Genomic DNA, 56,940 nt, shown 5'->3' with positions numbered 1-56,940 from the left:
CGCCGTCGCGGCCGGCGCCCGGGGCGTGGTCCTCGTCGGCACCGGCGCGGGCAACGCCACCCCGGAGATCGTCGAGGCGGTACGGGAGGCGGTGGCCCGCGGGGTGCTGGTGGCCCTGACCACGCGCGTCCCGGCCGGCCCGGTCACCGAGATCTACACGCACGGCGGCGCGGTGGACCTCGTCGCCGCCGGAGCCGTGCCCACCGGCACCCTGCGCGCCGGGCAGGCACGCATCGCGGTGCTGGCCGCACTGCTGGCCTCGGAGAACCCGGTCGAACAGGCCCGCATCCTGCGCGCGGCACTGTCCGAGGAGGACCCGGTCCTCGTCGACGCCTAGCCTTTCCGGCCGGCTGTGCCGGACCGCAGGCGTCCCGGGCGTCATAGGATTCCCCCGCAACGATCACGACGTCGCGGGGGGACGCGCAGATGGAGCCCGGGATCATCGGCAGCCGCCTGGCCTCGGCGGCCATCGGCCCGCTCGTCAGGAAGCTCTTCGTCACGGAAGGCCCCGGCGCGGGCCTCGTCGACAAGCCGGTCAGGATCTCCGGCTACGTCTCGTTCCGCGGCGAGAAGCGCTCCCTGGCCGAGTCCGACCTGCGCGCCCTGGCCGGGAAGCTGGTCCGCCAGGCCATGCGTACGGGCGAGCGCCCCATCGGCGCCGACGAGCAGCAGGCGGTGGCCGACGCCCTCGCCACGACCCTGCACGCCCTCGGCGACCTGACGATGTCCGACGTCGACGCCGTCCGCCTCGGCGCTACGGCCTTCGCCCGTGCGCTGCGCGCCGCGGCCGACCGCCCCGAGCGCGAACTGACCGCGGACGGTTCGTACTTCTACGAGCGTCTGCTCGAAGCCGCCTGCCTGCACATCCTGCACTTCTTCACCCAGCGCTCGACCTTCGTCGCCCATGCCCTGGTCGAGCAGACGCGGGGGATCGCGGAGCTGACGGCCAAGGTGGACGAACTGATCCGCCGCGACCCGCTCCCGGGCGCGCGGGACGCTGCGTTCGAGGCGGAGTACCTGCCGTACGTCGCCCGCAAGCACGCGAAGCTGACCATCTACGGCATCGACCTCGGCAGCTCCCCGACGCGGTGGCCGCTGGACGCGGCGTACCTGAGCCTGGAGGCGACCGGGCTGCCCGGCGTGACGGAGGTCCCGGCCAGGTGGCTCGACGCGGAGGCCCCGTACGACCACCCCTCGGGCGTGTTCCAGGTGGAAGGAGCCGTTGACGTCGACAGGGCCGAGAAGATGCTCAAGGCCCTCACCCATGCTCCTACGGCGCAGCCTGCCGACCAGGCCCTGGCCGGCAGCCGCCGCGTCCTGCTCCGCGGTGAAGCCGGGTCCGGCAAGACCACCCTCGTCCAGTGGCTCGCCGTCTCCGCCGCGCGGCAGGACCTCCCGCCGCGGATGGCGTACCTGGAGGACCGCGTCCCCTTCGTCCTGCCCCTGCGCACCCTGACCCGCCACGGCGGACGGCTGCCCGCGCCCCGGGACTTCCTCACCGCCGCGGGCTGCCCGCTCGGCGGGAGCCAGCCCGAGGGCTGGGCGCACCGGGTGCTCTCGGCGGGCCGGGGTCTGGTCCTCGTGGACGGGATCGACGAGGTGCCCGACGCCGAGCGCGCGCGGACACGTTCCTGGCTGAGGGACCTGATGGACCTCTACGACGGCGACAACCGCTGGCTGGTCACCTCCCGCCCCTCCGCCGTGGGCGCGGACTGGCTGCGCGAGGACGGGTTCACCGAGCTGACACTGTCCGCGATGGGGCCGGCGGAGACCGCCACCTTCATCAGGCGCTGGCACGCCGCGGCCCGTCAGGGCACCGACGAGGGCGAGGAACTCGAGGCGTACGAGGCCCAGCTGCTGACGGCCGTACGGCTCAAGCCCGATCTCGGGCGGCTCGCCACCAACCCCCTGATGTGCGGCCTGATCTGCGCCCTCCACCGCGACCGGCGCGGCTACCTCCCGCACGGCCGCAAGGACCTCTACGAGGCCGCCCTCTCCATGCTGCTCAGCCGCCGCGACCGCGAGCGCGACATGCGCCTCCCGGACCTGCGGGAGGAGCCTCAGCTCGACCTGCTCCAGCGGCTCGCGTACTGGCTGATCAGGAACGGACGTACGGAGATGGACCGTTCGCGGGCCGAGGACATCATCGCCCGGGCCCTCCCCGCCGTCCCCGAGGCGGCGGCCCTCGGCGGGGCGCCCGCGGTCTTCGAGCACTTCCTCCAGCGCAGCGGCCTGCTCCGCGAACCGGCTCCCGGCACGGTGGACTTCGTCCACCGCACCTTCCAGGACTTCCTCGGCGCGCGGGCGGCCGTGGAGGACGGCGACTTCGGCCTGCTCACCGCCCACGCCGGCGACGACCAGTGGGAGGACGTCATCCGCATGGCGGTCGCCCTCGCCCGGCCCGCCGAACGCACGGCGATCTTCCGTGACCTGCTCGCCCTGGGGGACGACTCCTCCGACCGGGGCGTACAGACGCGGGTCTACCTGCTCGCCGCGGCCTGCCTGGAGCAGGCCACCACCCTCGACCCCGCCACCCGCGTCGCGGTGGAACAGCGCACCGCCAGCCTCATCCCGCCGGGGGGAGAGCTGGAGGCCCGCGCCCTCGCGGCGGTCGGTCCGCTGGTGCTGGGCCTGCTTCCCGGGCCGCAGGGCCTGACGGCGGGGTTCGCGCGCAACGTGGTGATCGCCGCCTCGCACGTCGCGTCGGAAGCGGCCGTCTCCTTCCTCGCGCAGTTCGCGCGGCACCCCTCCCTGCTGGTGCGTTCGCAGCTCGTCTGGGCCTGGTCGCGCTTCGACGCTGCCCAGTACGCCGACGAGGTCATCGCGCGGCTGGACCCCGCCGACCTCCGCTACACCGTGCAGTCCGACACGCACCTGCGCGAGCTGGAGCGCCTGGGCATCCGGCCGGACCGCCTGGAGATCAGGGGCGGGGTCTCGGTGCGGGCCCTGGCGGCATTCGTCGGCGCCTACCGCCCCACGGACCTCACCCTCGCCGGGGCGACCGTCCCCGACCTGGGGTTCCTGGCGGGTCAGGACGCGCTGCACAGGCTCGACATCAGCGCGTGCCGGCAGCTGGCGGACCTCTCGGGACTGGGCGGCCTGCCGGTACGGGACCTCACCCTCCAGGTCGCCGGGCCGGACACCGACCTGCGCCCGCTGTCACGGCTCAGGGAACTGGAGGCCCTGCGGATCAGCGGCCTCGACGCCATGACCTGGTCCGTGGACGACCTGCCCCGCGCCGCCCCCCTGCGGGAACTGGTGGTGCGCGGAGAACCGGGCCCCGCACTCGGCCTCCACGGGCTCGGCTCCCTGCCCGCGCTGCGGTCCCTGACCCTCAACGCGGACTCCAGCCCCGCCTCGGCCGCCGACTGGCAGGAGATCCACGCCCTCCCGCTCGGGCGGCTCACGGTGTCCGCCGCGTCCCTGCGGGCGCTCCCGGACGACACCGTCCTGCCGGGAGTCACCGCGCTGGTCCTGACCGACCGCGAGGGGACGGCCCTGCAAGAAGCCGTCCGGCGGCTGCCCTCGGCCTTCCCCGGGCTGGAGGAATGCCGGCTCACCGGTGACACCGCCTCGGAAGACGGCCTCGACCTCGACCTCGACCTCGCGCCGCTGGCCGCCCTGCCCGCACTCGGTCAGGTCCGTGTCACCTGGGCCGGCCGCCTGGTGGGTACCGCCCTCCTGAAGGCGGCCGTGGACCGGGTGCAGCCGAGCCGGGTGCGGTGGTGATCCGGCCCGCCGGAGGCCGCCGGCCGGGAGGCCGGCCTCCCGGCGGGCGTCAGCCCGTGAACGCCGCCAGGATGCGGTCCGCCGCCGAGGTGGCGGTGACGGTGCCCGCGCGGATCTCCGCCTCCAGGGCCGGGGTCAGTTCCCGTACGGACGGGTTCGCGCGCAGTCGCTCCAGCAGTTCGTCGCGGACCATCGACCAGGTCCACTCCACCTGCTGCGCCGCCCGCTTGGCGGCCAGCCGGCCGCCCGCCTCCAGGAGCACCCGGTGCTGCTCCAGGCGGTTCCAGACCTCCTCCAGCCCCGCCGACTCCCGCGCGCTGCACGTCAGCACCGGCGGCGTCCACGCCGCGTCCGCCGGGTGCATCAGGCGCAGCGCGCCCGACAGCTCCCGGGCGGCGGCCTTCGCGTCGCGTGCGTGCGGGCCGTCCGCCTTGTTCACCGCGAGGACGTCCGCCAGCTCCAGGACACCCTTCTTGATGCCCTGCAACTGGTCGCCCGTACGGGCCAGGGACAGCAGGAGGAAGGAGTCCACCATCCCCGCCACCGTCGTCTCCGACTGGCCCACCCCGACCGTCTCCACCAGGATGACGTCGTAGCCCGCCGCCTCCATCACGATCATCGACTCGCGCGTGGCCCTGGCGACCCCGCCCAGGGTCCCGGCGGACGGCGACGGGCGGATGAAGGCCGCCGGGTCCACCGACAGCCGATCCATCCGGGTCTTGTCGCCCAGGATGGAGCCGCCCGTCCGCGTGGACGAGGGGTCGACCGCGAGGACGGCGACCCGGTGGCCGAGGCCCGTCAGCATCGTGCCGAACGCGTCGATGAAGGTGGACTTGCCCACCCCGGGCACCCCGCTGATGCCGATCCGGCGCGCCTTCCCCGAGTGGGGCAGGAGCTCCGTCAACAGCCGCTGCGCCAGCGCCCGGTGGTCGGCCCGGGTGGACTCGACGAGGGTGATCGCCCGCGCGACCTGCGCACGCTTCCCGTCGAGCACGCCCTTCACGTACACGTCGATGTCGATCTTCGGGGGCATCCCGCGACCGCCTACAGCTCGTGGCCCAGGTCCGCGGCGAGCCGCGTCACCAGGTCGTGGGCCGCGTCCGGGATGACCGTGCCGGGCGGGAACACCGCCGCCGCGCCCATCTCCAGCAGCGTGGGGACATCGGCCGGCGGGATGACACCGCCCACCACGATCATGATGTCCTCACGTCCCTCCTCCGCCAGCTGCTCGCGCAGCGCCGGGACGAGGGTCAGGTGGCCGGCCGCCAGCGACGAGACGCCCACCACGTGGACGTCCGCCTCGACGGCCTGACGGGCCACCTCCGCCGGGGTCTGGAACAGCGGGCCGACGTCCACGTCGAAGCCGAGGTCGGCGAAGGCCGTGGCGATCACCTTCTGGCCGCGGTCGTGGCCGTCCTGGCCCATCTTCGCGACCAGGATGCGCGGACGACGCCCCTCCGCCTCCTCGAAGCGGTCGACGAGCGCACGCGTGCGCTCCAGGGACGGGGACTCGCCTGCTTCGGTACGGTACACACCCGAAATCGTACGGATCTGGCTCGCGTGCCGCCCGTACACCTTCTCCAGGGCGTCCGAGATCTCCCCGACCGTGGCCTTGGCCCGCGCCGCGTCCACCGCCAGGGCGAGCAGATTGCCCTCCAGGCCCTGGCCCGCCCCGCGTTCGGCCGCGTTCGTCAGCGCCCGCAGCGCGTCCTGGGTGCGTGCCTCGTCGCGCTCCTCGCGCAGCCGCCGCAGCTTGGCGATCTGCTGCGCGCGCACCGAGGAGTTGTCGACCACGAGCACGTCGATCTGCTCGTCGTTCTCCACGCGGTACTTGTTGACGCCGATCACCGGCTGCCGGCCCGAGTCGATCCGCGCCTGGGTGCGGGCCGCGGCCTCCTCCACGCGCAGCTTCGGGATGCCCGCGTCGATGGCCTGCGCCATGCCGCCGGCCGCCTCGACCTCCTGGATGTGCTGCCAGGCCCGGCGCGCCAGGTCGTACGTCAGCTTCTCCACGTACGCGCTGCCGCCCCACGGGTCGATCGACCGGCAGGTCCCCGACTCCTGCTGGAGCAGCAACTGGGTGTTGCGGGCGATGCGCGCCGAGAAGTCCGTCGGCAGGGCGAGGGCCTCGTCGAGGGCGTTGGTGTGCAGCGACTGGGTGTGGCCCTGGGTCGCGGCCATCGCCTCGATGCAGGTACGCGTCACGTTGTTGAAGACGTCCTGAGCGGTCAGCGACCAGCCGGAGGTCTGCGAATGCGTGCGCAGGGAGAGCGACTTGGAGTTCTTCGGGCCGAACTCCTTGACCAGCTTGGCCCACAGCAGGCGCGCGGCACGCAGCTTCGCGACCTCCATGAAGAAGTTCATGCCGATCGCCCAGAAGAACGACAGGCGCGGTGCGAACGCGTCCACGTCCAGACCGGCGCCCTGCCCGGCCCGCAGGTACTCCACGCCGTCGGCCAGGGTGTACGCCAGCTCCAGGTCGGCCGTGGCCCCCGCCTCCTGGATGTGGTACCCGGAGATCGAGATGGAGTTGTACCGCGGCATCTTCTGCGAGGTGAAGGAGAAGATGTCCGAGATGATCCGCATCGAGGGCTTCGGCGGATAGATATAGGTGTTGCGGACCATGAACTCCTTGAGGATGTCGTTCTGGATGGTCCCGGCGAGCTTGTCGGGGGAGACGCCCTGCTCCTCCGCCGCCACGATGTAGAGGGCGAGGACCGGCAGCACCGCGCCGTTCATCGTCATCGACACCGACATCTTGTCGAGGGGGATCCCGTCGAACAGCTGCCGCATGTCGTAGATGGAGTCGATGGCCACGCCCGCCATGCCGACGTCGCCCGTCACGCGCGGGTGGTCGCTGTCGTAGCCGCGGTGCGTCGGCAGGTCGAAGGCCACCGACAGGCCCTTCTGGCCGGCCGCGAGGTTGCGCCGGTAGAAGGCGTTGGACTCCTCCGCCGTGGAGAAGCCGGCGTACTGCCGGATCGTCCAGGGCTGGTTGACGTACATCGTCGGGTACGGGCCGCGCAGGTACGGGGCCATGCCCGGGTACGTCCCCAGGAAGTCCAGGCCCTCCAGGTCCCGCCCGGTGTACAGCGGCTGCACGCCGATGCCCTCGGGGGTCTCCCACAGCAGGTCGCCGGCGGCGGCTCCGGTGGACTCCTTCACCGCCGCGCGCCACTGGTCCTCGGAGGCGGCCGGAGCGGCCCCGCCGAGGGCGAGCTCGGAGAAATCGGGGATGCTCACTGCGCCACTCCCATCCGGTCGAGTACGGAGGACAGCACGGCGACGGCGTCGCAGCCGGCGAAGACGTACTCGTCCACGGCGCCGGACGAGGTGCCGGGCCTGCCCGCGAGGAACACGGTCGTGGCACCTGCCGCGCGCAGGGCGGCGGCCACGGCCTCGGCCTGCTCCTCGTACAGCGCGTCACTGGAGCACAGCACCGCCACGCCGTCGGCGCCGCTCGCCGCGTACGCTCCGGCGGCGCTCCGCTCGTCCACCGACACCGGGTCGTGGACGGGCTCGATGCCGCCGGCCTGGAAGAGGTTCGAGGCGAAGGTGGCGCGCGCGGTGTGCGCGGCGGCCGGGCCCAGTGCGGCCAGGAACACCCGCGGGCGGGCGCCGGTGGACTCCAGGTGCGCGTCGCTGCGGGCGCGCAGCGCCTCGTACGCCTCGTCCCGGCGCACCCGGGGCAGGCCCCCGGCGCGAGCCGGCGGGGCGGCCTCGCGCACGACCGGCTTCTCCGCCAGCAGCGGGAACTCGCTGACGCCGGTGATCGGTTCGCGGCGGGTCGCGAGCCGCTTGGAGCGCGTGGCCCAGGTGGCGGCGAGGCGCTCCGCGACCAGGCCGGAGCGCAGGGCGGCGGCCAGGCCGCCGGACCGCTCGACCGTCTGGAAGAACTCCCAGGCCGCGTGCGCCAGTTCGTCCGTGAGCTGTTCCACGTAGTAGGAGCCGCCGGCCGGGTCGATCACCCGGGCCAGGTGCGACTCCTCCAGGAGGATGGTGGAGGTGTTGCGGGCGATGCGGCGGGCGAAGGCGTCGGGCAGGCCGAGTTCGGCGTCGAACGGGAGCACGGTGACGGAGTCCGCGCCGCCCACGCCGGCCGCCATGGAGGCGACGGTGGTCCGCAGCATGTTCACCCACGGGTCGCGGCGGGTCATCATCACCGGCGAGGTGACGGCGTGCTGCCGCTGGGCACCGGCCTCCGGGGCCCCGCACGCCTCGGCGACGCGGGCCCACAGGCGGCGGGCGGCCCGCAGCTTGGCGATGGTCAGGAACTGGTCGGCCGTCGCCGCGTAGCGGAACTCCAGCTGCCCGAGGGCGGCTTCGGTGGCGAGGCCGCCGTCGGTGAGCAGGCGCAGGTACGCCACGCCGGTGGCCAGGGACAGCCCGAGCTCCTCGGCGGCCGAGCCGCCGGCCTCGTGGTACGGCAGGGCGTCCACGGACAGGGCGCGCACGCCGGGCCAGGACGCGGCCGCCTCGCGGGCGAGTTCGACGGCGGGGGCGGTGTCCTGGGCCTCGCCGGTGCGGGCCTCGTGGCCCAGCGGGTCCATGCCGAGCGCGGCGCGGGCGGCTTCGGGGGCCACGCCGCGCTCCGCGTACAGGGCCAGCAACGCCCGGGCGGCCTCGGCGGATTCGGCTCCGGCGTCGAGGGCGACGGGGGCGAGGTCGAGGTACACCCCGTCCAGGGCCCGGCCCAGGCCGGCGACGGGGAAGCCGGAGCGGCCGACAATGAGCCAGAGGGAGGTGGTGCCGTTCTCCAGGTCGGTCAGGGCCGCCTCGTTGACGCGTACGGGGTCGCTGCCGGCGATCCGCTGGCGTACGTCCCAGCCGGAGGTGCTGGTGCCGGCCGGGGTTCCGCCGCGGACGAAGGGCGCGAAGCCGGGGAAGCCGGTCTTCTCGTCCGCGCCGGGGGGCCGCGTGTACAGGGGGCGGGTGGTGAGCCCGTCCTCGAGCGTCGTGGACAGTGCTGCTTCCGCTGCCTCGCCGGATACTTCCTTGCCGGATTTGCGCAGTACGCCTTCGACGAGGCGTTGCCACTGCTCATGGGTCGCGGCAGGAAATTCGGCGGCCAGGGAGAGCCCGTCGTCAGGCAGGACCGTCATGGCCCGAACTCTAGGGGGGCCGCTTGAGCCGGACCAGAATTACCGGATGTGATCTCCCCCTCTCAAATGAGCCCCTCCCCTGGCCGGGGGGTTCGGGGGGCGGGGTGGTGCCTCTGCGGGGCGAGGCGGGGGCCGTGGGCGTCGCCCCTGCCCTGCCCTGGCCGGGCGGTGGCGGCGCGGGGCTGGGCCGGTGCCCTGCGGGGCGGCCGCGGTGTCGGCGGCTGGGCCGCTGGCCCTGCGGAGCGGTCTCGGGATCCGGGCCGGGGCCCCGGCGGGGCGGGGTTCTGGGGTGCGGGGTCGGGGGTGGCCGGGGTCGGGGGTGGCCGGGGTCGGTGCCGGGGTGGGGTGCCGCTCGGGGCGGGCTTCGATGTTCGGCGCTCCGATCCGGATCAGCGGTGCGGGGCGGTACAGGGCGCCGAATTCATCTCGTTTTAGCCCCGGACGACACCCCACCCCGTCCCCGCCCCCGGCCGCCGCGTTCGCAGCGGGGCTGGGCCAAATCCAGCCCCGCCGGCGTTTGAGGCGCTGGAGGCACCTCCCAGCGGTAGCTGGGGGAGGGGCTGGGGTCTGGCCCCAGGACACGAGCCGCAGGCGGGCGACTACGGCTTCCCCCCTCTAGTCTCGACGGCGTTTGCGGCGCTGGGGGCACCTCCCAGCGGTAGCTGGGGGAGGGTCTGAGGGCTGGCCCCCACGACACGGCCCGCAGGCGAACGGCTGGCTCAGTCACCTCCAGCCCCGCCGGCGTTTGAGGCGCGGGGGCTGGGGCGGAGCCCCAGGGAGGCGGGTCGCGGGCGGGCGGCCGGCTCAGTCGCGTTCAGCCCCGCCGGCGTTTGAGGCGAGGGCTTCGCGGGGTGTGGCGCGAAAGGGGCGTGGCCGGGGCGTTGCGGGGCCGTGAAATCAAGCCAAGGGTTTTCGGCCGCCTGGCGAGGGGAAACCGCAGGTCACGCCCGGTGTGAGGGCGGTCAGCCGCACGGTACGGCAGGGGTTGACCCCGTCCGGCGACGCTGACACGCTCCGGCCCATGACCGCGAACGAGCACTTCGCCCCGCGGCTCCACACCCCCGGCCCCTGTACCACGCCGGGCGCGTGTCCGGGCCGCTGTCCGGCCACCCTCGGGGCCTGACCCCCGCCCGGACGAGTCGTCGTACCGTCCGGCCCGGCCGCCCGTCGGCCCCCGTATCCCGTAGGCGGCCCCGAGCCGCCCCGTAGGCCCGCCCCGGCGTACCCGCTGGGTCGCCGCCCCGCGCCCCGGCCCACCCTTTCCGCCCGGGTTCCTCCGTCGTACTCACCACAGGAGCTTCCTCATGACCACCGTCACCGCCCCCACCGTCACCCGCCTCGGCGGCCGGATCGGCGCCGAGATCGGCGGGGTCCGCCTCGGCGGCGCGCTCGACCCCGGCGTCGTCGCCGAGATCCGGGCCGCCCTCCTCGCCCACAAGGTCGTCTTCTTCCGCGGCCAGGAGCACCTCGACGAGGCGGGCCACGAGGCGTTCGCCCGGCTGCTCGGGACGCCCGTCGCCCACCCCACCGTCCCCTCGGCCGACGGCCGCTACGCCCTCGGCATCGACTCCCACCACGGCGCCCGCGCCAACCAGTGGCACACCGACGTCACCTTCGTCCCCGCCTACCCCGCCTTCTCCATCCTCCGCGCCGTCACCATCCCCCCGTACGGCGGCAACACCCTGTGGGCCAACACCGCCACCGCCTACGCCCACCTCCCCGCCCCGCTGCGCGCCCTCGCCGACGGGCTGCGCGCCGTTCACTCCAACGAGTACGACTACGCCGCCCTCAAGCCCGACGCCCTCCCCGAGGCCCTCGCCCAGTACCGCGAGGTGTTCACCTCCACCGCCTTCCTCACCGAGCACCCCGTGGTCCGCGTCCACCCCGAGACCGGCGAACGCACCCTGCTGCTAGGGAACTTCGTCCAGCGGATCTCCGGGCTGACCGGCCGTGACTCGCGCGCCCTCGTCGACCTCTTCCAGGCCCACATCGAGAGCCCCGAGAACACCGTCCGCTGGCAGTGGCGCGCCGGTGACGTCGCGATCTGGGACAACCGGGCCACCCAGCACTACGGCGTCGACGACTCCGACGACCACGAGCGCACCCTGCGCCGCGTCACCGTCGACGGCGACGTCCCCGTGGGTCCCGACGGAGTGCCCTCCCGCCTGATCAGCCCCGAGGCCGTGCCGGAACCGGCGTTCGGCATCCCCTCCGGAGCCTCCACCACCGCCTGACCCGGACACCCCCAGGAGCCCGCCATGCCCCAGCTGCTCGCCCTCACCGGCAGCCCCTCCGCCCACTCCCGTACCGTCGTCGTTGCCGAGCACGTGCTGCGCCGCCTCGACCACGCCGGGTTCGAAACCGCCCACCTCGACATACGCCTCCTGCCCGCCGCCGACCTGCTGGCGGCCCGCCGCGGCGAGCCGGAGATCCGCAGCGCGCTGGAGGCCGTCGCCAAGGCCGACGGCCTGATCATCGCGACCCCGGTCTACAAGGCGTCGTACACCGGACTCCTCAAGGCGTTCCTGGACCTGCTCCCGCAGGACGGCCTGGCAGGAAAGACGATCCTGCCCCTCGCCACCGGCGGCAGCCTCGCCCACGTCCTGACCATCGACTACGCCCTGCGCCCCGTCCTCGCCGCCCTCGGCGCCCGGCACGTCACCGCCGGCCGCTTCGTCCTGGACTCCTCCGTCGAGCGCGGCGCGGGACCGGACCGGCTGCGCCCCGAGGCGGAACTGGACCTCTACCAGGCCGTCGACGAGTTCGCCGAGGCCCTGCGCTCCGCGACGCCCACCCTCGCCGCCACCCCGTGACCCCGTAACCCCGCGACCGATCCCGTACCGACAAGGACCCGCCATGCCCGCAGCACCCGCCACCCCGGCCACCCGCACCCGGCGCCAGTTCCTCACCCTGCTCGGCATCTCGGCGGCCGCGGTGAGCTGCGGCACCGCCACCGCCACCGGCGGGTCCGCCCGCCCGGGCGGCCAGGTCACCACCCTCAAGTACCAGGGCAGCGTCGGCGCCGTCACCCTGCCCGAACTGGCCGCCGACCTCGGTTACCTGGGCGGCCTCTCCCTGGAGTGGGTCGGCAACACCATCAGCGGACCGCAGGACATCCAGTCCGCCGCCACCGGCCAGATCCACTTCGGCGGCGCCTTCAACGGGGCCATCGTCAAACTCGCCGCCAGCAAGGCCCCCGTCAAGGCGGTCATCTCGTACTACGGCGTGGACCAGGACGTCTACAGCGGCTACTACGTCCTGGAGGACAGCCCGCTGCGCTCCGCCCGCGACCTGCCCGGCAAGAAGGTCGGCATGAACACCCTGGGCGCGCACTCCCAGGCCATCCTCGACATCTACCTGGGCCGGGGCGGCGTCTCCAAGGCCGACGCGGCCAAGGTCGAGGCGCTGGTCGTACCGCCCGTCAACACCGAACAGGCGCTGCGCCAGAAGCAGATAGAGGTGGGCGTACTCGGTGGCGTACTGCGCGAGAAGGCCGTCGCCTCCGGCGGCATACGCCCGCTGTTCAGCGACTTCGACCTGCTCGGCAGGTTCAGCGCCGGCTCGTACGTGATGACGCAGCGCTTCATCAAGGAGAACCCGGACACCGTCCGCACTTTCACCACCGGGGTCGCCAAGGCCATCGAGTGGTCCCGCACCACCCCGCGCGAGGAGGTCATCGCCCGCATGGAATCGATCATCAAGAAGCGGGGCCGCAACGAGGACACCGCGACCTTGAAGTACTGGCGCTCCTACGGGGTCGCCGAGCCGGGCGGCCGTATCGAGGACAAGGAGTTCCAGCTCTGGCTCGACTGGCTCGCCGAGCGCGGCGAGATCAAGACCGGACAGCTCAAGCCGTCCGACCTGTACACGAACGAGTTCAACGGATACGGGAAGGGCTGACCGGTCATGGCGAAGATCGAATTCCGGTCGGTGACCAAGACCTTCCCGGTGAAGGGCAGGAGCAAGGAGGAGTTCACCGCCCTCGACGGTATCGACCTGGAGATCGGCGCGGGGGAGTTCCTCGTCGTCGTCGGACCCAGCGGCTGCGGCAAATCCACCCTCCTCGACCTCCTCGGCGGCCTCACCCGCCCCACTTCCGGACAGATCCTCCTGGACGGCCGGCCCGTCACCGGGCCCGGCCTGGACCGGGGCATCGTCTTCCAGCAGTACGCGCTCCTTCCCTGGCGCACCGCGCTGGGCAACGTCGCCTTCGGCCTGGAGGCCACCGGCGTCCCACGCAGACAACGAACGGCGAAGGCGCGGGAGTTCCTCGAACTGGTGGGCCTCGCCGGATTCGAGGACCGGCATCCGCACGAGCTCTCCGGCGGTATGCGCCAGCGGGTGGCGATCGCCCGCTCGCTGGCCTACGACCCGGACGTGCTGCTCATGGACGAGCCCTTCGCCGCGCTCGACGCCCAGACCCGCGAGTCCCTCCAGGACGAACTGCGGCGGATCTGGCAGAGCACCGGCAAGACGGTCGTCTTCATCACGCACGGCATCGAGGAAGCCGTGTACCTGGGGCAGCGGGTGGCCGTCATCACCTCCCGCCCGGGCCGGGTCAAGGAGGTCGTGCCGGTCTCCTTCGGGGACCGGTCCAGCGGGGCGACGGGCGAGGACCTGCGCTCCAGTCCCGAGTTCGCCCGCCACCGCCACGAGATCTGGACCCTGCTGCACGACGAGGTGGTCCGGGCCCAGCAACTGGAGAAGGAAGAGGCCGCCGTATGAGCACCGAGACCCCCGCACCCGTCGCCGCCCCGGCGGACTCCGGGAAGCAGTCCGCCTTCCCGGCCCCGCGCGGCCGTTCCGGTACGTCCGCCTCCGCCTCCGCCGGGTCCGGGCGTACGGACACCGCTGCCCTGGGGGTCCCGCCGGCCGTACGGGAGCCCGCGCGCCCGGCGCCACCGGCTCCCGCCCCCCGCGCCGCCGGGGGCAGGACCGTGCTGCGGTGGCTGCGGGCCGGGCTGCTGCGGTCGGCGGCGGTGCTGGCGCTGCTCGCGCTGTGGGAGGCGGCCCCCCGGCTCGGGCTGGTGGACGCCACCTTCCTGCCGCCCTTCAGCGAGGTGGCCCGGGCCTGGTGGGGACTGCTCGCCGACGGCCAGCTCGGCGAGCACACCCGGGCCAGCCTCACCCGTTCCCTCGGCGGCTTCGCCATCGCCGTGGTCATCGCCGTCCCGCTCGGCCTGCTCATCGGCTGGTACCGCCCGGTCGCGGCCTTCCTCGGCCCGCTGCTGGAGCTGTTCCGCAACACGGCGGCCCTCGCCCTGCTGCCCGTCTTCGTCCTCCTCCTCGGCATCGGGGAGACCTCGAAGGTGTCGATCGTCGTCTACGCCTGCGTCTGGCCGGTCCTGCTGAACACCATCAGCGCCGTCGGGAACGCCGACCCCACCCTGGTCCGGCTCGCCCGCTCGATGGACCTGTCCACGCCCAGGCTCTTCCAGAAGGTGATCCTGCCCGCCTCGGTCCCCGCCGTCTTCACCGGCATCCGGCTGGCCGGCGCCGTCTCCATCCTGGTCCTCGTGGCCGCCGAGATGATCGGCGCCAAGGCGGGGCTGGGCTACCTGATCAACGCCTCGCAGTTCAACTTCGCCATCCCCCAGATGTACGCGGGCATCATCACGATCTCCGCCATCGGGGTGGCCTTCAACCAGCTGCTGGTCGCGGTCGAACGCCGCCTCAGCCTCTGGCGCGTCCCCGCCTGACCACCCCCGCCGCCCCGTCCAAGGGAACCGACATGCCCGCACCCCGTACCCTCCACCTCAACGCGTTCCTGATGAACGCCGGCCACCACGACGCCGCCTGGCGCCACCCCGACGCCAGCCCCGAGCGGGTCACCGACGTCACCTACTTCCAGGAACTGGCCCGCACCGCCGAGCGCGGACGGCTGGACTCCGTCTTCTTCGCCGACGGCCTGGCCCTGTGGGGCAAGGCCCGCTACAACGCCCTCGGCGGGTTCGAGCCGCTGACCCTGCTCTCCGCGATCGCGGCCGTCACCTCGCACATCGGGCTCATCGCGACCGTCTCCACCACCTTCAACGAGCCCTTCCACACCGCCCGCAAGTTCGCCTCCCTCGACCACATCAGCGGCGGCCGGGCCGGCTGGAACATCGTCACCTCCGGCACCGTCGACGAGGCCCGCAACTTCAACCGGGACGAGCACCTGGAACACGCCGTGCGCTACGAGCGCGCCCGCGAGTTCCTTGACGTCACCACCAAGCTCTGGGACAGCTGGGAGGACGACGCGATCGTCCTCGACAAGGAGCAGGGGGTCTACGCGGACACCGACCGCCTCCACCCCGCCGCCCACCGGGGCGAGCACTTCTCCGTCGCCGGCCCGCTCAACGTGCCCCGTTCACCGCAGGGCCGCCCGCTGCTCGTCCAGGCGGGTTCCTCCGAGGACGGCAAGGAGTTCGCCGCCCAGTACGCCGAGGCCGTCTTCACCGCCCAGCAGACCCTCGCGGACGGCCAGAGCTTCTACAAGGACCTCAAGTCCCGCCTCGCCCGCTACGGCCGGACCGAGGAGGACCTCCTCGTCCTGCCCGGCATCGCCCCCGTCATCGGCTCCACCGAGGCCGAGGCGAACGCCCTGGAGCGGGAGCTGACCGAGCTCCAGATCCCCGAGTACGGGCTCGCCCAGCTCTCCGGGATGCTCGGCACCGACCTGACCGGCCTGCCGCTCGACGGCCCGCTGCCCGATCTCCCGGAGGAACGGGACATCAACGGCAACAAGAGCCGGTTCACGCTCGTCGCCGAACTCGCCCGCCGCGACGGGCTCACCCTGCGCGAGCTGATCGCCCGGCTCGGCGCCGGCCGCGGCCACCGCGTCCACGCCGGCACACCCGAGCAGATTGCCGACCAGCTCGAAGAGTGGTTCACCCAGGGGGCCGCCGACGGCTTCAACATCATGGCGCCCGTCCTGCCCACCGGCCTGACGGACTTCGTGGACCACGTCGTGCCCATCCTCCAGCGCCGGGGCCTCTTCCGCACCGAGTACTCCGGCACCACCCTGCGCGAGCACTACGGCCTGCCGCGCCCCGCCAACCGGTACACGGGCCACAGCGCCTGACCCGCAGCGGGGGAGTCCGGGGGAGTCCCGGGGGAACTCCGCCCGCGCTCGGGGCGTTCTTCCCTCCGAGGCGCTCAGACCGTGAGGACGATCTTCCCGCCGGCCCGGCCGCCCGCGCTCAGCTCCCAGGCGTAGCCGGCCTCGGCGAGCGGGAGGACGTGTCCCAGCTTGACGGTGATCTTCCCGGCGTCGGCGAGCTCCGCGAGGGCGGTGAGGTCGGTGGCCGAGGAGCGGGCCCAGATGTGCTGGGCGCCCTTGTCGCCCGCGTCGTTGTCGGCGACGGAGATCACGGTCCCGCCCGGCCGGACGACGGACTGGAGCAGCTCGACGCCGCCCTCGCCGTAGAAGTCGAGCCCGACATCGACGCCTTCGGGGGCCAGCGCGGTGATCCGCCCGGCCACTCCGTCCCCGTAGAGCACCGGTTCGGCGCCGAGCGAGCGCAGGTAGTCGTGGTTGCGGGCGCTCGCCGTACCGATGACCCGGGCCCCGAGGGCCACCGCGATCTGCACGCCGAGCGAGCCCACCCCGCCGGCCGCGGAGTGGATGACGACCGTCTGGCCCGCGCCGACCCCGGCGCGGGTGACGGCCTGGTACGAGGTGAGCCCGGCCAGGGGGAGGCCCGCGGCCTCCTCGAAGCTGAGGCGCGCGGGCTTGCGGGCCAGGGTGCGCACGGGGGCCGAGACCCGCTCCGCGTACGTGCCCAGCTGGACCCATTCCTTGCGGACGTACCCGTAGACCTCGTCACCCACGGCGTAGCCCTCGGTGTCGGGGCCGACGGCCTCGACGACTCCGGCCACGTCCCACCCGGGGATCACCGGGTGCCGGACCTCCAGGACGTGCCCGAGGAAGCCGGCGGCGAGCTTCCAGTCCACCGGGTTGACCCCGGCCGCCTTGACGCGCACGAGCACCTCGCACGGCCCGACCTTGGGCTCGGGTACCTCGACGAGTCGCAACGCGGTGGGAGTGCCGTAGCTGTCGTAGGTGATTGCCTTCATGGAGGGGGCAACGAACGGGGCACGGGCGGGTGTTCCGTCCGGTTCCCTCCTTCGAGCGGTCCTGGGCCGCTCTTCGGACGGTCCTCCGCCCGTCCTCCGCCGCTCGTCCGGCGGACGTCATGCGGGCAGGGTGTTGGGGTGCGAGCGCCGCCGGGCCGCGCTGAGCAGGGCCTGGATCTGCGCCCCCGCCTGCCCGACGTCGTCCAGCGGGGAGGGGAAGGGTAGCCGTACGTCCCGGTGCCCGGAGCGCTCCTCCAGGCGCAGGGTGATCCCGTACCGGTCCAGGGCCAGCGGCAGCGCACGGACGACGGCCGCCGTGGGGCGGGGGCGGACCAGCCGCAGCAGCAGGGTGACCAGCTCGGGGTGGCCGTCGAGGAGGTGGGTGAGCATCCCCGCCTCGTACGGGGCGAGCGGGTCGGGCCGGGCACCCTCCAGCTCCTCCAGCCCGAGGTACGAGGTCCCCTCCGCGGTCTCCAGCACCGCTTGGCCGTACTCCACGCAGGCGGTGGCGTCGTGGGCCGCGGCCTCGCCGTCGTACGGGGTCAGCAGCCGGCCCAGGACGGTGACGCGGGCGCGCACCCGGTCGCGTACGGGGGTCGGCGCCACGTCGGTGAACTCCAGCCGGAGGGACGGGCGCCCCTCGCCGAGGAGGGAGGCGGGGTGGCCGGCGGCGGGCGGGGCCGGATGCAGATGGAGCCGGCCGAGGGGATCACGGTCGCCGAGGTGGCGGACCTCGTGGCGCACCCCGTCGACGACCACCGTCATCGAGTGCGCGGCGGCCAGGACGGAGCGGACCCGCTCGGCGTCGGTGGGCCGGGCGGCGGCGGGCGTGACGGCGGGGGCACCGGGCAGGCGCATACGGATCTCTCCCTCGTCCAGGGGTGCGGTCAACACCGGAGGCATGGCTACTTAGGTATGCCTAACCTAACTCATCGGTGGATCGGGGAGTACCCCGCGAACCGGCCGTCCGTCCCCCTCTCGGGCGGCGCCGGGCGTCGCGCGCCGGACGGGCCCGGCGCCCGCGATTCGCGTAACGTGCGGACCCCGTCGCCATGGGGCATGGCGGCGGCCCTACGTGCTCCGTGTCGGTGTTGGGCCGAACGGGTGAAACGCGAGAGGATGGGGGGATGCACATGAAGCGCACGGCCGAGGCGGCCCGGTGAGCAGGTACGACGTCACCGACGAGCAGTGGGAGGGACTCGCGCAGGTGGTGCCGCTGCGCAGTCGCAACGAATGGCCCTCCCGGGTGGACCACCGCACGATCCCCAAGGCCGCCGGGGCGTCAGCGGCGGAACAGCAGCGGCGCTTCGTGGTGATCCGGGTCCAGGTCTTCGCCGACGCGCGGGAGGTGGCCGAGTACCTGATCGCGCAGATCCCCGTACTGCTGGACCTCACGGGTGCGGACAGCGAAGTGGCCAAGCGCATCCTCGACTTCAGCAGCGGTGTGGTCTTCGGCCTGGGCAGCGGGATGCACCGGGTCGACCGGAACGTCTTCCTGCTGGCGCCCGTCGGAACCGAGGTCGAGGGGATCGCGGCCGCGGCCGTCCCCCGATCGTAGGAAGCTCGCGGCGGTGGAACGGTTCGCCGGGCCCGGCCGGGGCTCCGCGGACCGTACCGTCCGCCCATGGACGCCACACTGCACGCGGCGGGGCCCGCAGCCCCCGGCGCGTTATCCGCCCCAGCCGACGACGCTCCCGCCGCCGGGAGCGCGACCGGGCCGGGGGAGCTCCAGCGGCCCGCCGTCACCGAGTTACGGCTGTCCGCCTTCGGGACGCACCGGGCGGCGGTGTTCCCGTTCGGCCCGGTGACCCTGTTGACGGGACCCAGCGGCAGCGGCAAGTCCCAGGCACTGGCCGCCTACGGAGCGCTGGCCAGGCTCGCCTCCGGGGCGTGCCTGGACGAGGTCTTCCCGGACCCGTCGGCCCAGGTCCGCGAGACGGCCGTGCCCGACGAGGGCGGGCGGCGCGGCTTCCGGATCGGCTGCACGGTCGACGGCCCGGCCGGTCCCGTCCGGCTCGACCTCGCCGTCCAGGCCGAACCCGAGCTGCGGATCGCCGGTGAACGGCTCTCGCTGGACGGGGAGATCCTCCTCACCACCGCCTTGCGCGACCCGCGCCGGCGCTCCGTCCAGGCGGCCTGGCTGACCGGTGGCGCGGCCGGTATGACCCGGGCCCCGCTGCCCGACGACCGGCTCGGGACCGCCCTGTTGCCGCTGCGCGTCTCCGGGGCCACCGCCGGGCAGCGGCTGGTGCTGGCGGCCGCCGAGCAGGTGGTGGTGGCGCTGCGGTCGGTGTTCCTCTGCGACCCCGTGCCCGGCCGGATGCGGGCGCCCGTGCCGCCCGGGGAGGGCCGGCTGCGGGGCGACTGCGGGAACCTGGCCGACGTACTGCGCCGGACCCGCCACGAGTGCGGCACCCGGCACGCCCTGCTGGCCCGGGCGGCACGAACGGGGTGCGCGGGTCCGGTGGCCGGGCTGGGGGTACGGGGCGACGGGGCGGACGGTGGGGCCCGGGGAGCCGGTGGGGCGGCTGGTGTCCGCAGGGCCGGTGGGGCCGGTGGGGGCGCTGGGGCCGGTGGGCTGGTGGAGGCCGTGCTGGAGCGCGGGGGCGGACGTCCCGCCACCGGGTTCGCCCGGCTCGCGGACGGGGAGCTGCGCTTCCTGGCCCAGGCCCTGGTCCTGCTCACCGGGCCGGGGGTACTGGCGGTGGACCCGGCCGCCGAGCTGCTCTCCGCCCGGCAGGCGCTGACGGTGCTCGCCGACGGCCTCGACCGGGGTCTGGACCGGCGGCAGACCGCCGAACTGCTGCGGCTGGCCCTGCTGTCCGGGGAGCGGGGGCACATCCGGCTGGTGGCCGCCGTCGGCGAGGACACCGCGGGAACCGCCCGCGGGATTCCCGGCGTCTCAGTGGTAGACCTGTCTCCATGAGTGCTGCACCCCTGGACGACGGGCCGGAACCAATCCACGGCGAACCGCCGCGCGGCGAACGGCTCTACCAGCTTCAGCGACGGCTGGCCGCTTTCGCGGCCGCCCGGGACTGGGCGCCGTACCACACGCCCAAGAACCTGGCCGTGGCGCTGAGTGTGGAGGCATCCGAACTGGTCGAGATCTTCCAGTGGCTGACGCCGGAACAGTCGGCGGCGGTCATGGAGCAGCCCGAGACCGCACACCGGGTGACCGACGAGGTGGCCGACGTGCTGGCGTATCTCCTGCAGTTCTGTGAGGTCCTCGGGGTGGATGTGCTCGATGCGCTCGCCGCGAAGATCGAGCGGAACGAGCACCGATTCCCCGCGAGCGGGACATCGACCCCAGATCGTCACTCTTCGGAGTGATGGCGCTGTCCACAACCTTGTTTGTGTCCACAGATTTCCGAATACCCCTGGCTTTACTGGCTCGTTGCCTTCACTCTGGGTAGTGGAGATTGGTGGGGTGTCGTGCGGACGGGGGACGGCATATGGATGCGGTACGGCTTATCGCGGCCGGCCGGCACGCGCTGGCAAGGAGCGCGGCCGCGTGGGACATCGTGGGCGAGGCATGGCAGGCCCAGGCGCTCGCCCAGGGGGTGGGGAGCTGGCTGGCGGTCTCCGGGCCGCCGGAGCTCAGAGCGGAGGCACGAGGACTGGGGGAAGCGGGAGGCAGAGGCTGCGGGGCCATAGACCGCTCCGCGCTGGGCGGCGATGAGTGCGTCCCGCCCGAACAGCCCCCGAGAGCGGCCCAGCTGACGGGGGTGGCCGATGTGAGACAGGCGCTGCTGGGGCTCCAGGCGCTGCTCGGAGAGGTCGGGATAGCCCTTGTCGGGGTCGCCTGCGCGACGGGTGAGGAGACCCTTTACTGGCAGTGCATAGAGTCGATCGACGCGGCGGACGAGTCCAGCGACCGGGTACGGGCCCTGCTGCGCAGGATGACGGTCCGGGAAAGGGGCTCGGCGTCGGGCGTGCTGTAGGGGCGGAGGCGCTGCCTGAGCTGCGGGGAGCGGCGGCCTGGTGTGTGCGGCCGGTGTGCGGTGGAGGGTCCCGCCGCGCGTGACGGGACCCCCGCGTGCTCAGGAGGACCGGTCGCAGCGGTGCTCGCCCTGGTGGGCGCGGCTGCCCGGGGTGCCCGGCGCGGCGGGGGAGGTGCGGTCCGCGGAGTGCTGGAGGTCGGCGTCGAGCTGCGACAGGTCGGCGTTCAGGGCCGCCATCAGCTCCTCCATCTGCTGCAGCAGACCCTTCGGCGCGCCGCCCTGGGCGGGGACCGAGGGCTCCTGGGGTGCGCGGTCGTGTGCTGCCTGTCCGGTCTGTCCTGGGTGCTCGGGCGCGGACTCGTGGGACATGGCGGCCTCCTCGGCCCTGGCCCCTCCGGTGCGGAAGGGGGCGGTGGTCGTACCGGCGGGAGGCCGCCGGCGCGCGGGCCGGGCGGTCCGGTCCCGCCCGAGCCAACGATCTCCATCGGCGCCGGTCACTGAGGGCGCGAGGGGCGCGCCTCGCGGTTGACGCAGATTCACCCGGCAGGGGAGGGGGAAGGGCAGGATGGAACCATGGATCTTCGCATTTTCACCGAGCCGCAGCAGGGCGCCGACTACGACACCCTCCTGGCCGTCGCCAAGGCCACCGAAGAGCTCGGCTTCGACGCCTTCTTCCGTTCGGACCACTATCTGCGGATGGGATCCGCCGACGGACTGCCCGGACCCACCGACGCCTGGATCACCCTCGCCGGCCTGGCCCGCGAGACCCGGCGGATCCGGCTGGGCACGCTGATGACGGCGGGCACCTTCCGGCTGCCCGGGGTCCTCGCGATCCAGGTGGCCCAGGTCGACCAGATGTCCGGCGGGCGCGTGGAACTCGGTCTGGGCGCGGGCTGGTTCGAGGAGGAGCACAAGGCGTACGGGATCCCCTTCCCGGCGGAGCGGATGGCGCGGCTGGAGGAGCAGCTGGCCGTCATCACCGGCCTGTGGGCCACCGAGCCGGGCGCCACCTTCGACTTCCGTGGCACCCACTACCAGGTGGAGAACTCCCCGGCCCTGCCCAAGCCGGCGCAGGCCAAGGTCCCCATCCTCGTCGGCGGGCACGGGGCGCGGCGCACCCCGCGGCTGGCCGCCCGGTACGCGGACGAGTTCAACATGCCCTTCGCCTCGGTGGAGGACAGCCGCAGGCAGTTCGCCCGGGTCCGGGAGGCGGCCACCGAAGCCGGGCGGGAGCCGGAGGAGATCGTCTACTCGAACGCCCTGGTGGTGTGCGTGGGCAAGGACGACGCCGAGGTCGCCCGGCGGGCCGCCGCCATCGGCCGTGAGGTCGACGAGCTCAAGGCCAACGGTCTGGCGGGCTCCCCCGCCGAGGTCGTCGACAAGCTCGGCACCTACGCGGCCATCGGCTCCTCCCGCGTCTACCTCCAGGTCCTCGACCTCGACGACCTGGACCACCTGGAGCTGATCGCGGGCAAGGTCATGCCCCAGCTCGGCTGACCCGCCCGACGATCGACCCGCACTGCTGGACGGAGGACCCGACCGTGCCCCGAGCGACCGGCCCGCTCGCCGAAGCCCTGGCCCGAAGGCCCGTACTCCTGGACGGCGGGCTGAGCAACCAGCTCGCCGACCAGGGCTGCGACCTGTCCGGAGACCTCTGGACGGGCCGGGTGCTCGCCGAGCGCCCGGACCAGGTCCGGGCAGCGCACGAGGCGTACGTCGGGGCCGGTGCCGAGGTGCTGATCACCGCCGGCTACCAGGTCCGTGACGACCCCGGGCTGCTGGAGCGCTCCGTCCGGCTGGCCGACGGCGCGGCCCGGGCCGCCGGGCACGGGGTGTGGGTGGCCGCCTCGGTGGGGCCGTACGGGGCGGTCTTGGCCGACGGCTCCGAGTACCGGGGCCGGTACGGGCTCGGCCGGGACGCCCTGGCCGCCTTCCACCGGCCCCGTATCGAGGCGCTGCTCGCGGCGGGGCCGGACGTCCTGGCCCTGGAGACCGTCCCGGACTCCGACGAGGCCGAGGCCCTGCTGGCGGTCCTGGCCGGCACGGGAGCCCGGGCCTGGCTCAGCTACACCGTCTCCGGCGGCCGCACCCGGGCCGGCCAGCCCCTGGCGGAGGCGTTCGCCCTCGCCGCCGACGCCCCCGAGGTGATCGCGGTCGGCGTCAACTGCTGTGACCCGGAGGATGTGCTGCCCGCGCTGGAGGCGGCCGCCTCCGTCACGGCCAAGCCGCTGCTGGCCTACCCCAACGACGGCTCCGTCTGGGACGCCGGCGCCCGCACCTGGCACGCCCCCGAGACCCCCGCCCCCTGGCCCGTCGCCGCCTGGCAGGCGGCCGGCGCCCGTCTCGTCGGCGGCTGCTGCCGCGTCGGCCCGGACTGGATCGCCGGACTCGGCGCCACCCTCCGGCCTCCGCCGCCGGTGTGAAAACCAGTGGGCCGCGAGGAGACCCCGGCACATACTGAAGCGCATGTTCCTGACGATCAGCACGACCGGCACCACCGAGAAACCCGCCACTGACCTGGGATTCCTGCTGCACAAGCACCCCGGGAAGACGCAGGCCTTCGCCACCTCGTACGGCACCGCCCACGTCTTCTACCCCCAGGCGACGGACCATCGGTGCACGGCCGCGCTGCTCCTGGAGGTGGACCCCGTCGCGCTCGTGCGGCGCAGCCGGGGCAAGGGCCGGGACGGCTCGCCCGACACCGCGCTCGCCCAGTACGTCAACGACCGTCCCTACGCGGCCTCCTCGCTGCTCGCCGTCGCCCTGAGCGGGGTCTTCCGTACCGCCCTCAAGGGCCAGTGCGCCGCCCGGCCCGAACTGCCCGGCCAGGCACGCCCCCTGCGGATCGAGATCCCCGCGCTGCCCGCCCGTGGCGGCGCCGACCTGGTGCGCCGGCTGTTTGCCCCGCTGGGCTGGGACTGCGTGGAAACCGAATCCGTCACCCTGGACGAGCAGTTCCCGGAGTGGGGGGACAGCCGCTACCTGCGCCTGGTGCTGGAGGGCGAGCTCCGGCTGGAGGACGCCCTGCGCCAGCTGTACGTGCTGCTGCCCGTGCTCGACGACTCCAAGCACTACTGGATCGCCCCCGACGAGGTGGACAAGCTCCTGCGCGCCGGCGACGGCTGGCTGGCGGGCCACCCCGAGCACGCGCTCATCACCGCCCGCTACCTGGCCCGCCGCAAGGGGCTCACCCAGAACGCCATGGAGCGCCTGGAACTCGCCCGCCTCGCCGAGGCCGACGGCAGCGAGGCCGAGGAGCTCGACGACGCCGTGGACGGCACCCCCGCCGACCGCGACTCCACCGAGCGCGACTCCGCCGAGCGGGAGCGGTCCGTGCCCCTCGCGGTACGCCGCCGCGAGGCGGTCCTCGCCGCGCTGCGCGAGGCCGGAGCGGCACGGGTCCTCGACCTGGGCTGCGGCGAGGGGCAGCTGGTCCAGGAGCTCCTGAAGGACACCGCGTTCACCGAGATCGTCGGTGTGGACGTCTCGGCGCGGGCGCTGGCCACCGCCTCCCGCCGGCTGCGGCTGGAGCGGATGGGGGAGCGGCAGAGCTCCCGCGTCCGGCTGCTCCAGGGCTCGCTGGTGTACACCGACAAGCGGCTGGCCGGCTACGACGCGGCCGTGCTCAGTGAGGTCATCGAGCACCTGGACCTGCCCCGGCTGCCCGCCCTGGAGTACGCCGTCTTCGGCTCGGCCCGTCCCCGTACGGTCCTCGTGACCACCCCGAACGTCGAGTACAACGTCCGCTGGGAGACCCTGCCCGCCGGGCGGGTCCGCCACCGCGACCACCGGTTCGAGTGGACCCGCGAGGAGTTCCGCGCCTGGGCCGACGGCGTCGCCGCCCGGCACGGCTACGCCGTCGCGTACCGGCCCGTGGGCGACGAGGACCCCGAGGCGGGCCCGCCGACCCAGATGGCCGTCTTCACCCGGACCGGCGACACCCCCGAGACCGACATCTCCGAGACCGACACCGCCGACACCGCCGACACCGGCACCGGCGCCGCCATCCCGAAGGAGGGCGAGGCAGCATGAGCACCCCCACCGCCGCCCACCGCGTACTTCCCGTCACCGACCTGTCCCTCGTCGTCCTCATCGGGGCCACCGGCTCGGGCAAGTCCACTTTCGCCCGCAAGCACTTCAAGCCCACCGAGGTCCTCTCCTCCGACCACTGCCGGGGTCTGGTCGCCGACGACGAGAACGACCAGAGCGCCAGCAAGGACGCCTTCGAGGTCCTCCACCACATCGCTGGCAAGCGGCTGGCCGCCGGGCGCCTCACCGTCGTGGACGCCACCAGCGTCCAGCAGGAGTCCCGCCGCGCGCTCATCCGCCTCGCCCGCGAGCACGACGTCCTGCCCATCGCCATCGTCCTCGACATGCCCGAGTCGGTCTGCGCCGAACGCAACGCGGCCCGCCCCGACCGGGCCGGCCTGCCGCGCCGCGTCATCCAGCGCCACCGCTCCGAACTGCGCCGCTCGCTGCGCGGACTGGAGCGCGAGGGCTTCCGCAAGGTGCACGTCCTGCGCACGCCGGAAGAGGCGGAAGCCGCCGAGGTGGTGCGGGAGAAGCGCTTCAACGACCTCAGGCACCTCACCGGCCCCTTCGACATCATCGGCGACATCCACGGCTGCTCCTCCGAGCTGGAGACCCTGCTGGCCGAGCTCGGCTACGAGGACGGTGTCCACCCCGCCGGCCGCACGGCCGTCTTCGTCGGCGACCTCGTCGACCGCGGCCCCGACAGCCCGGGCGTACTGCGCCGGGTGATGGGCATGGTCGCGTCCGGCAACGCGCTGTGCGTGCCCGGGAACCACGAGAACAAGCTCGGCCGTTACCTGAAGGGCTCCAAGGTCCAGCTGACCCACGGGCTCGCCGAAACCGTCGATCAGCTCTCGCGTGAGAGCGAGGAGTTCGCCAAGGAGGTACGGGAGTTCATATCCGGCCTGGTCAGCCACTACGTCCTGGACGGCGGCCGGCTGGTGGTCTGCCACGCCGGGCTGCCCGAGAAGTACCACGGGCGCACCTCCGGCCGGGTCCGCTCGCACGCCCTCTACGGGGAGACCACCGGCGAGACCGACGAGTTCGGCCTGCCCGTGCGCTACCCGTGGGCCGAGGACTACCGGGGCAAGGCCGCCGTGGTCTACGGCCACACCCCGGTCCCGGCCGCCGGCTGGATCAACAACACCATCTGCCTCGACACCGGCGCCGTCTTCGGCGGCCGGCTGACCGCCCTGCGCTGGCCCGAGCGGGAACTGGCCGACGTGCCGGCCGAGAAGGTCTGGTACGAGCCGGTCCGGCCGCTGGCCGCCGAGGCGCCGGGCGGGCTCGACGGCCGCCCGCTCGACCTGGGCGACGTACAGGGGCGCCGCGTGGTGGAGACGCGCCACCTGGGCAACGTCGGGGTCCGTGAGGAGAACGCGGCGGCCGCCCTGGAGGTCATGAGCCGCTTCGCGGTCGACCCCCGGCTGGTGCCGTACCTGCCGCCGACCATGGCGCCGACGGCCGCCTCCGCCGAGGAGGGCTGGCTGGAGCACCCGGCCGAGGCGTTCGCCCAGTACCGGGCCGACGGCATCGACCGTGTGGTGTGCGAGGAGAAGCACATGGGCTCCCGCGCCACCGTCCTGCTGTGCCGGGACGCCGCCACCGCCCGGACCCGCTTCGGCGTCGAGGACGGCCCCACCGGCTCCCTCTACACCCGCACCGGACGCCCCTTCTTCCGGGAGGCCGGGCTCACCGAGGAGTTCCTGGCCCGGCTGCGCGCCGCCGTGGACGGCGCCGGCCTGTGGGAGGAGCTGGGTACGGACTGGCTGCTGCTGGACGGGGAACTGCTGCCCTGGTCCCTGAAGTCCACCGGCCTGCTGCGCAACCAGTACGCCGCCGTGGGCGCGGCGGCCCGCACCGTGCTGCCGGAAGCGGTCGCCGCCCTGGCGGCCGCCGAGGCCCGGGGCGTGGACACGGGCGGCCTGCTGGAGCGCCAGAGCGGCCGGGCGGCCGACGCCGAAGCCTTCACCGAGGCGTACCGCCGCTACTGCTGGACCACCGACGGACTGGACGGCGTACGGTTCGCTCCGTTCCAGCTGCTCGCTGCGGCCGGGCGGTCGCTGGCGGCCGTCCCGCACGACGAGCAGCTGGCCTGGCTGGACCGCCTCGCCGACGCCGACGAGCGCTCCGCCGCCCCGCTGCTGCGCCGCACCCGCCGCGTCTACGTGGACACCGCCGACGCGGACTCCGTCCGGGCCGGAACCGACTGGTGGCTGGAGCTGACCGCCGCCGGCGGGGAGGGCATGGTCGTCAAACCGCTCCAGAGTTACGCCCGGGACGGCAAGGGACGGCTGGTGCAGCCGGGGCTGAAGGTGCGCGGACGGGAGTACCTGCGGATCATCTACGGGCCCGAGTACACCCGCCCGGGCCAGCTGGAGCGGCTGCGCCAGAGGTTCCTCGGGCACAAGCGCTCGCTCGCCCTGCGCGAGTACGCGCTGGGTCTGGAGGCACTGGACCGTCTGGCGGCCGAGGAGCCGCTGTGGCGGGTCCACGAGGCGGTGTTCGCCGTGCTCGCCCTGGAGTCGGAGCCGGTCGACCCCCGGCTGTGACCTGAGAGGAGGACCGCGTAAAGCGGCCGCCCCCGTACGGCCGCGAATTAGGTCGTATGGGGGAACTTTCCGGCGGAAGGCCCGGGAAACGGGTGGCGGGATCGTTCATCCAGGGCAGCGGAGTGTCCGCGACCCAGGAAGGACGGAACATCACTTATGAAGATGACCGCGCGCGGAAGCATTGCGGCGCTGATGACCTGTATGGCAGCGGCCGGCGCGGCCTCCCCGGCCGTGGCCGACTCGGTCCCCGTGGGCGTCCCGCTGGACGCCGTGCGGACCACGCTGGGTGTGCCCACCCCGCAGGTGGCCACCGCCGTCCCGATGCCGGTCGTCGGCGCCCCCGAGGCGCCCGTCCTCCACAAGGGCGACCTGCTTCCGACCCCGCTGCTCCCGGCGGTCCCGATCGCCACCGACCTCGGTCTCACCCAGGTCACCTCCCCGGTGCCCAACCTGCTGGGCGCCAAGGAGACGGACGGCGAGGGGGCCGTGGAGTCGCCGGCGACCACCGTGCTCACCCGGACCCCGGGCGCGGTCCTCGGCGCCCCGCTGACCATGCCCGACGGCGGCAACTACGGGATCCCGAACCTGACCACCCCCAAGCTGGGCGTGCTCGCCCCTGAGGTCATCGGCGCCCCGTCGGCGCTTCTCGGCCTGCGCTGAACCGCACATCCGACACCGGGTCAGAAAGCCGCCCGCTCTGGGTACGTGTACGGCATGGGATTCCATGTCGACTCCGAGACCGGGCGGCTTCGCCGCGTCATCCTGCACCGCCCCGATCTGGAGCTGAAGCGGCTCACACCCAGCAACAAGGACGCCCTGCTCTTCGACGACGTGCTGTGGGTGCGCCGGGCCCGCCAGGAGCACGACGGCTTCGCCGACGTGCTGCGCGACCGGGGTGTCGCCGTCCACCTCTTCGGTGACCTGCTGCGCGAGGCCCTCGACATCACCGAGGCGCGCCACCTCGTCCTGGACCGGGTCTTCGACGAGAAGGAGTACGGGCCGCTCGCCACCGACCACCTGCGCGCGGTCTTCGACGCACTGCCCTCGGACGAGCTCGCGGAGGCGCTGGTCGGCGGCATGACGAAACGGGAGTTCCTGGAGCGGCACAGCGAGCCGGTCTCGGTGCGCTTCCACGTGCTGGAGATGGACGGGTTCCTGCTGCGGCCGCTGCCCAACCACCTCTTCACCCGCGACACCTCCGCATGGATCTACGACGGGGTCTCCATCAACGCCATGCGCTGGCCGGCCCGGCAGCGTGAGACGGTGCACTTCGAGGCGATCTACAAGCACCACCCCCTCTTCACCGGCTCGGGCCCCTTCCACTACTGGTCGCAGGGCCAGTCGGACTACCCCTCGACCATCGAGGGCGGTGACGTCCTGGTCATCGGCAACGGCGCCGTCCTGATCGGGATGAGCGAGCGGACCACCCCGCAGGCGGTCGAGATGCTCGCCCGGGGCCTGTTCGCGGCCGGGTCGGCCTCGGTCATCGTGGCGCTCGACATGCCCAAGCGGAGGGCCTTCATGCACCTGGACACGGTGATGACGATGGTCGACGCGGAAACGTTCACCCAGTACGCGGGGCTCGGCATGCTGCGCTCGTACACGATCCGCCCGGGGCAGGGGGCGAGCGAGCTCCAGGTGAGCGACCACCCGCCGGAGCACATGCACCGGGCCATCGCGTCGGCGCTGGGGCTGGACAAGGTGCGGGTGCTGACCGCCGGGCAGGACGTCCATTCGGCCGAGCGCGAGCAGTGGGACGACGGGTGCAACGTGCTGGCCGTGGAGCCCGGGGTGGTCGTCGCGTACGAGCGGAACGTCACCACCAACACCCACCTGCGCAAGGAGGGCATCGAGGTGATCGAGATCCCCGGCAGCGAGCTGGGACGGGGGCGGGGCGGGCCGCGCTGCATGAGCTGCCCGGTGGAACGGGACGCCGGATGAATGCAGGCTGAGGGGGACCGGCCGGTGATCACGGGCACGGTTGCCGCACATGTGATCTACCAGACTGAATATGAATACAGGGGATCGTATAGACTTCCACAATCCCCTGTCAGCGTCCCCCTGGAGTTCCCGATGGCCACCGACCTCTTCGGTCGCAGTTTCCTCAAGGAGCTCGACTTCACCGCCGCCGAGTTCCGCGGCCTGGTCGAGCTCGCCGCCACCCTCAAGGCGGCCAAGAAGGCGGGGGCCGAGCAGCAGCGCCTCCAGGGGAAGAACATCGCGCTGATCTTCGAGAAGACCTCCACGCGCACCCGCTGCGCCTTCGAGGTCGCCGCCGCCGACCAGGGCGCCCACACCACCTACCTCGACCCCTCCGGCTCCCAGATCGGCCACAAGGAGACCGTGCGGGACACCGCGCGGGTGCTCGGCCGGATGTTCGACGGCATCGAGTACCGCGGCGACAGCCAGCGGTCCGTCGAGGAGCTCGCCGCGTACTCGGGCGTGCCCGTCTTCAACGGCCTCACCGACGACTGGCACCCCACCCAGATGCTGGCCGACGTGCTCACCATGACCGAGCACTGCGCCAAGCCCCTGGACCGCGTCGCCTTCGCCTACCTGGGCGACGCCCGGTTCAACATGGGCAACTCGTACCTGGTGACCGGCGCCCTGCTGGGCATGGACGTACGGATCGTGGCGCCGAAGGAGTACTGGCCGGCCGAGGCGGTGGTGGCCCGCGCCCGTGAGCTGGCCGCCTCCAGCGGGGCGCGGATCACCCTGACGGAGGAGGTCGCGCAGGGCGTGGCGCAGGCCGACTTCGTGGCCACGGACGTGTGGGTCTCGATGGGCGAGCCGAAGGAGGTCTGGGACGAGCGGATCGCGGCCCTGTCCCCGTACGCCGTCACCATGGACGTGCTGCGCGCGACCGGGAACCCGGACGTGCGGTTCCTGCACTGCCTGCCCGCCTACCACGACCTCGGCACCAAGGTGGCCCGTGAGGTGTACGAGCGGCACGGCCTGGAATGGCTGGAGGTCTCGGACGAGGTGTTCGAGTCGGCGCACTCCGTCGTCTTCGACGAGGCGGAGAACCGGCTGCACACCATCAAGGCCGTGCTCGTCGCCACGATGGCGAAGCCCGCCGCATAGTCATACGGCCCCGCGGTCAGGCGTGGACCGCGGCCGCACCGGCCGGCAGGGTGAACCAGACGGCCTTGCCGCGGGCGGTGCGGCGATGGCCGCATGCGGAGCTCAGGGCCCGGAGCAGCAGCAGGCCGCGGCCGTGCTCCTGCCAGGGGTCCGGCGGGTCCTGCCGCGGAGGGATGACGAGGTCGCGCGGCGGCCGGGGATCGCCGTCGTGGACCTCCACCTGGCAGCCGTCCGCCCGCATCTCCACCACCAGTTCGATCGGTCCCGGCGCGCTGGTGTGCTCCACGGCGTTGGCGACCAGCTCGGCCGTGAGCAGTTCGGCGGTGTCGGGGTCGGCGGACGGGCCGGTGTCCGTCAGGGCGGTACGGACCAGGGCGCGGGCCATGGGCACGGCGGCGGCCGTGTGCGGCAGGGCGAGCCGCCACGCGGAGGCGTCGGGCATGGCCGGTCCGTCCGTTCCGTCGGGGGTGGGGCAGGGGGGAAGGGATGCTTCCGCGTTCAACCATACGGAGTGACCCGCGCGGCCCGCAGGGCACCCCGGCGCGGAGCCCCGCCTCGCCCTCCGTCGGCCGTCTGTCGCGTTTTCATGACGGCAGTCACAAGTCGGTGATAGCGTCGTACGCGTGAGCCCCTTCACCGGTTCCACACCAGCGACCGAACGGTGGCGCCACCTGCGGGTGACCCGGCAGGACGGCATCGCCACCGTCACCCTCGACCGCCCCGAGAAGCTGAACGCGCTCACCTTCGGCGCCTACGCCGACCTGCGCGATCTGCTCGCCGAACTCTCCCGGACCCGTTCCGTACGCGCCCTCGTCCTGGCGGGCGAGGGCCGCGGCTTCTGCTCCGGCGGGGACGTGGACGAGATCATCGGCGCCACCCTCGCCATGGACACCTCCGAACTCCTCGACTTCAACCGGATGACCGGCCAGGTGGTCCGCGCCCTGCGCGAGTGCCCCTTCCCCGTCATCGCCGCCGTCCACGGGGTGGCCGCGGGCGCCGGAGCCGTACTCGCCCTCGCCGCCGACTTCCGCATCGCCGACCCCAGCGCCCGCTTCGCCTTCCTCTTCACCCGCGTCGGCCTCTCCGGCGGCGACATGGGCGCCGCCTACCTGCTGCCCCGGGTCGTCGGCCTCGGCCACGCCACCCGGATCCTGATGCTCGGAGAGCCCGTACGGGCCCCCGAGGCGGAGCGCATCGGCCTGCTCAGCGAGCTCGTCGACGAGGGCAAGGCCGACATCCGGGCCGCCGAACTCGCCGCCCGCCTCGCCGCCGGGCCCGCCCTCGCCCACGCCCAGACCAAGGCCCTGCTCACCGCCGAGCTCGACATGCCGCTGGCCGCCTCCGTGGAGCTGGACGCCAGCACCCAGGCCCTGCTGATGCACGGCCAGGACTACGCCGAGTTCCACGCCGCCTTCACCGGGAAGCGGCCGCCGCAGTGGAAGGGGAGGTAGGGCATGGCCCAGTCCGCGCCCGGGGCCGCCAAGCGGGTCGCCGTCGTCGGCGGGGGACCGGGCGGGCTCTACGCCGCCGCGCTGCTGGCCCGGCAGGGGCACCGTGTCGACCTGTGGGAGCGGGGCGCCCCCGATGACACCTTCGGCTTCGGCGTCGTCCTCTCCGACGAGACCCTGGGGGGTATCGAACGGGCCGACACCGCCGTCCACGCCGCCCTCGCCGCCGAGTTCGTCCGCTGGGACGACGTGGACATCGTCCACCGGGGACGGCTGCTGACCTCCGGCGGCCACGGCTTCGCCGCCCTCGGCCGGCAGCGGCTCCTGGAGATCCTGCACGCCCGCTGCGAGGAGCTCGGCGTACGCCTGCGCTTCCGCGCCGCGGCCCCCGACGCCTGGGCCCTGGCCCGGACCCACGACCTGGTCGTCGCGGCCGACGGGGTGCACAGCGCCACCCGGGAGAGCGGCGCCGCCCACTTCCGGCCCACCGTCACCCCCGGCCGCTGCCGCTACGTCTGGCTCGCCGCCGACTTCGCCTTCGACGCCTTCCGCTTCGAGATCGCGGAGACCGAGCACGGCATCATGCAGCTGCACGCCTACCCGTACTCCGCCGACTCCTCCACCGCCATCGTGGAGATGCGGGAGGAGGTGTGGCGCGCGGCCGGCCTCGACCTGTGCGACGAGGAGGAGTCCGCCGCCCGCTGCGCCAAGACCTTCGCCGAGGCACTGCGGGGCAGGCCGCTGCGGGGGAACCGTTCCGCCTGGACCCGTTTCCGCACCGTCGTCAACGAGCACTGGTCGCACGGGAACGTGGTCCTCCTCGGCGACGCCGCCCACACGGCCCACTTCTCCATCGGCTCCGGAACCAAACTCGCCGTCGAGGACGCCCTCGCGCTCGCCGACGCCCTGGCAGCGCACCCCGGGATCCCCGAGGCCCTGGCCGCCTACGAGGCCGAGCGCCGGCCCGCCGTGGCCAGCACGCAGCGGGCCGCCGCCGCCAGCATGCGCTGGTTCGAGGAGATCGGCGGGTACGCCGGCCAGCCCGCCCGGCAGTTCGCCTTCAACCTGCTCACCCGCAGCCGCCGGGTCACGCACGAGAACCTGCGGCTGCGCGACCCCCGCTTCACCCGCGCGGTGGAGGCCGAATTCGGCTGCCCGCCCCAAGGGCCTGGCGGAGAGCCGACCCCGCCCATGTTCACCCCGTTCACCCTGCGCGGGCTGACCCTGCGCAACCGGGTCGTCGTCGCGCCGATGGACATGTACTCCGCGCGGGAGGGCGTGCCCGGCGACTTCCACCTGGTGCACCTGGGCGGGCGGGCCCTCGGCGGGGCCGGCCTCGTCCTGACGGAGATGGTCTGCGTCAGCCCCGAGGGCCGCATCACCCCCGGCTGCGCGGGCCTGTGGACGCAGGAACAGGCGGCCGCCTGGAAGCGGATCGTCGACTTCGTCCACACCACGGCGCCCGGCACCGCCCTCGGCCTCCAGCTCGGCCACTCCGGCCGCAAGGGCTCGACCCGGCTGATGTGGGAGGGCATGGACGAGCCGCTGCCCGAGGGCAACTGGCCGCTCGTCGCCGCCTCCGCCCTGCCCTACAAACCCGGCGTCTCCGCCGTCCCGCGCGCCCTGGAGGCCGCCGACCTCGCCGCCCTCCGCGCCGAGTTCGCGGCCGCCGCCGTGCGGGGCGCCGACTGCGGGTTCGACCTGCTGGAACTGCACTGCGCCCACGGCTACCTGCTGTCCGGCTTCCTCTCCCCCCTCACCAACCACCGCGAAGACGCCTACGGCGGCCCGCTGGAGAACCGGCTGCGCTTCCCCCTGGAGGTCTTCGACGCGGTCCGTGAGGTCTGGCCCGAGGAGCGGCCGATGACCGTCCGGCTGTCGGCCACCGACTGGGCCCCCGGCGGCACCACGCCCGAGGAGGCCGAGCGGATCGCAGCCGCCTTCGCCGCGCACGGCGCCGACGCCGTCCACGTCTCGACCGGGCAGGTGGTCGCGGACGAGGCGCCGGAGTTCGGGCGCTCGTACCAGACCCCGTACGCCGACCGGATCCGCAACGCGCTGGGGATGCCGGTCGTCGCCGTCGGTGCGATCTCCTCCTGGGACGACGTCAACTCCCTGCTGCTGGCCGGACGCGCCGACCTGTGCGCCCTGGGCCGGCCGCACCTGTACGACCCGCACTGGACCCTGCACGCGGCCGCCGAGCAGGGGTACGAGGGCCCCGGCTCGCCCTGGCCGGCCCCGTACCGGGCGGGCAGCCGCAAGCCGCCGACGGGGAAGGGGTGAGGCGACCGCCGGGCCGCGCCGGCGGCCTGGCGGTCCTCGTGACCCTTGCGGTGCGCGGCCTCAGGCCCGGACCAGCTCGACGCGGTCCTCGACGGGGGTGAAGCCGAGGCGCTGGTAGACGCCGTTGCTGGTGGGGTTGGCCAGGTCGGCGAAGAGCAGCACCTCGGTGGCCCCGGCCGCGTACGCCGCCCCGCTCACCGCGTGCGTCACCCCGGCGGCGTAACCGCGGCGGCGCTCGGCGGGCGGGGTGTAGACGGGGCCGATGCGGGAGACGGAGCCGATCGGACGGAAGAAGGCCGCCAGGGACACCGGCCTGCCGTCGTGCTCCCAGACGAGGAACCCGCCGTAGGAGACGCGGTCGCGCAGAGACGCCTCGGAGGGGCCGGTCGGGGTGCCGCATTCCCGGCTGAACTCCGCGCACCAACGCGCCAGCAGCGGCAGGTCCGCCTCGGTGGCGCGCCGGGCCCGGCCTGCGGGGGCCGGGTCGGGGGCGGTGAGGGTGCCCAGCCGGTACAGGCGGAGCTCCTCGGCGACACGGATCGGCGCGCCCCACGCCCGCGTCAGCGCCTGCGCGTCGGTGCGGCGGAGGTTCAGGCCGGTCACCGGGGTGAGCAGGGGGTCCGCCGTGAGGGCGCGGCCCAGGGCGTGGACCGCCTCGGTGGGCAGGACGCCGGTCAGCAGCGGGAACGGCGGGGTGTGCAGCACGGCCCCCTCGACGGTGCCGTCGGCTCCGGTCCACCAGCCGAAGACCGGGTCGGTGTCGCCGTAGGCGTGGGGGCCGCGCCGCTCCAGGGCGTCGAGGACGCTCAGCAGGAGGGTGTTGCGGACGGGGTGCGCGGCCACGTGGGAGCGCGCGGTGGCCAGACAGGCCGCCAGATCGGTGCTGAAGGTCCAGGTCATGCCCCATCGTGGCGGGCCCGTGAGGAGGGCCGCACCGGAATTTCGGGGGCGCCCGGGTGGCGGGTGCGCTCCCCCGGGCGGGGGAGACGGTCCCCCCGCGTGGGGGAGGAGCGGGCTTTCGGCCGGTGGGATCTTGGGAGTGCGAGCAGGACACCGGCACCGCCGACCGTGGCGGGCCGCGGACGAGGAGGAACCATGAGCACCCACCACACCACCGCGCACACCCCCGTACGGCCGGCGTACGCCGGCCCGCTACGGCTCCACGAAGCGGGCGCCCGTGTCGCGCAGCCGGGCGTGCAGCTCGGCGAAGACCGCCGCGGACCGGTCGCCGGGCCAGTCCGACGGGAGCAGCTCGCGCGGCAGCCCGGGGTCGGCGTAGGGCAGCCGCCGCCAGGTGTCCAGGGCGGCCAGGTAGGTCCGGTAGGCGGCCTCCGGGGTGGGGGCGGGACCCGACTGGAGGGCCCGCAGCGCGGGTTCGTGCAGGTCGAGGAACTCCTCGTGCTGCTTGGCCAGGGCGGACAGGTCCCACCAGCGGGCCACGGTCTCGGCCGTGGGCGCGAAGCCGAGGTGGTCGCCGCGGAAGAGCTCCACGTACCCGGTCAGATGCAGCCGCTCCAGGGTGTGCTCCGTCTCCTCGGCCAGCTGGGCCGGCGCGATCCACACTCCCGGGGCCACCGCCCCGAAGCCCAGCCGGGCCAGGCGCGAGCGCAGCAGGTGCCGCTTGTGCCGCTCCTGCTCGGGGACGGAGAAGACGGCGACCAGCCACTGCGACGAGACCGGTACGGCTCCGTAGATCCGCCGGTCGCCGTCCTCCAGCAGCAGCCGGGCCTCGTCGGAGAGCCGGTAGCCGGCGGAGCCGTCGGCGGCCTTCGCGGGCACGAGGAAGCCGCGCCGTTTGAGCCGGGACACCGAGGAGCGGACGGAGGGGGCGTCGACGCCGGCCGCCCCCAGCAGCCGGACCAGCGCGGAGACCGGTACGGCCCCGTCGAAGGACCGCCCGTAGGCTCCGTAGAAGGTGACGATCAGGGATCGCGGAGTGTGCTGCTCGACCACGGGTTCACTCTAGATCGCGCAGCCGGAACCGCTGGAGTTTGCCGGTGGGGGTCCGGGGCAGCGCGGGCAGGAAGACGAAGGAGCGCGGACACTTGTGCGGGGCGAGCTCCCCCTTCATGAAGGTCCGCAGCGCCTCCTCCGTGAGGACGGCCCCGTCCCTCGGCACGGTGTAGGCCACCACGACCTGCCCCCGCCGTTCGTCCGGACGGCCCACGACCGCGGCCTCCGCCACGTCCGGATGGCGCAGCAGCGCCTCCTCCACCTCCGGGCCCGCGATGTTGTAGCCCGAGGAGATGATCATGTCGTCGGCGCGGGCGACGTAGCGGAAGTAGCCGTCGGGATCGCGGATGTAGGTGTCGCCGGTCAGGTTCCAGCCGTTCTGGACGTACTCGCCCTGGCGGGGGTCGGCCAGGTAGCGGCAGCCGACCGGTCCGCGTACGGCCAGCAGGCCGGGCTCGTTGTCGGGCACGGGAAGGCCGGAGGGATCCACCACGCGGGCCTGCCAGCCGGGGACGGCCCGGCCGGTGGTGCCGGGGCGGATGTCCTCGTCGGCGGCGGAGATGAAGATGTGCAGCAGTTCGGTGGCGCCGATGCCGTTGATGATTCGCAGTCCGGTGCGCTCGTACCAGGCCCGCCAGGTGGCGGGCGGCAGGTTCTCGCCGGCGGAGACGCAGCGGCGCAGCGCGGACAGGTCGTAGGCGCCCGTGTCGTAGGGGCCCAGGGTGTCCAGCATCGAGCGGTAGGCGGTGGGGGCAGTGAACAGCACGGTGACGCGGTGTTCGGCGAGGGCGGGCAGCAGGCGGCGGGGCGCCGCGTCCTCCAGCAGCAGGGTGGAGGCCCCGGCCCGCAGGGGGAAGACGACCAGGCCGCCGAGGCCGAAGGTGAACCCGAGGGGAGGGGTGCCGGCGAAGACGTCGTCGGGGCGGGGTCCGAGGACGGTGCGGGAGAAGGTGTCGGCGATGGCGAGGAGGTCGCGGTGGAAGTGCATGCAGCCCTTGGGGCGCCCGGTGGTGCCGGAGGTGAAGGCGATGAGGGCGACGTCGTCGGCGGAGGTGTCGACGGCCGGGTAGGGGGTGTGGTGGGCGTCGGCGAGCCGCAGGAGGTCGTCGGGGGAGTCCCCGCCATAGGGGGTGATCCGCAGTCCGGGGACCTCGGCCTTGGTCAGGTCGTCGAGGGCGCCGGTGTGGCAGACGGCGTGCCGGATCCGACCCATGGCGCACACGGTCGCCAGCTCCTGGGCGCGCTGCTGGGCCAGTACGGTGACGGCCACGCCGCCCGCCTTCATCACGGCCAGCCAGCAGGCGGCCAGCCAGGGCCCGGTGGGCCCGCGCAGAAGGACCCGGTTGCCGGGGACGACGCCCAGGTCGGCGGTGAGGGCGTGGGCCAGACGGTCGACGCGCTCGCGCAGCTCCCCGTACGACCACACCTCGCCCGAGCCGCTGCGGAAGGCCGGCCGGTCCGGCCCGAAGCGGTCGATGGTGGTGTCGAGCAGTTCGGTGCCGCAGTTGAGCCGGTCCGGGTAGGCCAGCTCGGGCAGGTCGAAGAGGAACTCCGGCCAGGCGTCGGCGGGCGGCAGGTTGTCGCGCGCGAAGGTGTCGGTGTGGGCGGAAGGCTGGAGCTCCAAGGGTTCGCCCCTTTGCGACGTCCGGATGGGGATGGAGCCGGCCGTGCTGGTCTGTCCAGAGCGTATCGTGATGGTGACGGCAGTCAACAGGACGCGATAGAGGAACACCACGGGACTTGGGGGCCTTCGGATGGCCGGATTCGCGCTCGGAGTGGAACAAGAGGAGTGGTGCGCCGAGCTGCGCACCCTGGCGGAGCGGAGGCTGAGGCCGCTCGCCGAGAAGGGCGAGCCCGGCCGGGTGAACCGGCCGCTGCTGGCGGAGCTCGGGGAACTGGGTCTGCTGGAGCGGGTCTTCGGCTCGGGGGCGCTGGAGCTGTGCCTGCTGCGGGAGTCCCTCGCCTACGGGTGTACCGAGGCGGAGACGGCTCTGGCCCTCCAGGGGCTCGGCGGCCATCCGGTGCTGCGGTCGGGGAGCGCCGCCCAGCGGGAGCGGTGGCTTCCGGGGGTGCGAGCGGGGCGGCTGGTGGCGGCGTTCGCGCTGAGCGAGCCGGGCGCGGGCTCCGACGCGGCGGCGCTGGCCCTGGCGGCCCTCCCGGAGGGGGCGGGCTGGCGGCTGCAGGGGGCCAAGTGCTGGATCTCCAACGCCCCCGAGGCCGATTTCTACACCGTCTTCGCCCGGACGGGGGAGGCGCCGGGTGCGAAGGGCATCACCGCCTTCCTGGTCCCGGCGGACCGGCCCGGGCTGACGGGGGAGGCCCTCGACATGCTCTCGCCTCACCCGATCGGCTCCCTCTCCTTCGACGGGGTGCGGGTCGGGCGGGAGGACGTGCTGGGCGAGCCGGGGCAGGGGTTCCGGGTCGCGATGGAGACCCTGAACCTCTTCCGGCCGAGCGTGGGGGCCTTCGCGGTCGGTATGGCGCGGGCCGCGCTGGACGCGACACTGGCGCACACCGCCGGCCGCACCGCCTTCGGCGGGGTGCTGGCCGACCTCCAGACGGTGGCGCACCGGGTGGCGGAGATGGCCACCCGTACCGAGGCGGCCCGGCTGCTGGTGTACGCGGCGGCCTGCGCGTACGACGCCGGTTCGCCGGACGTGCCCCGCCGGGCGGCGATGGCCAAGCTGCTCGCGACGGAGACCGCCCAGTACGTGGTCGACCACGCCGTCCAGCTGCACGGAGCGGGCGCCCTGCGGCGGGGCCACCTGCTGGAGCACCTGTACCGGGAGGTGCGGGCGCCCAGGATCTACGAGGGGGCCAGCGAGGTGCAGCGCGGCATCATCGCCAAGGAGCTGTACCGGGGGGTGGCGGCCCGATGAACCCCGAACACCCCGGCCTGGAGACAGCCGGCCCGGAGGGGGACCGCCCGGACCGCCCCCGCCCCGAGGGGGCCGGTCTGGAGCGGGTCAATCCGCCCGAGCTGTCTCCGGCCGCCGGGTTCTCCCATGCCGCCGTCGCCACCGGGGGGCGGCTGGTGTTCCTGGCCGGCCAGACCGCGCTCGACGGCTCGGGCAAGGTCGTCGGGCAGACCCTGCCGGAGCAGTTCGAGCGCGCCCTGGCCAACCTGCTGACGGCCCTGGCCGAGGCCGGCGGCGCCCCCTGGGACCTCGCCCGGGTGACGGTGTACGCGGTGGACGTGGAGGAGTACCGCGCCCACGCCCGCGAACTGGGGCGGATCTGGCGCCGCCTGGCCGGGCGGGACTACCCGGCGATGGCCGTGGTCGGTGTGGTCCGCCTCTGGGACACCGAGGCCCTGCTGGAGCTGGACGGGATCGCGGTGATTCCGTAGGGGGTGTCCGGCGGATCAGGCCGGGCCCGCGGTGCCGGACGCCCCGGGCTGTCCGACCCTGATCCGCCGGGCCCAGGGCGCGGGCCGGGTCAGGAGGCGGAGTCCAGGAGGGTGCCCATCCACTCCTCGATGCCGGCCACGGTGCGCGGCAGGGCGCCGGAGAGCAGGCGGGCTCCGTCGGAGGTGATGACGAGGTCGTCCTCGATGCGCACGCCCATGCCGCGCAGCTCGGCGGGGAGGGTCTCGTCGTCCGGCTGGAGGTAGAGGCCCGGCTCGACGGTGAGGACCTGGCCCTCCTCCAGTACGCCGTCCAGGTAGGTCTCGGCGCGCGCCTGGGCGCAGTCGTGGACGTCGAGGCCGAGCATGTGGCCGCTGCTGCACAGGGTGTAGCGCCGGTGCAGGTCGCCCTCGGCGTTCTTGAGGACGCCCCACTCGGCGAGGCCCTCGGCGATGACGCGCATGCCGGCCCGGTGGAAGTCGCGGAAGCTCGCGCCGGGCCGCAGCGCGGCGATACCGGCCTCCTGGGCGGCGAGCACCAGCTCGTAGACCTGCTTCTGCACGGGGGAGAAGCGTCCGGACAGCGGCAGGGTGCGGGTGATGTCGGCGGTGTAGAGGCTGTCGGTCTCCGCGCCCGCGTCCAGCAGCAGGAGTTCGTCCCGGTTCAGCCGGCCGTCGTTGCGGATCCAGTGCAGCACGCAGGCGTGGGCGCCGGAGGCGGCGATGGTCTCGTAGCCGAGGCCGTTGCCCTCGGCGCGGGCCCGCAGGTTGAAGACGCCCTCGATCCAGCGCTCGCCGCGCGGGTGGGCGAGGGCCGCGGGCAGGGCCCGTACGACGTCCTCGAACCCGGCGGTGGTGTGGTCGACGGCGAGCTGGAGCTGGTCCACCTCCCAGGCGTCCTTGATCAGGCGCAGCTCCGACAGGGCGGCGGCCAGCGCGGTGTCGGTGGCGGCGTTGCGGCCGGTGGGGGAGCCGAGCGTGTCGAGGTGGGCGCAGCGCAGCCCGGTGAGCCGTTCGGCCTCGGCGAGGTCGGGGCGCCGGCCCACCCAGAACTCGCCGTAGCGGCGGTCCCGGTAGAACTCCTCGGTGCCGTCGGAGCGGTCGGAGCGGGGCCGCAGGTAGAGGACGGCCTCGTGGCCGTGCGGCCCGGCGGGTTCCAGGACCAGGACGTGGCCGACCTGGTCCTCGCCCGTCAGACCGGTGAGCCAGGCGTACGCGCTGTGGGGGCGGAAGCGGAAGTCGCTGTCGTTGGAGCGGACCCTCAGCTCGCCGGCCGGGATGATCAGCCGTTCGCCGGGGAAGCGGGCCGAGAGCCGGGCCCGGCGGCCGGGGGTGACGTCGTACGCGGTCACGCGGGAGCCGGCGGGCAGGGGCGACGGTGCCCAGTTCCCGGCCATGAAGCGGGACAACTCAGCTGATACCGGCAGGTCATGGCTGCCGATGTTCAGGCGGGAGGAGGTGTCGGTCACAGAGGCTCCCTCAAGAAGGACTGAACTGGTGGGCGCACAGGGGTTGTCAGTGCAATTTCACATTACTATGTTACAGCTCACACCGCGGCACATTAATCCCCGTCAAACGCCGTGTGAAGCAGGGCAGTTCACGCACCACATCCCCCACCTCCCTTACCACAGGAGTCCCAGGTGTCCGTGTCCCAGCACAGAGCTGTGCGAACGTCTCTCCTCTCCGCCGCCGTCACCGTCACCCTCCTCGCCACCGCGGGCCAGGCCGTGACCCAGGCCGCCGAGCGGGGCGCCCCCGCCGCCGCCCCCGCCGCGTCGGCGCCCGCCGCCTTCGCCGCCGGTCCGGCCGCCGCGCCCAACCCCTTCGACGAGGTCGACCGCCTGGCCGATGCCAAGCAGCTCGCCCCGGCCCCCGCACCGGCCCCCGGCGGCAAGGCCGCCGCCGACGGCAGGATCCCGGGCGCCGCCGAAGCGGCCGCCGGCGCCGACAAGAGCGGCAAGGCGGCCAAAGCCCAGGCCGCGCCCACCGCGAAGAGCGTCGCCGCGGGCGTCCCCTGCACCCTTGACGGGATCACCCGGCTCAGCCCGGAGCAGCTGGCCGACTTCCTCGCCGACCCGGCCGTCACCGCCGACGGCTGCCTGCGCAACCTCATCTGGACCTGGGACGCGCGCCTCGCGCCCGTCATGTCCGACGCCCACGTCCAGGCCGTCTCCCGCCGGATATCCAGCCTGGCCGCCGCCCACGACGGCCGGAACTCCTCCCACCTGGAGGAGATGTTCACCTACCTGCACGCCGTGGCCTACCACGACTACTCGCGCACCGAGATCGACGTCACCGACGCTCCCACCGTCGACGCGATGCGCCAGGCCGTCGCCGACTTCGCGGGCGCCGCCCACACCTTCGACGTCACGGCCTCCAACGCCCGCACCCTGCGCGAGGCCCTCAACGCGGCCAGCGCGCCGGGCCTGCGCCAGCACCAGCTCGGCCTGATCAAGAAGGTCCTGGGCACCCTGGACGCCTCCCACCCGGCCACCAACCAGGACGCGGCCTGGGGCGGCGCCGTCCTCGCGGCCCTCTCCGTCAACTACCTGGGCGTCTACCCGGGCAACCAGGACGCGGCCTTCCAGGCCGCGGTCAAGGCCGACCCCGCCTACCGCGCCCTCTTCAAGTCCTTCGCCGGCTACAGCCACCTCAAGGGCACCGCCAACGCCTGGGCCGCCCGCGACGCCCTCGGCGAGTACGGCCGCTTCGGCCAGATCGACGGCCTCAAGGACCCGGTCACGGCCGACCTCGGCGCGCTCCTCGAACCCGTCAAGTCCACTTGGGGCAACGGAAGCGAGCAGTGGGCCAAGCTCGTCTCCTGGCTCAACTTCTACGAGGCGTGCAAGCCGTACGGGGTGTGCAAGGAGGACATCGAGAAGCAGCTCTTCCCGAACACCTACACCTACGACAACGGCGGCATCAAGGTCCGCACCGCCCTGGACCGGGCCACCGTCGACCAGCTCTACTACGCCAGCAAGCAGGTCAAGACCCAGTTCCACCGCGTCCTGGGCACCGACCAGCCGCTCGCCGGGGACCCCAACACCACGCTGAACATCGTGCTGTACGCCTCCCGTGCCGACTACGAGAACTACCACCCGATCCTGACCGGGTACGGCACCAACAACGGCGGTATCTACATCGAGAACGGCGCCACCTTCTACACCTACCAGCGCCGCGTCCCGCAGGACTCCTCCCTCACCCTGGAAGAGCTCTTCCGCCACGAGTACACGCACTACCTCAACGGCCGCTTCGCCGTCCCCGGCTTCTTCGGCCAGGGCGACTGGTACCAGGGCGACCGCACCACCGCCATGGACGAGGGCACCGCCGAGTTCTTCGACGGCTCCACCCGCGACGACGGCATCGCCGTCCGCAAGTCCCTGGTCCGGGGCATCATCAGCGACACCTCGGGCGGCGGCCCGCGCATGAGCGTCGACCAGCTCCTGCACGCCACCTACGACGGCGACGGCTTCCGCTTCTACAACTACGCGGGCACGTTCTTCGAGTTCCTCTGGACCGAGAAGCCCTCGCTGCTGCGCGAGATGTACGGCTACCTGCGCGCCAACGACGTCGCCGGCTTCGACGCCTGGCGCCACCGCATGGGGGCCGACACCTACCTCCAGCGCGACTACAACCGCTTCCTGGACGCCCAGATCGCCAAGGTGGACCAGCTCTACGTCCCGAACACCACCTTCACGGCCAACGACCAGCTGCGCGACTCCGCGCTCGCGTCGGTGAAGTCCTCCTTCGCCTCGGCCACCTACAGCAACCCGGACTGCGTGGAGAACGGCGACCCCGGGAAGCGCCGCTTCACCTGTACGGGCCGGATCACCGCGAACCTGAAGAACTGGCGCAGCGACGACCAGAACTTCAAGGACATGTCCGAGACGGTCGACTACTACCTGCTCGACCGGTCGCGCCCGGTCTCCAACAACCTGGCCGACATGAACTGCTCCTTCGGGCCGGTGGAGATCTGGGACAACAAGGCGGCGGGCACCTCCGCCTACAGCTGTGAGGGCCCCCTGCGCAGCTGATCCGTACGCCCGGGCCGGTTCCGGTTCCACGGGGGCCTGAACCGGCCCGGGCGCCCTAGGCACCACCAAAAGAATGTGACATATTACTGACATGGACGTCGTGATCATTGGCGCCGGCGTCGTCGGGGCCGCGTGCGCGTACTACGCGAGCCGCTCCGGTCTCTCCGTGGCGGTGGTGGACCGGGGCCCGGTGGCCGGCGGCACCACCGGAGCCGGCGAGGGCAACCTGCTCGTCTCCGACAAGGAGGCGGGCCCCGAACTCGACCTCGCCCTCCTCTCCACGCGCCTCTGGCAGGAGCTCGCCGCCGAACTGCCCCCGGCCGTCGAGTACGAGCCCAAGGGCGGCCTGGTGGTGGCCCCCGACGAGACCACCCTCAAGGCCCTGCGCCACTTCGCCGACGGCCAGCGCGCCGCCGGGGTCACCTCCGCCGAGGTGGACCAGGCCGCCCTGCAGGACCTGGAGCCCCACCTCGCCCCGGGCCTGGCGGGCGGCTTCCACTACCCCCAGGACGCCCAGGTGCAGCCGGCCCAGGCGGCGGCCCACCTGCTCAAGGCGTCGGGAGCCACCGTCTGCCTGGGCGAGGAGGTGACGGGGATCCTCCTGGAGGCGGGGGCCGTCCGGGGGGTGCGCACCTCCCGCCGTACGCTCCGTGCCCCGGCGGTGGTCAACGCCGCCGGCACCTGGGGCGGCCGCATCGCCGGCCTCGCCGGCACCGTCCTGCCGGTCCTGCCGCGCCGGGGCTTCGTCCTGGTGACGGAGCCTCTGCCCCGGGTGGTCCGGCACAAGGTCTACGCGGCCGACTACATCGCCGACGTGGCCAGCGACTCGGCGGCCCTGCAGTCCTCGGCGGTGGTGGAGGGCACCCCCTCGGGCCCGGTCCTGATCGGCGCCACCCGCGAGAGGGTCGGCTTCGACCGGAGCCTGTCCACCGACGCCCTGCGCCGGCTGGCCGCGCAGGCCGCAGCGCTGTTCCCGGTCCTGGCCGACGTCAAGGTGATGCGGACCTACCACGGTTTCCGCCCCTACCTCCCCGACCACCTCCCGGCGATCGGCCCCGACCCCCGGGTGCCCGGCCTCCTCCACGCCTGCGGCCACGAGGGCGCCGGCATCGGCCTGGCCCCCGCCACGGGCCGGCTCATCGCGGCCGCCCTCACCCACACCGACCTGCCCCTCCCGCTCACCCCCTACCGCCCGGACCGCTTCGGCCCGTGACCCCCGGGCGCCACGCCGACCCCGACCGCCGACACCGACCCCCGACCCCGACCCCGCCCCGCACGGGCGAGGGCACCGCACACCCCCGAGGAGCCCCCTGATGCGCAGCCCCCGCGAGCTGGTCGGCGGCAGCCCGGCGGCCACGTATCCCATCGAGTTCGACGGCCGTGAACTGCCCGCCCAGGAGGGCCAGTCCCTCGCCGCCGTCCTCTGGGCAGCCGGGATCCTCGCCTGGCGCACCACCCGCGAGGGCGGCGCCCCGCGCGGAGCCTTCTGCGGGATCGGCGCCTGCTACGACTGCCTCGTCACCGTCAACGGCCGCCCCAACCAGCGTGCCTGCCTCGTCCCGGCCCGCCCCGGGGACACCGTCACCACCCAGGAAGGCACCGGCCATGCCGACCTCGCCGTCTGAGCCCGCGCCCGCCGAGGGCGCCCCCGCCGACCTCGCGGTCATCGGCGCCGGCCCCGCCGGTCTGGCGGCCGCCGTCACCGCCGCCCGGCTCGGCCTGCGCGTCACCCTCCTCGACTCCGCCGACCGCCCCGGCGGGCAGTACTACCGCCACCCCGCGCCCGCCCTCGGCGCCGCCCGGCCCGAGGCCCTGCACCACGACTGGCCGGCCTTCGCCACCCGCGAAGCCTCCCTCCGCGCCCTGGAGGCGGCGGGCCGCGTCAGCTACCTCCCGGGCCACCACGTGTGGACGGTGGTCCCGGACGGCGCGTCCGGCACCTGGACCGTGCACGCGCTCGCCGGCCACGCCCCCGACGAGACGCCCGCCACCGTCCGGGCGCGGGCCGTCCTGCTCGCCACCGGCGCCTACGAACGCCAGCTGCCCTTCCCCGGCTGGACCCTGCCCGGCGTGGTCGGGGCGGGCGGGGCCCAGGCCATGCTGAAGAACGGCCTCGTGCTGCCCGGCCGGCGTGTCGTGGTGGCCGGCAGCGGCCCGCTGCTGCTCGCCGTCGCCGGCTCCCTCGCCGCCGCCGGGGCCACCGTCCCGGCCGTGGTGGAGGCCGCCTCGTACACCGCGTACGCACCCCGGGCCGCGGCCCTGCTGCGCAACCCCGCCAAACTCGCCGAAGGCGCCACGTACGGCGGGGCCCTGCTGCGGCACGGCATCCGCCTGCTCACCCGGCACGCCGTCACCGAGGCGCACGGCACCGCCCGCGTCGAGGCGGTCACCATCGCCCGCCTCGGCAAGGACTGGCGTCCGCTGCCCGGCACCGCCCGCCGGATCCCCTGCGACGCCCTCGCCGTGGGCCACGGCCTCGTGCCCCAGCTGGAGCTGGCCACCGGTCTGGGCTGCGCCACCCGTCCCTCCGCCGACGGCACCGTCGCGCTGGAACTGGACGCCGCCCAGCGCACCTCCGTACCCGGTATCTGGTCGGCCGGCGAGACCGGCGGCATCGGGGGAGCCCAACTGGCGCTCACCGAAGGGGAGATCGCCGCCCACGCCATCGCCGGCCGGCCGGTCCCCGCCACCCTCACCCGACGCCGCGCCCGGCTGCGCGCCTTCGCTGACGCGATGGCCGCCGCGCACCGCCCCGGCGAAGGCTGGACCGGCTGGCTGCCTGACGAGACGGACGTGTGCCGCTGCGAGGAGGTCCCGGCCGGCCGGATCCGCGAGGCGGCCGGGGAGCTGGGGGCGCGGGACGCCCGCACCGTCAAACTCCTCACCCGGGCGGGCATGGGCTGGTGCCAGGGCCGGATGTGCGGCCCGGCGGTGGCCGCCCTGGCCGGCGAGGCCCCGGCCCCGGACCGCCGTCCGCTGTCCTGCCCGGTACCGCTGCGCCACCTCGCCGCCCTGCCCGCCACCGAGCCGGCCCCGGCGGACGGCGCCGGCTGACGGCCCGGATCTCCCCAACTTCCTCACCTCCGCCGCCGTCCGGCCCCTTGTGGCCGATCCGCGTCCACTAGTAAAATGTCACACACCACACTAGGGAGTCCCTCATGACCGACGCGCTCACCCCCGCGCCCCGCCCCGACGCTCGCACCCGCCCCTGGCACGGCATCATGGTCGCCACCGCCCTGCCCCTGCGCGAGGACCTCTCCGTCGACTACGACGCCTACGCCGAGCACGTCGCCTGGCTGATCGGCAACGGCTGCGACGGGGTCGTCCCCAACGGCTCCCTCGGCGAGTACCAGACCCTCACCGACGAGGAGCGGGCCCGCGTCGTCCGCACCGCCGTCGAGGCCGCCGGCGACGGCGCCCGCGTCATGCCCGGCGTGGCGGCGTACGGCAGCGCCGAGGCCCGCCGCTGGGCGGACCAGGCCGCCGAGGCCGGAGCGGGCTCCGTCCTGCTGCTGCCCCCCAACGCCTTCCGCGCCGACGAGGAGACCGTCCGGGCCCACTACGCGGAGGTCGCCGGGGCGGGTCTGCCGGTGGTCGCGTACAACAACCCGTACGACACCAAGGTGGACCTGACCCCCTCCCTCCTCGCGCGCCTGCACGCCGACGGCAGCATCGTCGCCGTCAAGGAGTTCAGCGGGGACGTCCGCCGCGCCTACGAGATCGCCGAACTCGCCCCCGGCCTGGACCTGCTCATCGGCGCCGACGACGTCCTGCTGGAACTGGCCCTGGCCGGAGCCGTCGGCTGGATCGCCGGCTACCCCAACGCCCTGCCCCGCTCCTGCGCCGACCTCTACCGGGCCGCCGTCGCGGGGGACCTCTCCACCGCGCTGCCGCTCTACAAGTCCCTGCACTCCCTGCTGCGCTGGGACTCCAAGACCGAGTTCGTCCAGGCCATCAAGCTCTCCATGGACCTGGCCGGCCGCCCGGGCGGCGCCACCCGCCCTCCGCGCTTCCCGCTGACCGGCGAGACCGAGGCCGCCGTGCGCGCCGCCACCGAGAAGGCCCTCGCCGAGGGCCTCAACTAGCAACCGACGACAGCGACCGGCCGGAGGGGCGACCTGATGCGCACACGCCACGTCTACCATGCGGTGGACTCCCACACCGAGGGCATGCCGACCCGGGTGATCACCGGGGGAGTCGGGGTGATCCCCGGCGCCACCATGGCGGACAAGCGGCTCCACTTCATGGAGCACATGGACCACGTCCGCACGCTGCTCATGTACGAGCCGCGCGGCCACGCGGCGATGAGCGGTGCCATCCTCCAGCCGCCCACCCGGCCCGACGCCGACTACGGCGTGCTGTACATCGAGGTGTCGGGCCTGCTGCCGATGTGCGGGCACGGCACCATCGGGGTGGCCACCGTCCTGGTCGAGACCGGTATGGTCCCGGTCGTCGAGCCGGTCACCACGGTACGGCTCGACACCCCGGCCGGGCTGGTGAGCGTGGACGTGGCGGTCCAGGACGGCGCCGCCACCGCCGTCACCCTCACCAACGTCCCGTCCTTCTGCGTCGGCCTCGACCTGAAGGCCGAGGTCCCCGGCTACGGCACGGTCACCTACGACCTGGCCTACGGCGGGAACTTCTACGCCTTCGTCGAACTGGACGCCCTGGGACTGCCCTTCGACCGGGCCCGCAAGGAGGACCTGATCGCCGCCGGACTCGCCGTCATGGAGGCGGTCAACGGCTCCCCGGACCGGCCCGTCCACCCCGAGAACCCCTCCATCTCCGGCGTCAAGCACGTCTACCTCGCCGCCCCCGGCTCCGACGCCCGCCGCTCCCGGCACGCCATGGCCATCCACCCCGGCTGGTTCGACCGCTCGCCCTGCGGTACGGGCACCAGTGCGCGGATGGCGCAGCTGCACGCGCGGGGCCTGCTCCCGCTGGGCACCGACTTCGTCAACGCGTCCTTCATCGGTACCGAGTTTACCGGCCGGCTGGTCGGCGAGACCACCGTCGGCGGCCGCCCGGCCGTCGTCCCCACGGTCACCGGCCGCGCCTGGATCACCGGCACCGCCCAGTACTTCCTCGACCCGTCCGACCCCTTCCCCGGAGGGTTCCTCCTGTGACCGCCCCGACCGCCGTGCGCACGGTGGACTACCACACCGCCGGCGAGCCGTTCAGGATCGTGGCGCAGGACCTGCCCCCCGTCCCCGGCGACACCGTCGCCGAGCGCTGCGCCACCGCCATCGGCCCCGGCGGCTCCGGCACCGCACCGCGCCCCGGCCCGCTGGACCAGGTGCGGCGCCTGCTGGTGCAGGAGCCGCGCGGGCACGCCGGTATGTACGGGGGCTTCGTGGTGCCCCCGGACGACGACGGCGCCCACTTCGGGGTGCTGTTCTGGCACAAGGACGGCTACTCCACGGCCTGCGGCCACGGCACGATGGCCCTCGGCGCCTGGGCGGTGGACTCCGGCCGGGTGGCCGCCCCGGACGACGGGGACGTCCAGGTACGCATCGACGTGCCCTCGGGCCGGGTCGCCGCCACCGTCCACCGGGCCCAGGGCCGCACCAGCGGGGTCACCTTCCGCAACGTCCCGGCCCGGGTCGGCGCCCGCAAGGTGCCCGTCGCCACCACGCTGGGCGTCGCCGAGGTGGACATCGCGCACGCCGGGGCCTGCTACGCCTCCGTCCGCGCACGCGACCTCGGCCTGGAGGTGACCCGCGCCGCGCTGCCCGCACTCGTCACCGCCGGACGGGAGATCCGCGCGGCCCTCGCCACCCACCCCGCCACCTGGCACCCCGACGGCCCGCTGCTCTCCGGCGTCTACGGCGTGATCCTCCACGACGAGCTGCCCGACACCCCGTTCGGGCCGCACCAGCGCAACGTCACCGTCTTCGCCGACGGGCAGATCGACCGCTCGCCCTGCGGCTCCGGCACCTCCGCCCGGCTCGCCCTGCTGGCGGAGGACGGCCGCCTGGGGGCGGGGGAGGACCTGCTCCACGAGTCGGTGACGGGCACGGTGTTCACCGGCCGCATCCTGGCCGGCGGGGTCACCGAGGTCACCGGTACCGCCTACCGCACCGGGGAGCACCTCTTCACCGCCGACCCCTACGACGCGCTCGGCGCGGGCTTCCTGCTGTGACCGGTACCGGGGACCTCCTCCAGCTGGGCGCCCACGAGACGGCGGTCCTGCTCACCACCGCCCAGGCGGCCGACGCCCTGGCCGCGGCCCTGCGCGCCGGGCTGGACCCGGAGGCGTGCCCGCAGCGCACCAGCGTGGCGGCGCCCGGCGGTGAGCTCCTGCTCATGCCGGCCGCGTCCGGAGCGTACGCCGGGGTGAAGATCGCCGGGGTGGCCCCCGGCAACCCGGCGCGGGGGCTGCCCCGGATCACCGGCAGCTACCTCCTGCTGGACGGTCCCACCCTGCGCCCGCTCGCCCTCCTGGACGGCGCCGCCCTGACCGCCCTGCGCACCCCGGCGGTCTCCGCCCTGGCCCTGCGGTACCTCACCCGGACCGGGCGCCCGCTGCGGCTGCTGCTCTTCGGCGCGGGACCGCAGGCGTACGGGCACCTCGAAGCGGTCCTGGAGCTGCGGGAGCTGGCGGAGGCGGTGATCGTCGCCCGCGACCCCGGACGCGCGGAGCAGCTGGCCGCGCACGCCCGCTCCCTGGGCATCCCTGCCCGCACCGGCACCCCGCAGGACGTGGCGGAGGCGGACCTGGTGCTGTGCTGCACCACCGCCCGCGAACCGCTCTTCGACGGGAGGCTGGTGGCCCCGGAGGCGGTGGTCGTCGCCGTCGGCTCGCACGAGCCGGACGCCCGGGAGACCGACACCGCCCTCGTGCGACGCGCGGCGGTGTACGTGGAGTCGCGGGCGGCAGCGCTGCGCGAGGCGGGGGACCTCCTGATCCCGGAGGCCGAGGGAGCGATCGGTCCCGGTCATATCAGCGGCACCCTGGCCGACCTGGTCGCGGGGCGCAATTCCCCCGGAGGGCCGGCGGGTTGTCCACAGCTCTTCAAGAGTGTGGGTATGGCCTGGGAAGATCTTGCCGTCGCGGTGGCGGTCTACCACGCGACCGGAGCGAACAGCGAAACGTGACATTGTACGCTGTTCCTCCGCACGTCGGTGGTGTGCGGGGTCTCGGAGGAAGAGCAATGGGTGACCTGAAGCAGCACAGTCTCATCAAGGCCCAGGAAAGGCTGCGCGACCAGGTCGGCCACGCCCTGCGGGCCGCGCTGATAGCGGGAGAGCTCCGCCCCGGCAGCGTCTACTCGGCGCCGGGCCTCGCCGCCGAGCTCGGCGTGTCGGCCACACCCGTGCGCGAGGCCATGCTGGACCTGGCCCGCGAGGGACTGGTCGAACCCGTGCGCAACAAGGGCTTCCGGATCACCGAGGTCAGCGAGCGCGACCTCGACCAGTACACCGAACTCCGCACGATGATCGAGGTGCCGACCATCGGCCGGATCACCCGGACGGCCACGCGGGAGCAGCTGGAGGAGCTGCGCCCGATCGCCGAGGAGATCGTCACCAGCGCCCGCGAGCACAATCTCATCGGCTACCTGGAGGCGGACCGCCGCTTCCACCTCAGCCTGCTCGCCCTCTCCGGCAACGACCGCCTGGTCGAGACCGTCGGCGACCTGCGCAAGCGCTCCCGCCTCTACGGGCTGACGGGCCTGGACGAGGCCGGCAAGCTGGTCTCCTCCGCCGAGGAGCACCTCGAACTGCTGGACGTGATGCTGTCCGGCGACGCCGGGGCGGCCGAGGCGTGCATGCAGCGCCACCTCGGACATGTCCGCTCCCTGTGGGCCCAGGGCCGCGACGAACCGGTGGGCCGGCCCCACGGTGGCCTCGGCTCCGGCGTCTAGGCGCCTCCGGGGCCCCTGCCGTGTCCAGAAGCCGCCGGGCAACCGCCCGGCGGCTTCGGTGTGCGTTCGGGGCGGGGCGGGGCGGCCGCCGTCGCGGGCGGCCGTCCCAAGTGCCGGGCGGCAGAACGGTTTTGGACACGGCTGGATAACGGCGGCGACAAGGGGTTGTCAGTACAATTTCACATTACTATGTTACCGGTCACACCCTAAAGTGCGGCCCTTCCCTGGAGTGACCATGACCAAGCGCACCCAACTCGCCCTCGCCTCCGCTCTGGTGGCGTCGCTCGCCCTCGGGGCCGCGGGCTGCTCCGACCCCAAGAAGGGCTCCGAGGGGAAGGGCGCCTCCAACCCGGCCGCCGCCAACGACGGCAAGACCCTCGGCGGCACCCCCGTGAAGGGCGGCACCCTCACGGTCCTGTCGAACCAGGACTTCTCCCACCTCGACCCGGCCCGCAACTGGACCCTGCCGACCATGGACTTCGGCACCCGCCTGCTCTACCGCACGCTCGTCACCTTCAAGGCCGAGCCCGGCAAGGGCGGCAGCGAGCTCGTCCCCGACCTCGCCACCGACCTCGGCACCCCCTCCAACGGGGGCCGCACCTGGACCTTCACCCTCAAGGAGGGCCTGAAGTACGAGGACGGCAGCCCCATCAAGGCCCAGGACGTCAAGTACAACGTCGAGCGCTCCTTCGCCCCCGACCTCACCGGCGGCCCCGACTACGCCGCCCAGTACCTGGCCGGCACCGAGGGCTACAAGGGTCCCCTGCAGGGGCAGCACCTGGACTCGGTCAAGACCCCCGACGACCGCACGATCGTCTTCGAACTCAAGCGCCCCGTCGCCGAGTTCTCCCAGACCGCCACCCTGCCCACCTTCTCCCCGGTCCCGCAGTCCCAGGAGAAGGGCACCCAGTACGACGCCCGCCCCTTCTCCTCCGGCCCGTACAAGATCGAGAGCTACGAGCGCGACAAGAAGCTGGTCCTCGTCCGCAACGAGCACTGGGACCAGAAGAGTGACTCCGTCCGCAAGGCGTACCCCGACAAGTTCGTCGTCGTCATGGGCCTCAAGGGCGGCCAGATCGACGACCGCCTCATCGCCGGCGAGGGCGCCGACGCCTCCGCCGTCGAGTACTCCAACATGCGCCCCGAGAGCGCCCCGAAGGTCCTGCCCAAGCCCGACGTCAAGTCGCGCCTGCTCGCCGAGTCCCAGGGCTGTACGGTCATGCTCCACCTGAACAACTCCCGGCCCCCCTTCAACGACCCCAAGGTCCGCGAGGCCATGCAGTACGCCGTCGACAAGGAAGCCGTCGTCACCGCGGGCGGCGGCCCCAGCCTCAACGAGGTCGCCACCGCCTACCTGCCCCCGGCCCTCACCGGCGGCAAGCAGGCCGACACCCTCAAGATCCCCGCCTCCGGCGACCCCGCCAAGGCCAAGGAACTGCTCAAGGCCGCGGGCAAGGAGCACCTGAAGGTCTCCCTCGCCGTCTCCACCGGCGACAAGGGCAAGGCGGAGGCATTCCAGCAGGGCCTGGCCCGGGCCGGCATCGAGGTCGTCATCGACACCGTCGACCCCGGCGCGTACTACGACGTCATCGGCGACCTCTCCACCACCCCCGACATGACCTACACCGGCTGGTGCCCCGACTACCCCTCCGGCTCCACCTGGATGCCCTTCGTCTTCGACGGACGCACCATCAAGGACAAGGGCAACCAGGGCAACTACTCGCAGTTCCGCGACGACGCCACCATGAAGCGGATCGACGAGATCAACGCCATGACCGACGCCAAGCAGGCCAACCAGGCGTGGATCGACCTCGACGCCGAGGTCATGAAGAAGGCGCCGTCCATCCCGATCCTGCTGGAGCGCAAGCCGCTCCTCGTCGGCCCCAACATCGCCGGCGCCTACGGACACCCCGCGTGGACCGGCACCATCGACTACGGCAGCGTCGGCCTCAAGGACCCCTCGAAGAGCCAGGGCTGAGAAGCCGGAACCGGTAGACACCATGACCACCACCGCACCCGGCGCCGCCCCCGAGGCGGCCCCGGCCGGGGCGCCGGCCAAGGACGTCCCCCCGGGCAGCAGCCCCTGGCAGCTCGCCCGGCGGGAACTTCGCCGCCGCCCCGCCGTCCGCGTCAGCCTCTGCGTCGTCCTCCTCTTCGTCCTGATGGCCGTGACCGCCCCCTGGCTGGGCGCGCTCGGCGGCTGGTCCGCCGAGGAGTTCGACAAGTCCGCCATCGACCCCTACCTCGGCGGCCAGCCGCTCGGCTCCTTCGGCGGCATCAGCCCCGAGCACTGGCTCGGCGTCGAACCCGTCACCGGCCGTGACCTGTTCGCCCGCGTCGTCCACGGCGCCCAGGTGTCCCTGCTCATCGCCTTCGCCGCCACCGCCATCGTCGTCCTCACCGGAACCGCCGCGGGCATCGCGGCCGGCTACTTCGGCGGCCGCGTCGACGCCGTCCTGTCCCGGCTGATGGACCTCACCATGTCCTTCCCCTCCCTCATCTTCATGATCGCGATGCTGTCGGTGGCCAAGGACGTCAACCGGATCGTGCTGATGACCTCGGTCATCGGGCTCTTCGGCTGGCCCGGCGTCGCCCGCGTCGTCCGCGGCCAGACGCTCTCCCTCAAACACCGCGAATACGTCGACGCCGCCCGCGTCGGCGGATCCGGGGCCTGGCGGATCCTGACCCGCGACATCCTCCCCGGGGTCTCGGGCCCCGTCATCGCCTACACCACCCTGCTGATCCCCGGCATGATCAGCACCGAGGCCGCCCTCAGCTACCTCGGCGTCGGCGTCCGCCCGCCCACCCCGTCCTGGGGCCAGATGATCGCCGAGTCCGTGGCCTTCTACGAGACCGACCCCATGTACTTCGTCATCCCGAGCCTCTTCCTCTTCCTCGCCGTCCTCGCCTTCACCCTCCTCGGCGACGCCCTGCGCGACATCCTCGACCCGAGGGGAGGCCGCAGTTGATCCTCTACCTGCTGCGCCGGCTGCTCGCCCTGGCCGGCGTGCTCCTCGCCATCGCCGCCGTCACGTTCCTGATCTTCTACGTCCTGCCCAGCGACCCGGCCGCCGCGGCCTGCGGCAAGACGTGCAGCCCCGAACGGCTCGCCGACGTGCGCCAGTACCTCGGCCTCGACCAGCCCCTGTGGGCGCAGTTCACCCACTTCCTCACCGGCATCTTCACCGGCCGCACCCTGGGCACCGGCCAGTACGCCGTCCAGTGCGACTTCCCCTGCCTGGGCTACTCGTACGAGAACTCCCTGCCCGTCTGGGACCTGCTCATGGACCGGCTCCCCGTCTCCGCCTCCCTCGCCTTCGGCGCCGCCCTGCTGTGGCTGGTGCTCGGCCTGGGCGCCGGGGTCATCGCCGCCCTGCGCAAGGACACCGCCACCGACAAGGCCCTGATGGTCGGCGCGGTCGCCGCCGCCTCCCTGCCCGTCTACTTCACCTCCGTCATGCTCATCTGGGGGGTCATCCGCATCGCCGGGCTGCTGCCCTACCCCAGCTACCACGAGCTCACCGCCGACCCGCTCGGCTGGGCCGCCAACCTGCTGCTGCCCTGGACCGCGCTCGCCCTGCTCTACGCCGCCATGTACGCCCGGCAGAGCCGGGGCTCGATGATCGAGGCGATGGCCGAGCCGTACATCCGCACCGCCCGCGCCAAGGGAATGCCCGAGCGGACCGTCGTCGTCAAGCACGGGCTGCGCTCCGGCATGACCCCCATCCTCACCATCTTCGGCATGGACCTCGGCGGACTGCTCGCCGGAGCCGTGATCACCGAGTCCATCTTCGGGCTCCCCGGCGTCGGCAGGCTCTTCTACGGGGCGCTCGTCAGCTCCGACCAGCCCGTGGTCCTCGGGGTCACCCTGCTCGCCGCCTTCTTCATCGTCGTCGCGAACCTCGTCGTCGACCTCCTGTACGCCGTCATCGACCCGAGGGTGAGGTACTGATGACCGCCCCCGCCGCCCCGGCCGCCCCCCTTCTCCAGGTGCGCGACCTCAGCGTCACGTTCAGCACCCCGCACGGCGCCGTCCGGGCCGTGGACTCCCTCGGCTTCACCGTCGAGGCCGGACGCACCCTCGGCATCGTCGGCGAGTCCGGCTCCGGCAAGTCCGTCACCTCCCTCGCCGTCATGGGCCTGCACCGCGCCGACGCCGAGGTCAAGGGCTCCGTCACCCTCGCCGGACAGGAGCTCACCGGGCTTCCCGAGAAGCAGCTCGCCAAGGTCCGCGGCCGCAGAATGGCCATGATCTTCCAGGACCCGCTGTCCAGCCTGCACCCCTACTACACCGTCGGCGAGCAGATCGCCGAGCACTTCCGGGTGCACTTCCGGGCCGGACGGGCCGCCGCGCGCAAGCGGGCGGTCGACATGCTCGGCGAGGTCGGCATCCCCGAACCCGCCCGCCGCGCGGGGGAGTACCCGCACCAGTTCTCCGGCGGCATGCGCCAGCGCGCGATGATCGCCATGGCCCTGGCCTGCGAACCCGACCTGCTCATCGCCGACGAGCCCACCACCGCCCTCGACGTCACCGTCCAGGCGCAGATCCTGGAGCTGATCGCCCGCCTCCAGCAGGACCGCGGCCTCGGCGTCGTCATGATCACCCACGACCTGGGAGTGGTGGCCCGCGTCGCCCACGAGGTGCTGGTCATGTACGGCGGCCGCGCGGCCGAACAGGCTTCGGCCGACGCCCTGTTCGCCGACCCCGCCCACCCCTACACCCGGGGCCTGCTCGATTCGCTGCCCCGCCTCGACAGTGCCGACGACGTCCCGCTGCCCTCCATCCCCGGCTCCCCGCCCTCCCTGCTCCACCCCGCCCCGGGCTGCGCCTTCGCCCCCCGCTGCACGGTGGCCGCCGCCGCCCCGGCCCAGGACGCGGGCCGCTGCGCGGGCGAACGGCCCGAGCTGCGCCCGTACGGCTCGGCGGAGCGGCTGGCGGCCTGCCACTTCCCCGGCGCGGTGCCCGCTGCCGCCGCCCCTGCCCCGGAGGTGTCCCGATGACGGCCCCGGCCACCCGACCCAGCCCCGCCGAGGAGCGGGAGGGCCCGCCGTCCGGGCCGCTGCTGCGGGTCCGCGACCTGACGATGACCTTCCCCGGCAAGCGCAGCCTGACCGGGCGCCGCTCCGCGCCGGTGCGGGCCGTCGACGGGATCTCGTTCGACCTGGAGGCCGGGCAGACCCTCGGCCTGGTCGGCGAGTCCGGCTGCGGGAAGTCCACCACCGGCCGGATGCTGGTACGACTGCTCGAACCCACCGCCGGCAGCGTCGAGTTCGAGGGCCGGGACATCAGCAGGCTCTCCCAGAGCGCCCTGCGGCCGCTGCGCAGGAACATCCAGATGGTCTTCCAGGACCCTCACTCCTCCCTCAACCCCCGCCAGACGGTGGCCCGGATCATCTCCGACCCGCTGCTGGTGCAGGGCTGGAGCGCGGCCGACGCCCGCCGCCGGGCCGCCGAACTGATGGAGCTCACCGGGCTGATCCCCGAGCACATCGACCGCTACCCCCACGAGTTC

48 protein-coding genes (2 of these 48 only partly in view) are annotated in these 56,940 nt (G+C 73.6%); 37 read left to right on the top strand and 11 right to left on the bottom strand.

Translation table 11 applies throughout. The features are described 5' to 3' along the window. Window positions 1–337 carry the final stretch of an asparaginase gene (locus tag ABZ716_RS07205; protein WP_358812218.1) on the top strand. The gene continues 665 nt to the left of window position 1, outside the view, so the window shows 337 of its 1,002 coding nt (coding positions 666–1,002); the start codon falls outside the window, past its left edge; it ends in the stop codon at window positions 335–337. A gap of 89 nt (window positions 338–426) precedes the next feature. Beyond that, window positions 427–3,729 (top strand): NACHT domain-containing protein, encoded by a 3,303-nt coding sequence (locus tag ABZ716_RS07200; protein ID WP_358957298.1) that lies wholly within the window; start codon window positions 427–429, stop codon window positions 3,727–3,729. A 49-nt stretch (window positions 3,730–3,778) separates the two neighbouring features. On the opposite strand, the gene meaB is transcribed toward ABZ716_RS07200, so the two are convergent. The 3 genes from meaB to ABZ716_RS07185 are packed head-to-tail and all read right to left on the bottom strand — an operon-like array spanning window position 3,779 to window position 8,831. After that, window positions 3,779–4,762 carry a methylmalonyl Co-A mutase-associated GTPase MeaB gene (gene meaB / locus ABZ716_RS07195; RefSeq protein WP_358957296.1) on the bottom strand — a complete coding sequence of 328 codons (984 nt, stop codon included), beginning with the start codon at window positions 4,760–4,762 and terminating at the stop codon, window positions 3,779–3,781. An 11-nt stretch (window positions 4,763–4,773) separates the two neighbouring features. Beyond that, window positions 4,774–6,972, bottom strand: coding sequence for a methylmalonyl-CoA mutase (scpA, locus tag ABZ716_RS07190; protein ID WP_358957293.1), 2,199 nt, complete (start codon window positions 6,970–6,972; stop codon window positions 4,774–4,776). Continuing rightward, window positions 6,969–8,831, bottom strand: a complete 1,863-nt coding sequence (locus ABZ716_RS07185) for a methylmalonyl-CoA mutase family protein (protein WP_358957291.1) — start codon at window positions 8,829–8,831, stop codon at window positions 6,969–6,971. Before ABZ716_RS07185 ends, scpA begins: the two co-directional genes overlap by 4 nt. A 1,304-nt stretch (window positions 8,832–10,135) precedes the next feature. Here ABZ716_RS07185 and ABZ716_RS07180 point away from each other — a divergent pair. Genes ABZ716_RS07180 through ABZ716_RS07155 form a run of 6 tightly spaced genes read left to right on the top strand, consistent with a single transcriptional unit; the run spans window position 10,136 to window position 15,894 of the window. After that, window positions 10,136–11,065: a TauD/TfdA family dioxygenase gene (locus ABZ716_RS07180; RefSeq protein ID WP_358957289.1), complete on the top strand. Its 930-nt coding sequence runs from the start codon at window positions 10,136–10,138 to the stop codon at window positions 11,063–11,065. Window positions 11,066–11,089: 24 nt separating this feature from the next. Then, complete coding sequence (gene ssuE / locus ABZ716_RS07175; protein ID WP_358812212.1) at window positions 11,090–11,644, top strand: NADPH-dependent FMN reductase; 555 nt, start codon at window positions 11,090–11,092, stop codon at window positions 11,642–11,644. Window positions 11,645–11,687: 43 nt separating this feature from the next. Further along, window positions 11,688–12,731: an ABC transporter substrate-binding protein gene (locus ABZ716_RS07170; protein ID WP_358812211.1), complete on the top strand. Its 1,044-nt coding sequence runs from the start codon at window positions 11,688–11,690 to the stop codon at window positions 12,729–12,731. A gap of 6 nt (window positions 12,732–12,737) precedes the next feature. Then, complete coding sequence (locus ABZ716_RS07165) at window positions 12,738–13,556, top strand: ABC transporter ATP-binding protein (protein WP_358957287.1); 819 nt, start codon at window positions 12,738–12,740, stop codon at window positions 13,554–13,556. After that, window positions 13,553–14,530: an ABC transporter permease gene (locus ABZ716_RS07160; protein ID WP_358957285.1), complete on the top strand. Its 978-nt coding sequence runs from the start codon at window positions 13,553–13,555 to the stop codon at window positions 14,528–14,530. Before ABZ716_RS07165 ends, ABZ716_RS07160 begins: the two co-directional genes overlap by 4 nt. Before the next feature lie 32 nt (window positions 14,531–14,562). Beyond that, on the top strand, window positions 14,563–15,894 hold the full coding sequence (locus ABZ716_RS07155) for an LLM class flavin-dependent oxidoreductase (protein WP_358957283.1): 1,332 nt from the start codon (window positions 14,563–14,565) through the stop codon (window positions 15,892–15,894). 74 nt (window positions 15,895–15,968) lie between these two features. Here ABZ716_RS07155 and ABZ716_RS07150 read toward each other — a convergent pair whose 3' ends face one another. Further along, on the bottom strand, window positions 15,969–16,889 hold the full coding sequence (locus ABZ716_RS07150) for an NADP-dependent oxidoreductase (protein ID WP_358957281.1): 921 nt from the start codon (window positions 16,887–16,889) through the stop codon (window positions 15,969–15,971). Between the two features lie 117 nt (window positions 16,890–17,006). Next, window positions 17,007–17,747, bottom strand: coding sequence for a DUF2470 domain-containing protein (locus ABZ716_RS07145; protein WP_358812231.1), 741 nt, complete (start codon window positions 17,745–17,747; stop codon window positions 17,007–17,009). A 301-nt stretch (window positions 17,748–18,048) separates the two neighbouring features. On the opposite strand from ABZ716_RS07145, the gene ABZ716_RS07140 reads away from it, so the two are divergent. From ABZ716_RS07140 to ABZ716_RS07125, 4 genes are all read left to right on the top strand, one after another. After that, window positions 18,049–18,447 carry a cell division protein SepF gene (locus ABZ716_RS07140; protein WP_351880398.1) on the top strand — a complete coding sequence of 133 codons (399 nt, stop codon included), beginning with the start codon at window positions 18,049–18,051 and terminating at the stop codon, window positions 18,445–18,447. A 66-nt stretch (window positions 18,448–18,513) separates the two neighbouring features. Then, window positions 18,514–19,815, top strand: coding sequence for an ATP-binding protein (locus tag ABZ716_RS07135; RefSeq protein ID WP_358957279.1), 1,302 nt, complete (start codon window positions 18,514–18,516; stop codon window positions 19,813–19,815). After that, window positions 19,812–20,219, top strand: coding sequence for a nucleotide pyrophosphohydrolase (locus ABZ716_RS07130; RefSeq protein ID WP_358957277.1), 408 nt, complete (start codon window positions 19,812–19,814; stop codon window positions 20,217–20,219). Before ABZ716_RS07135 ends, ABZ716_RS07130 begins: the two co-directional genes overlap by 4 nt. 122 nt (window positions 20,220–20,341) lie before the next feature. Continuing rightward, window positions 20,342–20,830 (top strand): DUF6099 family protein, encoded by a 489-nt coding sequence (locus ABZ716_RS07125; RefSeq protein WP_358812204.1) that lies wholly within the window; start codon window positions 20,342–20,344, stop codon window positions 20,828–20,830. 99 nt (window positions 20,831–20,929) lie between these two features. Here the strand turns inward: ABZ716_RS07125 and ABZ716_RS07120 are convergent, their stop codons facing one another. Next, window positions 20,930–21,199: a hypothetical protein gene (locus tag ABZ716_RS07120; protein ID WP_358957465.1), complete on the bottom strand. Its 270-nt coding sequence runs from the start codon at window positions 21,197–21,199 to the stop codon at window positions 20,930–20,932. A 204-nt stretch (window positions 21,200–21,403) separates the two neighbouring features. On the opposite strand from ABZ716_RS07120, the gene ABZ716_RS07115 reads away from it, so the two are divergent. The 7 genes from ABZ716_RS07115 to argF all read left to right on the top strand — a co-directional run bounded on the left by ABZ716_RS07115 (window position 21,404) and on the right by argF (window position 30,498). Further along, window positions 21,404–22,327, top strand: coding sequence for an LLM class F420-dependent oxidoreductase (locus tag ABZ716_RS07115; RefSeq protein ID WP_358812203.1), 924 nt, complete (start codon window positions 21,404–21,406; stop codon window positions 22,325–22,327). A 44-nt stretch (window positions 22,328–22,371) separates the two neighbouring features. Further along, window positions 22,372–23,253 (top strand): homocysteine S-methyltransferase, encoded by an 882-nt coding sequence (gene mmuM / locus ABZ716_RS07110; protein ID WP_358812202.1) that lies wholly within the window; start codon window positions 22,372–22,374, stop codon window positions 23,251–23,253. A gap of 43 nt (window positions 23,254–23,296) precedes the next feature. After that, the gene (locus ABZ716_RS07105; protein WP_358957275.1) at window positions 23,297–24,862 is read left to right on the top strand and encodes a 3' terminal RNA ribose 2'-O-methyltransferase Hen1; all 1,566 of its coding nucleotides are present in this window, start codon (window positions 23,297–23,299) and stop codon (window positions 24,860–24,862) included. Further along, window positions 24,859–27,414, top strand: coding sequence for a polynucleotide kinase-phosphatase (locus ABZ716_RS07100; protein WP_358957273.1), 2,556 nt, complete (start codon window positions 24,859–24,861; stop codon window positions 27,412–27,414). Before ABZ716_RS07105 ends, ABZ716_RS07100 begins: the two co-directional genes overlap by 4 nt. A gap of 192 nt (window positions 27,415–27,606) precedes the next feature. Beyond that, a complete protein-coding gene (locus tag ABZ716_RS07095; RefSeq protein ID WP_358957270.1) occupies window positions 27,607–28,074 on the top strand; it encodes a hypothetical protein in 468 nt (155 codons plus the stop codon). 54 nt (window positions 28,075–28,128) lie between these two features. Further along, window positions 28,129–29,355, top strand: coding sequence for an arginine deiminase (locus ABZ716_RS07090; RefSeq protein ID WP_351880373.1), 1,227 nt, complete (start codon window positions 28,129–28,131; stop codon window positions 29,353–29,355). A gap of 132 nt (window positions 29,356–29,487) precedes the next feature. Further along, entirely contained in the window at window positions 29,488–30,498 is a 1,011-nt protein-coding gene (gene argF, locus ABZ716_RS07085; RefSeq protein WP_358812199.1) for an ornithine carbamoyltransferase, read from the top strand. A gap of 16 nt (window positions 30,499–30,514) precedes the next feature. On the opposite strand, the gene ABZ716_RS07080 is transcribed toward argF, so the two are convergent. After that, a complete protein-coding gene (locus tag ABZ716_RS07080) occupies window positions 30,515–30,940 on the bottom strand; it encodes an ATP-binding protein (protein ID WP_358957268.1) in 426 nt (141 codons plus the stop codon). A 181-nt stretch (window positions 30,941–31,121) separates the two neighbouring features. Here ABZ716_RS07080 and ABZ716_RS07075 point away from each other — a divergent pair, with 181 nt between their 5' ends. Further along, a complete protein-coding gene (locus tag ABZ716_RS07075; protein ID WP_358812197.1) occupies window positions 31,122–31,949 on the top strand; it encodes an enoyl-CoA hydratase family protein in 828 nt (275 codons plus the stop codon). 3 nt (window positions 31,950–31,952) lie between these two features. Beyond that, window positions 31,953–34,229 carry a bifunctional salicylyl-CoA 5-hydroxylase/oxidoreductase gene (locus ABZ716_RS07070; protein WP_358957266.1) on the top strand — a complete coding sequence of 759 codons (2,277 nt, stop codon included), beginning with the start codon at window positions 31,953–31,955 and terminating at the stop codon, window positions 34,227–34,229. Window positions 34,230–34,289: 60 nt separating this feature from the next. Here ABZ716_RS07070 and ABZ716_RS07065 read toward each other — a convergent pair whose 3' ends face one another. The 3 genes from ABZ716_RS07065 to ABZ716_RS07055 form a co-directional block, all read right to left on the bottom strand. Beyond that, complete coding sequence (locus tag ABZ716_RS07065) at window positions 34,290–35,129, bottom strand: GNAT family N-acetyltransferase (protein ID WP_358957264.1); 840 nt, start codon at window positions 35,127–35,129, stop codon at window positions 34,290–34,292. Between the two features lie 252 nt (window positions 35,130–35,381). Next, window positions 35,382–36,182, bottom strand: coding sequence for a PaaX family transcriptional regulator C-terminal domain-containing protein (locus ABZ716_RS07060; protein ID WP_358957262.1), 801 nt, complete (start codon window positions 36,180–36,182; stop codon window positions 35,382–35,384). A 4-nt stretch (window positions 36,183–36,186) separates the two neighbouring features. Beyond that, window positions 36,187–37,806: an AMP-binding protein gene (locus ABZ716_RS07055; RefSeq protein ID WP_358957259.1), complete on the bottom strand. Its 1,620-nt coding sequence runs from the start codon at window positions 37,804–37,806 to the stop codon at window positions 36,187–36,189. Window positions 37,807–37,936: 130 nt separating this feature from the next. Between ABZ716_RS07055 and ABZ716_RS07050 the strand changes: the two genes are divergently transcribed. Together ABZ716_RS07050 and ABZ716_RS07045 are read left to right on the top strand one after the other, a co-directional pair. Continuing rightward, the gene (locus ABZ716_RS07050) at window positions 37,937–39,061 is read left to right on the top strand and encodes an acyl-CoA dehydrogenase family protein (RefSeq protein ID WP_358957257.1); all 1,125 of its coding nucleotides are present in this window, start codon (window positions 37,937–37,939) and stop codon (window positions 39,059–39,061) included. Continuing rightward, window positions 39,058–39,531 (top strand): RidA family protein, encoded by a 474-nt coding sequence (locus ABZ716_RS07045; RefSeq protein WP_358957254.1) that lies wholly within the window; start codon window positions 39,058–39,060, stop codon window positions 39,529–39,531. Before ABZ716_RS07050 ends, ABZ716_RS07045 begins: the two co-directional genes overlap by 4 nt. Window positions 39,532–39,620: 89 nt before the next feature. Here the strand turns inward: ABZ716_RS07045 and ABZ716_RS07040 are convergent, their stop codons facing one another. Next, the gene (locus tag ABZ716_RS07040) at window positions 39,621–40,997 is read right to left on the bottom strand and encodes an aminopeptidase P family protein (RefSeq protein WP_351880346.1); all 1,377 of its coding nucleotides are present in this window, start codon (window positions 40,995–40,997) and stop codon (window positions 39,621–39,623) included. 177 nt (window positions 40,998–41,174) lie between these two features. Between ABZ716_RS07040 and ABZ716_RS07035 the strand changes: the two genes are divergently transcribed. The 14 genes from ABZ716_RS07035 to ABZ716_RS06970 form a co-directional block, all read left to right on the top strand. Then, entirely contained in the window at window positions 41,175–43,562 is a 2,388-nt protein-coding gene (locus ABZ716_RS07035; RefSeq protein WP_358957252.1) for a collagenase, read from the top strand. A gap of 91 nt (window positions 43,563–43,653) precedes the next feature. Beyond that, window positions 43,654–44,775: an FAD-binding oxidoreductase gene (locus ABZ716_RS07030; protein WP_358957250.1), complete on the top strand. Its 1,122-nt coding sequence runs from the start codon at window positions 43,654–43,656 to the stop codon at window positions 44,773–44,775. A 97-nt stretch (window positions 44,776–44,872) separates the two neighbouring features. Continuing rightward, window positions 44,873–45,187, top strand: coding sequence for a (2Fe-2S)-binding protein (locus ABZ716_RS07025; RefSeq protein ID WP_351880859.1), 315 nt, complete (start codon window positions 44,873–44,875; stop codon window positions 45,185–45,187). Beyond that, window positions 45,168–46,616: an NAD(P)/FAD-dependent oxidoreductase gene (locus tag ABZ716_RS07020; RefSeq protein WP_358957247.1), complete on the top strand. Its 1,449-nt coding sequence runs from the start codon at window positions 45,168–45,170 to the stop codon at window positions 46,614–46,616. Before ABZ716_RS07025 ends, ABZ716_RS07020 begins: the two co-directional genes overlap by 20 nt. Window positions 46,617–46,720: 104 nt before the next feature. Further along, the gene (locus ABZ716_RS07015; RefSeq protein ID WP_358812187.1) at window positions 46,721–47,647 is read left to right on the top strand and encodes a dihydrodipicolinate synthase family protein; all 927 of its coding nucleotides are present in this window, start codon (window positions 46,721–46,723) and stop codon (window positions 47,645–47,647) included. Between the two features lie 36 nt (window positions 47,648–47,683). Continuing rightward, window positions 47,684–48,688 (top strand): proline racemase family protein, encoded by a 1,005-nt coding sequence (locus tag ABZ716_RS07010; protein WP_358957245.1) that lies wholly within the window; start codon window positions 47,684–47,686, stop codon window positions 48,686–48,688. After that, window positions 48,685–49,704 carry a proline racemase family protein gene (locus ABZ716_RS07005; protein WP_358957243.1) on the top strand — a complete coding sequence of 340 codons (1,020 nt, stop codon included), beginning with the start codon at window positions 48,685–48,687 and terminating at the stop codon, window positions 49,702–49,704. The genes ABZ716_RS07010 and ABZ716_RS07005 overlap by 4 nt, the downstream gene beginning before the upstream one ends. Beyond that, the gene (locus ABZ716_RS07000; protein ID WP_358957240.1) at window positions 49,701–50,660 is read left to right on the top strand and encodes an ornithine cyclodeaminase family protein; all 960 of its coding nucleotides are present in this window, start codon (window positions 49,701–49,703) and stop codon (window positions 50,658–50,660) included. The genes ABZ716_RS07005 and ABZ716_RS07000 overlap by 4 nt, the downstream gene beginning before the upstream one ends. A gap of 56 nt (window positions 50,661–50,716) precedes the next feature. Then, the gene (locus tag ABZ716_RS06995) at window positions 50,717–51,427 is read left to right on the top strand and encodes a GntR family transcriptional regulator (protein ID WP_351880327.1); all 711 of its coding nucleotides are present in this window, start codon (window positions 50,717–50,719) and stop codon (window positions 51,425–51,427) included. 235 nt (window positions 51,428–51,662) lie between these two features. Then, window positions 51,663–53,405: an ABC transporter substrate-binding protein gene (locus ABZ716_RS06990; RefSeq protein WP_358957237.1), complete on the top strand. Its 1,743-nt coding sequence runs from the start codon at window positions 51,663–51,665 to the stop codon at window positions 53,403–53,405. Between the two features lie 22 nt (window positions 53,406–53,427). Beyond that, window positions 53,428–54,396 carry an ABC transporter permease gene (locus tag ABZ716_RS06985; RefSeq protein ID WP_358812182.1) on the top strand — a complete coding sequence of 323 codons (969 nt, stop codon included), beginning with the start codon at window positions 53,428–53,430 and terminating at the stop codon, window positions 54,394–54,396. Next, window positions 54,393–55,379 (top strand): ABC transporter permease, encoded by a 987-nt coding sequence (locus ABZ716_RS06980; RefSeq protein WP_358812181.1) that lies wholly within the window; start codon window positions 54,393–54,395, stop codon window positions 55,377–55,379. The genes ABZ716_RS06985 and ABZ716_RS06980 overlap by 4 nt, the downstream gene beginning before the upstream one ends. Then, window positions 55,379–56,428, top strand: coding sequence for an ABC transporter ATP-binding protein (locus ABZ716_RS06975; RefSeq protein WP_358957235.1), 1,050 nt, complete (start codon window positions 55,379–55,381; stop codon window positions 56,426–56,428). Before ABZ716_RS06980 ends, ABZ716_RS06975 begins: the two co-directional genes overlap by 1 nt. Next, window positions 56,425–56,940 carry the 5' portion of a dipeptide ABC transporter ATP-binding protein gene (locus ABZ716_RS06970; protein WP_351880312.1) on the top strand. The gene runs 507 nt beyond the window's last position, so the window shows 516 of its 1,023 coding nt (coding positions 1–516); its start codon is at window positions 56,425–56,427; its stop codon lies beyond the right edge, outside the window. Before ABZ716_RS06975 ends, ABZ716_RS06970 begins: the two co-directional genes overlap by 4 nt.

This window comes from Streptomyces sp. NPDC006687, from assembly GCF_040636215.1.
Classification (GTDB): Bacteria; Actinomycetota; Actinomycetes; order Streptomycetales; family Streptomycetaceae; genus Streptomyces.
Note: the sequence above shows the minus strand (reverse complement) of the source record. Positions and strands in the feature narration are given on the sequence as shown.

Excerpts from the sequence above, each read along its gene's own strand:
- ABZ716_RS07200 (WP_358957298.1), top strand. The coding sequence starts at position 427 with ATGGAGCCCGGGATCATCGGCAGCCGCCTGGCCTCGGCGGCCATCGGC.
- meaB (WP_358957296.1), bottom strand. The coding sequence starts at position 4,762 with ATGCCCCCGAAGATCGACATCGACGTGTACGTGAAGGGCGTGCTCGAC.
- ABZ716_RS07185 (WP_358957291.1), bottom strand. The coding sequence starts at position 8,831 with ATGACGGTCCTGCCTGACGACGGGCTCTCCCTGGCCGCCGAATTTCCT.
- ABZ716_RS07180 (WP_358957289.1), top strand. The coding sequence starts at position 10,136 with ATGACCACCGTCACCGCCCCCACCGTCACCCGCCTCGGCGGCCGGATC.
- ssuE (WP_358812212.1), top strand. The coding sequence starts at position 11,090 with ATGCCCCAGCTGCTCGCCCTCACCGGCAGCCCCTCCGCCCACTCCCGT.
- ABZ716_RS07170 (WP_358812211.1), top strand. The coding sequence starts at position 11,688 with ATGCCCGCAGCACCCGCCACCCCGGCCACCCGCACCCGGCGCCAGTTC.
- ABZ716_RS07165 (WP_358957287.1), top strand. The coding sequence starts at position 12,738 with ATGGCGAAGATCGAATTCCGGTCGGTGACCAAGACCTTCCCGGTGAAG.
- ABZ716_RS07160 (WP_358957285.1), top strand. The coding sequence starts at position 13,553 with ATGAGCACCGAGACCCCCGCACCCGTCGCCGCCCCGGCGGACTCCGGG.
- ABZ716_RS07155 (WP_358957283.1), top strand. The coding sequence starts at position 14,563 with ATGCCCGCACCCCGTACCCTCCACCTCAACGCGTTCCTGATGAACGCC.
- ABZ716_RS07150 (WP_358957281.1), bottom strand. The coding sequence starts at position 16,889 with ATGAAGGCAATCACCTACGACAGCTACGGCACTCCCACCGCGTTGCGA.
- ABZ716_RS07145 (WP_358812231.1), bottom strand. The coding sequence starts at position 17,747 with ATGCGCCTGCCCGGTGCCCCCGCCGTCACGCCCGCCGCCGCCCGGCCC.
- ABZ716_RS07135 (WP_358957279.1), top strand. The coding sequence starts at position 18,514 with ATGGACGCCACACTGCACGCGGCGGGGCCCGCAGCCCCCGGCGCGTTA.
- ABZ716_RS07130 (WP_358957277.1), top strand. The coding sequence starts at position 19,812 with ATGAGTGCTGCACCCCTGGACGACGGGCCGGAACCAATCCACGGCGAA.
- ABZ716_RS07125 (WP_358812204.1), top strand. The coding sequence starts at position 20,342 with ATGGATGCGGTACGGCTTATCGCGGCCGGCCGGCACGCGCTGGCAAGG.
- ABZ716_RS07120 (WP_358957465.1), bottom strand. The coding sequence starts at position 21,199 with ATGTCCCACGAGTCCGCGCCCGAGCACCCAGGACAGACCGGACAGGCA.
- ABZ716_RS07115 (WP_358812203.1), top strand. The coding sequence starts at position 21,404 with ATGGATCTTCGCATTTTCACCGAGCCGCAGCAGGGCGCCGACTACGAC.
- ABZ716_RS07105 (WP_358957275.1), top strand. The coding sequence starts at position 23,297 with ATGTTCCTGACGATCAGCACGACCGGCACCACCGAGAAACCCGCCACT.
- ABZ716_RS07100 (WP_358957273.1), top strand. The coding sequence starts at position 24,859 with ATGAGCACCCCCACCGCCGCCCACCGCGTACTTCCCGTCACCGACCTG.
- ABZ716_RS07095 (WP_358957270.1), top strand. The coding sequence starts at position 27,607 with ATGACCTGTATGGCAGCGGCCGGCGCGGCCTCCCCGGCCGTGGCCGAC.
- ABZ716_RS07090 (WP_351880373.1), top strand. The coding sequence starts at position 28,129 with ATGGGATTCCATGTCGACTCCGAGACCGGGCGGCTTCGCCGCGTCATC.
- argF (WP_358812199.1), top strand. The coding sequence starts at position 29,488 with ATGGCCACCGACCTCTTCGGTCGCAGTTTCCTCAAGGAGCTCGACTTC.
- ABZ716_RS07080 (WP_358957268.1), bottom strand. The coding sequence starts at position 30,940 with ATGCCCGACGCCTCCGCGTGGCGGCTCGCCCTGCCGCACACGGCCGCC.
- ABZ716_RS07070 (WP_358957266.1), top strand. The coding sequence starts at position 31,953 with ATGGCCCAGTCCGCGCCCGGGGCCGCCAAGCGGGTCGCCGTCGTCGGC.
- ABZ716_RS07065 (WP_358957264.1), bottom strand. The coding sequence starts at position 35,129 with ATGACCTGGACCTTCAGCACCGATCTGGCGGCCTGTCTGGCCACCGCG.
- ABZ716_RS07050 (WP_358957257.1), top strand. The coding sequence starts at position 37,937 with ATGGCCGGATTCGCGCTCGGAGTGGAACAAGAGGAGTGGTGCGCCGAG.
- ABZ716_RS07045 (WP_358957254.1), top strand. The coding sequence starts at position 39,058 with ATGAACCCCGAACACCCCGGCCTGGAGACAGCCGGCCCGGAGGGGGAC.
- ABZ716_RS07030 (WP_358957250.1), top strand. The coding sequence starts at position 43,654 with ATGGACGTCGTGATCATTGGCGCCGGCGTCGTCGGGGCCGCGTGCGCG.
- ABZ716_RS07020 (WP_358957247.1), top strand. The coding sequence starts at position 45,168 with ATGCCGACCTCGCCGTCTGAGCCCGCGCCCGCCGAGGGCGCCCCCGCC.
- ABZ716_RS07015 (WP_358812187.1), top strand. The coding sequence starts at position 46,721 with ATGACCGACGCGCTCACCCCCGCGCCCCGCCCCGACGCTCGCACCCGC.
- ABZ716_RS07010 (WP_358957245.1), top strand. The coding sequence starts at position 47,684 with ATGCGCACACGCCACGTCTACCATGCGGTGGACTCCCACACCGAGGGC.
- ABZ716_RS06995 (WP_351880327.1), top strand. The coding sequence starts at position 50,717 with ATGGGTGACCTGAAGCAGCACAGTCTCATCAAGGCCCAGGAAAGGCTG.
- ABZ716_RS06990 (WP_358957237.1), top strand. The coding sequence starts at position 51,663 with ATGACCAAGCGCACCCAACTCGCCCTCGCCTCCGCTCTGGTGGCGTCG.
- ABZ716_RS06985 (WP_358812182.1), top strand. The coding sequence starts at position 53,428 with ATGACCACCACCGCACCCGGCGCCGCCCCCGAGGCGGCCCCGGCCGGG.
- ABZ716_RS06975 (WP_358957235.1), top strand. The coding sequence starts at position 55,379 with ATGACCGCCCCCGCCGCCCCGGCCGCCCCCCTTCTCCAGGTGCGCGAC.